Origin of the sequence: Pseudoflavonifractor sp. AF19-9AC (assembly GCF_003478995.1) — a bacterium.
Lineage (GTDB): Bacteria > Bacillota > Clostridia > Oscillospirales > Oscillospiraceae > Lawsonibacter.
The window spans coordinates 1-57,671 of the sequence record NZ_QUGI01000008.1 but is presented as its reverse complement, the minus strand read 5'-3'; the positions used below and the strand labels follow the sequence as shown (position 1 = coordinate 57,671).

Sequence of the window (57,671 nt, the reverse complement as noted above, 5' to 3'; positions counted from 1 at the left end):
TGGAGGTGCTCACCGCCTCTCTGGAGGCCCTGCTGGACCGATGCGGCGCCGTAATCTCCACCGGAGGTGTATCGGTGGGCGAAAAGGACCTGATGCCCGCCGCCCTGGAGGCCCTGGGGGCCCAAATTCTGTTCCACGGCGTGGCGGTGAAGCCCGGCTCCCCGGTACTGGCCGCCTCGGTGCGGGGCAAGCCGGTCCTCTGCCTGTCGGGCAACCCCTTTGCCGCCGCCGCCACCTTTGAAGTCCTTGCCCGGCCCCTGCTGTGCCGCCTGGCCGGTTGGAAGGACCCCATGCCCCGGCGAGTGGGAGGCGTGTTGACCGAGCCCTTCCCCAAGGCCAGCCCCGGCCGGCGGCTGGTGCGGGCCCGGCTGGAGGGCAGCGCCGTGTCTCTCCCCTCCGGGGAGCATGTGTCCGGCGCGCTGTCCGCCCTTATCGGCTGCAACTGCCTCATTGACATTCCGGCGGGTTCCCCGCCCCTGGCCGCCCATACACCTGTGGAGGTGGTGCTGTTGTGACAAATGGTCTTCCTTCCGCCGGTTTCTCCCCTCAGAGGACAGAGACCGTGGGTGCGCTGCTCCTGGCGGGTGGACAAAGCCGGAGAATGGGCCGGGACAAGCGGGCGCTCCCCTTCGGCGGCTCCCGCTTTGTGGACCTGGTGGCCCGGGAGCTGGAGAGCTATCCGGAGCGTCTCTTTTCGGTGGCGGACCCTCAGGAAGTTCCGCCCCCTGGCTTTACTGTGGTTTCCGACCAAAGGCCCGGCTGCGGCCCCCTGGGGGGGATCGTGGCCGGTCTGGAGGTCTGCCGCTGTGACGCTCTGCTGGCGGTGGCCTGCGACATGCCTCTGTTCCGGGCTGGGCTGGCCCACTATCTGGAGGCGTTTCTGTGCGACAGCTACGACGCCTTTCTCATCGCAGATCGGACGGGCCGCGTCCACCCCCTGTGCGGCATTTACCGAAAAACCGCTCTGCCCGTGCTGAAGGAGCAGCTCCTGGCAGGGCAGTACCGCCTGATGAGTGCACTGGAGCGCCTGCGGGTGAAGTATGTTCCTCTGGAGCACTCCGCCTACCCCGACCGGCTGCTCACCAACGTCAACACCTGGGAGGAGTATCAGGACCTCCTTCGTTCGGAGCGCCCTACCCCCATTCTGACGGTGTGCGGGGTAAAAAACTCCGGCAAGACCACCTTTTTGTGCCGCCTGATTCCCAAATTGAACCGCCTGGGCCTGAAGGTGGCCGCCATCAAGCACGACGGTCACGATTTTGAGCCGGACCGTCCGGGCACCGACAGCTATCGCCTGCTCCAGGCGGGCGCCCAGGGCGTGGCCGTCTACTCCCACAGCCGGTATCAGCTGGTCCGCCTTCAGGAGGACGTCCAGGCCGGACAGTTGGCCCAGGTCTTTGACGACGTGGACCTCATTCTTCTGGAGGGGGGCAAGCACTCCCCCTACCCCAAGGTGGAGTTGGTCCGTGCCCCTGTCTCCAGCTGCCCGGTTCTGCCCCCGGAGGAGCTGCTGGCGGTGTGCACCAATCTGGAGAATACGGACTGGGGCATTCCCCGACTACCCCTGGAGGACGGAGCCGCAGCCGCCCGGTGGATTGCCCATTGGCTGACCTCACAGGCGCTTTGAAGCTCTTCGGGTGTCTTTTTACCGCTTGAGCCTGCACGGACCTGGCCGTGCAGGCTTTTCACAGCGGAAGAAATCCGCGCCCGGCTTGTGTTCCGCCCGGATATTTGTTATACTGGTAAGCCGCAGGTAATGACCTGTTCTTTTTGTGTAAATCCCATCTGCCCTTGACGCTCAATAAGGAGAATCTCATGAAGCGAATCTGTTCTCTGCTCCTGGCGGGAATCCTCCTGCTGCTCCCCCTGTCCGCCTGCTCCGCCCCGGCGCAGTCCGGTGAAGCCTCCGGTTCCTCCGGCGATTCCCAGACCCGTACGGTGGTGGACATGCTGGGCCGTGAGGTGGAGGTACCCACGAACATCAAGCGCATCGTCTGCACCGGCAGCAACGCCCTGCGCATGGTGAGTTACCTCCAGGCCACCGACCTTCTGGTGGGGGTGGAGGAGACAGATCTGGCCTATGAGACCTCTACCAAGCGTGATTACGCCCATGTCTACTACGATACGTTTCAGGATTTGCCTGTCATCGGCAAGGGCGGCGGCACCGCCTACACCGCCTATCCCGAGGAAGTGCTGGCGGCTGACCCGGACGTCATTCTCACCTGCTACGTGCAGGAGGCCGCCGAGCAGCTGCAAAATGAGACCGGTATTCCGGTGGTGAGCATCCGCAGCGCCAGCGCCAACTTCATTGACCAGGACTGGCAGGACGCCCTGAACCTGACTGCCGACCTGCTGGGCAAAGAGGAACGATGCCAGGAGCTTTTGGACTACATTGACACCTGCAAAGCGGACCTGCAGGCCCGCTCCGCCTCTGTCCCGGAGGAGGACAAGCCCACCGTCTACACCGGCGCAGTTACCTTCTCCGGCAGCCACGGCTTTGCGGGCACCTACGCCAACTTCGGTCCCTTCCTGGCGGTAAACGCTCGGAATGTGGCGGATGAGACGGAGGAGGACGCCTTCTTTGAGGTGGATCTGGAGCAGGTTCTCATGTGGGACCCGGACATCATCTTTCTGGACCCGGGCAACCTGTCCCTGGTGGAGGAGGAGTACGCCTCCAACCCAGACTTCTTTCAGGCCCTCACCGCGATTCAGGAGGGGCGGGTCTATACCATGCCCTCCTTCAATAACTACTCCACCAGCACCACCTATTGTCTCATCGACGCCTACTTCACCGGCACCGTGCTCTATCCGGAGCAGTTTGCCGATGTGGACCTGGAGGCAAAGGGAAATGAAATTCTGACCGAGTTTTTGGGCAAGGCCTACTTTGACGAGATGGAGGCCGACGGACTTTATTACGGAACGATCCATTTAGGTGAGTAACATGCTGGACAAACGCCCGGGCGCGGCCGCGCCCTCCTATTCTCAATATATCTTCCGGAAGTGGCTGGTACTCCTGGGGCTGCTGCTGATTCTCTGTGCGGCGGCGGTGTTCTCCATCTCCGTGGGATCCTCCGGGCTGTCCATTCCCCAGGTGCTGGCCGCTGTGGTGGGTCGGGGCTCCGGCCAGACGGGCACCATTGTCTGGAACATTCGCATGCCCCGGGTGGTCACCGGAATGGTAGTGGGCGCCGCCCTGGCTCTGGCCGGGTGCGTGATGCAGAATGTGCTGCGCAATCCCCTGGCCTCCTCCTCCACCCTGGGTGTGTCTCAGGGGGCCTCCTTCGGGGCGGCCTTCGCCATTGTGTGTCTGGACGCGGGGGCCCAGGTCAACGCCAGCACCTCCGCCTCCTCCGCCATCTCCATCACCAATCCCTATCTGGTTACCCTGTGTGCCTTTGTGGGCAGTTGCCTCACCACCGCCGTCATTCTGGGCCTGTCCCGCATTGCCCACGTCTCCCCCGGCAGTATGGTGCTGGCCGGGGTGGCCCTGAGCTCTATGTTCAGCGGCGGCACCGCCCTCATCCAGTACTTTGCCGACGACGTAAAGGTGGCCTCGGTGGTATATTGGACCTTCGGCGATCTGGGCCGGGCCAGCTGGAAGGAAATTGCCCTGATGGCTGTGCTGACCCTCCTGGCCTTCCTCTATTTCCTCTATAACCGCTGGAACTACAACGCCATGGAGGGGGGCTCGGACACCGCCAAAAGCCTTGGCGTGTCTGTGGACCAGCTCATCCTGGTGAGCATGGCCCTCTGCTCCCTCATCGCCGCAGTCTCCACCGCCTTTGTGGGTTGCATCAGCTTCATCGGCCTCATTGCGCCCCACATGGTGCGCCCCTTTGTGGGCAACGACCACCGCTTCCTCATCCCCGCCTCCGCCCTCATGGGCGCGGTTATTCTGGTGCTGGCTGAGCTGGCCTCCCGCACCATTCTCTCCCCCAGCATTCTCCCCATCGGCGCCCTGACCTCCTTCCTGGGGGCTCCGGTCTTCCTCTACCTGATTTTCAGACGGGGGGTGCGGAAATGATCGAGATTCAGAACCTCTCCTTCGCTTATGGAAAGCGCCCGGTTCTGAAGGGCGTCAGCTTTTCCGCCGGGCCGGGGGACTGCGTAGCCATTCTGGGCAACAACGGCGCGGGCAAATCCACCCTCATCACCTGCCTCAACAAGATCCGCACCCCGGACGGAGGCAGCGTACACGTGGATGGGCGGAATGTGGCGGAGATGAGCCGGGCGGAATCTGCCCGGACCATCGCCTATGTTCCCCAGAAGAATGAGCTGGGCCAGACCACGGTGTTTGACGCGGTGCTTCTGGGGCGGAAGCCCTACATGAAGTGGGGGCCCACTCCACAGGACTATGAAATTTGCCAGGCCATGCTGGACCGGGTGGGGCTGGGACCGCTGAAGCTGCGGCCCGTCAATGAGCTCAGCGGGGGCGAGGCCCAGAAGGTCATGCTGGCCCGGGCCTTCGTGCAGCAGCCCAGGCTGCTCCTTCTGGACGAGCCCACCAGCAGTCTGGACCCCAGAAACCAGTATGAGATGATGGGACTGGTGGGGGAAATGGCCCGGACCAATGCCATCGCCGTGCTGGTGGTGCTCCACGACCTGAATCTGGCTCTGCGGTGCTGCAGCCACTTTGTATTTCTGAAGGACGGTCTGGTCTACGCCGCCGGGGATGCCTCGGTGGTGACGGAGCAGGCCCTGCGGGACGTGTATGAAATTGACGCCTCCCTCATCACCCACCAGGGGAAAAAATTTGCCGTCATCGGCTAGGAGTGTGTGTTATGGACAAAGAGAAACTTTGGGAAAAGGCCATCGCCTTCCACGGACATGTGTGCCCGGGCATTGCCATTGGCTATCAGGCGGCCCTCTATGCCATCCAGCTTCTGGACCTGACCTTCTCGGAGGACGAGGGCGTGGTCTGTATTTCGGAGAATGACGCCTGCGGCGTGGACGCCATTCAGGCCATTCTGGGCTGCAGCGTAGGCAAGGGCAACCTGCTCTTCCACATGACGGGCAAGCAGGCCTTCTCCTTCTACTGCCGCAAGAGCGGTAAATCGGTACGCCTGGTGCTGCGCCAGCGGCCGGCTGGCATGAGCCGGGAGGAGTCCCTCCACTACATCAAGGACGGAGAGCCCAGCGCTCTCTTTGATGTAAAGGAAACCAAAATCGCCCTTCCCGAGCACGCCCGGCTCTTTGACTCCTACGTCTGTGAGTGCTGCGGCGAGGTGACCGGGGCCAACTGGATCCGCCTCCAGGGCGGAAAGAAGCTGTGTGTAGACTGCGCGGACTCCTACAACCGCTTCTCCGTGTGAGAAAATAATCAGAAAGCCGAGCGCCTGTCCGGTTCCAAAGCCGGACAGGCGCTTATTTCCTTCTATGAAAAAGCCCGGGAGCGGAATATCCGCTCCCGGGCTTTGCTGTTTATGGGGATGACGGTGGGACCTTAGTCCTCCTCGTACATCTTGACCAGACGAGTCAGCTTGTCGTAACGCTTCTTGGCAGTCTCCTCGTTGAGGGCGAACAGCTCCTTGGCGCGCTCGGGGAAGGAACGGGTCAGGGAGGAGTAACGGGCCTCGTTCATCAGGAACTCCTGATAGCCGCCAGCGGGGGCCTTGGAGTCCAGAGTGAAGGGGTTCTTGCCCTCGGCCTTGGCAGCGGGGTTGAACCGGAACAGGTTCCAGTAGCCGCACTCCACAGCCTTCTTCATCTCGGCCTGGCAGTTGGCCATGCCGCCCTTGATGGAGTGCATCTCGCAGGGAGCGTAGCCAATGATGAGGGAGGGACCGTGATAGGCCTCAGCCTCGGCAATGGCCTTCAGGGTCTGGTTGGGATTGGCGCCCATGGCGACCTGAGCCACATAGACGTAGCCGTAGGTCATGGCGATCTCAGCCAGGGACTTCTTGGCCACGGTCTTACCGGCAGCAGCGAACTGAGCAACCTGGCCGATGTTGGAGGCCTTGGAAGCCTGTCCGCCGGTGTTGGAGTACACCTCGGTGTCGAAGACGAAGACGTTCACGTCCTCGCCGGAAGCCAGCACGTGGTCCACGCCGCCGAAGCCGATGTCGTAGGCCCAGCCGTCGCCGCCGAAGATCCACACGGACTTCTTGGACAGGTACTCCTTCTCAGCCAGGATGGCGGGAGCGATGGTGCAGCCCTCGGCGGCAGCCTTCTCCAGCTCAGCGATCAGGGCCTTGGTGGCCTCAGCGTTGGCGGTGCTGTCGTCCTGGGTGTCCATAAAGGCCTTGGCGGCAGCCTTGAAGGCCTCCGAGGACTTGTCGGAGTCGGCCATCTCCTGAACCTTGGCAATCAGGCGGTTGCGGATAGCCTTCTGGCCCAGATACATGCCCAGACCGTGCTCGGCGTTATCCTCGAACAGGGAGTTGGCCCAAGCGGGACCATGACCCTCGGCGTTGGTGGCGTAGGGAGAGGTAGCAGCGGGGCCGCCCCAGATGGAGGAACAGCCGGTGGCGTTGGAGATGTACATCCGGTCGCCGAACAGCTGGGTGATGAGACGGGCATAGGCGGTCTCGGCACAGCCGGCGCAGGAGCCGGAGAACTCCAGCAGAGGCTTCTTGAACTGGCTGCCCTTCACGGTCAGGTCGGCCATATCCTCCTTGGCAGCAACCTTCTCCACCATGTAGTTGAACACGTCCTGCTGAGCCAGCTCCTGCTCCTGGCCGACCATGGTCAGAGCCTTGGTGGGACAGACGTTGGCACACACAGAGCAGCCCATACAATCCAGGGGGCTGACGGCGATGGAGAACTTGTAAACGCCCTTGCCCTTGCCGGCCTTCACGTCCACGATCTTGGCGGCGGCGGGGGCAGCAGCGGCCTCCTCCTCAGTCAGAGCGAAGGGACGGATGGTGGCGTGGGGGCAGACATAGGCGCACTGGTTACACTGGATACACTTGGCGGAATCCCAGGTGGGCACGGAGACGGCCACGCCGCGCTTCTCATAGGCGGCAGCGCCCAGCTCGAAGGTGCCGTCGGCGTGATCCACGAAGGCGGACACGGGCAGGCTGTCGCCGTCCATGCGGTCCACGGGATCCAGGATGCTCTCCACCATCTTGACCAGCTTGGCGGGACCGGAGAGCTTGCTCTCCTTGGGCTCGTCCACAGCGTTGGCCCAGTCGGCGGGCACGTCGTACTTCTTGTAGGCGGTGGCGCCGGCATCAATGGCCTTGTGGTTCATGTCCACGATGTCCTGGCCCTTCTTCAGGTAGGAGTGAGTGGCAGCATCCTTCATGTACTGGATAGCCTCGGTCTCGGGCATCACCTTAGCCAGAGAGAAGAAGGCGGACTGGAGAATGGTGTTGGTGCGCTTGCCCATGCCGATCTCCCGAGCCAGGTCGATGGCGTTGATGGTGTACAGCTGGATGTTGTTCTGGGCAATGTAGCGCTTGGCAGAGGCGGACAGGTGGTGGGCAACCTCCTCGTCAGACCACTGGCAGTTGATCATGAACACGCCGCCGGGCTTGACGTCGCGGACCATGGGGAAGTCCTTGGTCACGTAAGAGGGGTTGTGGCAGGCCACGAAGTCGGCCTTGTTGATGTAGTAGGGGGAACGGATGGGCTTGTCGCCGAAGCGCAGGTGGCTGATGGTCACGCCGCCGGTCTTCTTGGAGTCGTACTGGAAGTAAGCCTGCACGTACTTGTCGGTGTGGTCGCCGATGATCTTGATGGAGTTCTTGTTGGCGCCCACGGTGCCGTCGCCGCCCAGACCCCAGAACTTGCACTCGATGGTGCCCTCAGCAGCGGTGTTGGGGGCGTCGTGCTCCTCCAGAGAGCTGTTGGTGACGTCGTCCACGATACCGATGGTGAAGTGATCCTTGGGAGCGTCCTTGGCCAGGTTCTCATAGACAGCAAACACGCTCTTGGGCGGGGTGTCCTTGGAGCCCAGACCATAGCGGCCGGCCACAACGGTCTTGTCGGTGATGCCGGCGCCAGCCAGAGCAGTGATGACGTCCATGTACAGAGGATCGCCCAGAGCGCCGGGCTCCTTGGTGCGGTCCAGAACGGCAATCTTCTTGGCGGTGGCGGGGATGGCGGCAATCAGCTTGTCGGCGCGGAAAGGACGATACAGACGGACCTTGATGAGACCCACCTTCTCGCCGTGGGCGTTCAGGTAGTCAATGACTTCCTCGGCCACGTCGCAGATGGAGCCCATGGCGATGATGACGCGGTCAGCGTCGGCAGCGCCGTAGTAGTTGAACAGCTGATAGTCGGTGCCCAGCTTGGCGTTGATCTTGCCCATGTACTCTTCCACGATCTCGGGCAGGGCCTCATAGTACTTGTTGGCCGCCTCACGGTGCTGGAAGAAGATATCACCGTTCTCGTGGGAGCCGCGCATGGTGGGATGCTCGGGGTTCAGAGCGCGCTTGCGGAAGGCCTCAACGGCATCCATGTCCACCATCTCAGCCAGATCCTTGTAGTCCCAGATGGCGACCTTCTGGATCTCGTGGGAGGTACGGAAGCCGTCGAAGAAGTTGATGAAGGGAACGCGGCCCTTGATGGCAGCCAGGTGGGCCACAGGAGCCAGGTCCATAACCTCCTGCACGTTGCCCTCAGCCAGCATGGCAAAGCCGGTCTGACGGCAGGCCATGACGTCGGAGTGGTCACCGAAGATGTTCAGAGACTGAGCAGCCACGGTACGGGCGGAGACATGGAACACGCCGGGCAGCAGCTCGCCGGCGATCTTGTACATGTTGGGGATCATCAGCAGCAGGCCCTGAGAGGCGGTGTAGGTGGTGGTCAGGGCGCCGGCATTCAGAGAGCCGTGCACAGTACCGGCAGCGCCGGCCTCAGACTGCATCTCGATGACCTTAACGGTGGTGCCGAAGATATTCTTCTGGCCCTGGGCGGCCCACTGGTCCACATAGTCGGCCATGGGGCTGGACGGGGTAATGGGGTAGATGCCGGCTACTTCGGTAAAGGCGTAGCTGACATATGCGGCCGCATTGTTGCCGTCCATGGTTTTGAACTTTCTTGCCATAGAGTTCCCTACTTTCTTCCTTATTTGGCGGACCGGCGGAGGACCGCCTGTCCATTGTCCACGAAGGTCAGCCTGCATTTTGTCTCGTTCCGCTCCTCACGGACTGTAAAGTTATAAAGATCATAACCATTTCATTATAACTTCACATGACAGCGCCGCTCCCCAACAGGCAGGGAGCGGACAGGCTTTTCAACGCCCATAAGTCTATCACTTTTTTGGGGGTTTGTAAATCCGAAGAAGTGAAATTTTTCCGTCTTTTTTCCCATTGCATATGTAAAAAATTATACCTGTACTCCTTGTTTTTGGAAAATGAATCGGACGGCGGGACAGCCCCTGTCAGCGCCCCTTCTCCACGTTGCAATCCCGGCAAAAAAAGGGTAAAATGAGAGCAATCCAATGCGGCCCCGGGCCGCTTGTTCCGTAAGGAGGCGCTGGTCCTATGGTATCTTCCATCCGTTCTTTGGGGCTGCACGGTGTGACCGGCTATCCGGTGTCGGTGGAGTGCGACCTGTCCGGCGGTCTGCCCGCCTTCAATATTGTGGGTCTGCCTGATACGGCGGTCAGCGAGGCCCGGGAGCGGGTGCGTGCCGCCATCAAAAACTGCGGCTTCTCCTTTCCGGTCAGCCGCATCACGGTGAATCTGGCCCCCGCCCACCTAAAAAAGGTGGGCACCCTCTATGACCTGCCGATCTTGGTGGGCATCCTGTGTGCCGGGGGACAGCTGAAGCTGTCCGGTCCCTCCTGCGCCTTTGTGGGGGAGCTGTCCCTGTCCGGACGGCTGCGCCCCTGCGCGGGCATGTTGCCCATGGCCCTGCGTGCCAAGCGGGAGGACATTGAGGCCCTTTACGTGCCGGAAGAAAACGCCGCCGAGGCCACCCTGGCGGAGGGACCGGCCATCTATCCAGTGCGGGACCTGGGGCAGCTGGTGCGCCACCTCACCGGAGAGGAGCCTATCCCTCCTGCCTCCCCCTGGCAGCCCGGGGAGCACACCCGCCCCTACCCCGACTTCTCCGAGGTCAAGGGCCAGGAGCAGGTGAAGCGGGCCCTGGAGATTGCCGCGGCGGGCAGCCACAACGTCCTCATGTCCGGCCCGCCGGGGTCGGGCAAGTCCATGCTGGCCCGCCGTCTGCCCTCCATTCTCCCCGACATGACCCGGGAGGAGGCCCTGGAAGCCACGGAGATCCACTCGGTGATGGGGCTCACCTCTCCGGAGCACCCCCTCATTGACCTGCGACCCTTCCGCTCCCCCCACCACACCATCTCCCCCATCGGCATGTCCGGGGGCGGCTCCAACCCCCGGCCGGGGGAAATCTCCCTGGCCCACAACGGGGTGCTGTTTCTGGACGAGCTGCCCGAGTTCCCCAAGGAGGTGCTGGAGGTGTTGCGCCAGCCCCTGGAGGACGGACAGGTGCAGATCTCCCGGGCCGCCGGTACCGTCACCTACCCCAGCCGGTTTATGCTGGTGTGCGCCATGAACCCCTGCAAGTGCGGTTGGTACGGTCACCCCTCCGGGCGGTGCCGCTGCACCGAGGGCGAGGTGAAAAAGTACTTATCCCGCCTCTCTGGCCCTCTGCTGGACCGCATGGACCTCTTTGTGGAGGTGGGCGCCCTCAACTTTGACGAGCTGTCCCAGCGTCAGCCCAGCGAACCTTCCGCCGCCATCAAGGCCCGGGTGGACCGGGCCCGGGCCATTCAGGCGGAGCGCCGGGCCGTCACCGCCGTTCCCTGCAACGCCCGGCTGGGCCGGGAGGGGCTGGACCGGTACTGCGCTTTGGACGAGGGGGGACAGAGACTCATGAAGGGGGCCTTTGAGCACATGGGGCTCACCGCCCGGAGCTATGACCGGATTCTCCGGGTGGCCCGGACCATTGCCGACCTGGACGGCAGCGAGACCATCCGCTCCGACCATCTGGCCGAGGCCCTCCAGTACCGCCCGCCGGAATACCTGCAGCGGTGAAGGCTGTCATAACCATATACAAAAAAGACAGGGCCGGAGATACAGATCTCCGGCCCCGTTTTTATGCCTCGTTCAGCGGATCCAGCTGAGAAATACCCTTCCCTTCCCGTTTCGTTTCACCTGGTAAAGGGCCCGATCGGCCCCTTCCATCAATTCCTGATAGCTGGTACCGTACCCACAGGCTCCCACACTGGCAGAGACATGCAGCGCCTCCTCGCCCTGGGCCACCCGGTGGCAAATCTCCTCACCCAAATCTACAAGGGCCTGTCCATCGGACACCTCCCAGAGAACCAGTACAAACTCGTCTCCTCCCAAGCGCCCCGCCACAGCGTCAGGGCCTCCCACTTGGCGCACGACCTCGGACACCATCCGAAGCACCTCATCCCCCTTCAAATGGCCCCAGGTGTCATTGATCTGTTTCAGATCGTCCACATCGATCACCAACAGGGCCATTCCATCGCCTCCGGCGGCCAATATCCGGTCCACTTCCGACATCAGACCCCGGCGATTATAAAGCCCGGTCAGGGGATCCACAGAGGCCATCCGTTCCAGCTGAGCCAGATGGGTAAACGGATCCACCTGCAGATATTCCAAAAGGGCAGGAATTCCCGCAAATGAATACGACTGCCCCTCTGTCTGAAGACAACCTGTCCACACCCCGTCCTCCCAATGCAGATGAACCATATAGTCTCGTTCCACGCCGCCTCCCCCTTGACCCAACGCATTTCTAAATCGCTTTGAACCTCATAGCATATAGCGACATTTTATTCCACCCCACCTCTTTTGTCAATTATAAATATCATTTTGATAATGTATAGTTGCCAATTTGATTGTAGAATAATGAACTGCAAAAGGTGGTGATGCCTATGATGTCAGAAAAAATCAAACTGCTGCGGGAACGCTCTGGCTGGACACAGGCTGAGCTGGCTCGCCGGCTGGTCACGACCCGCTCCAGCGTCAACGCCTGGGAGAGCGGCATCTCCATTCCATCCACCCAGTATATTGTGGAACTCTCCCGCATTTTTGGGGTCTCTACTGATTATCTGTTTGGTTTGAAGCAAAACCAATCTCTGGACATCTCCGGCCTCCCTCCCGAACAAGTTGCCACTCTGGTGCAGCTGGTGGAATTTCTGCGCCGAAGCTAACATCCTTTTGCGCCGCTCTGCGGCGCTTATATTTTGCCCGACCCCCTCTCCGGCTGGACATTCCGGCGGTTTTCCGGTATAATAGCCTGGAATTTTGGGGTTTCCCACAGAAAGGAACCAACGGGAATATGAACGAGATGATTTTGCTCAAGCTGGGCGAGCTGGTGCTGAAGGGCCTCAACCGCCGCAGCTTTGAGGACAAGCTCCAGGCCAATATCCACCGCCGCCTCAACAATCTGGGCCAGTTCCGGGTCTACACCCGTCAGTCCACCACCTATGTGGAGCCCATGCGGGAGGACTGCGACATGGACGGCGCCTGGGAGGCCATGAAGAAGGTTTTCGGCGTGGTGGGCCTCAGCCGGGCCCGGGCCTGTGAGAAGGACAAGGACGCCATCCTCCAGGCCTGCCGGGAGTATCTGGATGAGCGGCTGAAGAGCGCCCGCACCTTCAAAGTGGAGACCAAGCGGGCGGACAAGACCTTCCCCATGACCTCCATCCAGCTGAGCCAGTATGTGGGCGGCGAGCTTCATGAGCTCTACCCCAACCTGCAGGTGGACGTCCACCACCCGGAGCTCACCGTCTACGTGGAGATTCGGGACTACGCCGCCTTCGTCCACGCCAACCCCGACCCCGGCGCCGGCGGCCTGCCCGTGGGCATCAACGGCCGGGCGGTGGCCCTGCTGTCCGGGGGCATCGACTCCCCGGTGGCCTCCTGGATGATTGCCAAACGGGGCGTGGCCCTGGAGATGGTCCACTTCTTCTCCTACCCCTACACCTCCCCTGAGGCCAAGGACAAGGTCATCGAGCTGGCCCGACTGCTCACCCCTTACACCGGCCGGCTCACCGTCCACGTGGTCCCCTTCACTGCCATTCAGGAGGAGCTGCGCCGCTCCTGCCCCGAGGAGCTCTTCACCATCATCATGCGCCGCTTTATGATGCGTATTTCTGAGGCGGTGGCCCGCCGCTGCGGGGCCAAGGCCCTGGTCACCGGCGAGTGCCTGGGCCAGGTGGCCAGCCAGACCATGGAGGCCATGGCCGTCACCGGTGCGGTGGTAGAGATGCCCATTCTCCGTCCCTGCGTGGGTCTTGATAAGGAGGAGATCGTCCAGATCGCCCGAAAGATCGGCACCTTTGAAACCTCCATCCTGCCCTATGAGGACTGCTGCACCGTCTTCACTCCCCGCCATCCCCGGCTGCGTCCCCTCCCCGGCGAGGTGGAGGCCGCTGAGAGCAAGCTGGACATCGAAGGAATGGTCCGTGCCGCCGTGGAGGGCATCGAGCGCATCCACGTGTAAGGAGGAAGGGTTATGGCACTTCGTCTGGCCCGGCCGGAGGACGCCCCGGCCCTTCTGGCCATCTACGGCCAGTATATTGACACCACCATCACCCTGGAATATGAGCTGCCCGGCGAGGCGGAATTTACCCGCCGCGTCTCCACCACCCTGGAGCGCTACCCCTACCTGGTGTGGGAGGAGGACGGCGCTGTGCTGGGCTACGCCTACGCCCATCCGGAGCGGACCCGGGAGGGGTACCAGTGGAATGCAGAGCTGTCCATCTACCTGGACCGGTCCGCTGTGGGCCGCGGGCTGGGAACGCGGCTGTTCGGCGCTCTGCTGGATCTGCTCACCGCCCAGGGGGTCCGAACGGTGTATGGTGTGGTCACCCTCCCCAACCCCGCCAGCGAAGCACTCCACCACGCCTTCGGCTTTCATGAGCTGGGGGTGCACCGGAACACGGGCTACAAAAACGGGAGATGGGTTGACGTGGTTTGGTTTGACCGGGCTCTGTCCTCCTACCCCCAGACCCCTGCCCCTGTCATCCCTCTGCCCCAGCTGGACTCCGGGATTCTGGAGGACATTCTTGCCGCCCGAAGCCGGTAATAGAGCCAAACTTGCAACAAAAAAGACTCCGCAGCGCTTTCAAAGGCTGCGGAGTCTTTTTATATGGGTTCTGCCGGCTCCTCCGGGGCCAGGGGGATGAGAAAGGCAATCCGGGTCCCCACGTCGGGACGGGAAACCACCTCAAACCAGCCCCCGTGGCGTTCCACAATCCATCGGGCAATGGCCAGGCCCAGTCCCGTCCCGCCGGTCTTCCGGTCCCGGGACTGGTCGGTGCGGTAAAACCGCTCAAAGATATGGGAAATGCCCTCCGGGGCGATGCCCATGCCCTCGTCCTGGACGGTGACCCGGGCATAGCCCTGGCTCTCGCTCACCCGAAGGTAAACCCGCCCTGTGTCGGGGCTATACTTCACCGCGTTGTCCATGAGGATGCGCATGACCTGCTTCATCAGGCCCGGGTCGGCCCGCACGGTCACCGCCTCCTCCCCCCAGCGGGGCAGGAAGGTGCGCTCCGGGTGGATCATCTCCTCCTCCCGCAGCACCTCCCCGGCCAGGGCAGTGAGGTCCAGCCGCTCCATGTGCACCGGCTGGGAGTCGTTGTCCCCCCGGGCCAGGAACAGCAGCTGCTCCACCAGCCGCTCCATGGCCGCCGCCTCCGAGCGGATGGCGTCAATGGACTCCTGGAGGGCCTCCGGATCGGACTTGCCCCACCGGTCCAGCAGGGCGGCATAGCCCTGGATGACGGCGATGGGGGTGCGCAGCTCATGGCTGGCGTCGGAGACAAAGCGCATCTGGGCGCTGTACGCCCGGTTCACCCGGTCCAGCATATCGTTGATGGCCTGGGCCAGGGAGCGCAGCTCCTTCTGGGTGGCGGGCAGGTCAATGCGGCTGTCCAGGTGCTTGGCGTTGATTTTATCCAGCTCCCCCGCCAGATTTTCCAGCTCCCGCCGGGACATATGAGTCATGGAGTTGAGCCGGGCGGCGGCAGCGGAGAGCTCCTGAATGGGTCGGAGCACCTTACGGATGGAGCGCTTGTTGCGGAACAGGTTGGTAAGCAGGGACAGGCCCTGGCAGATGAGCAGCACAATGCCCGCCCAATAGAGGGTGCGGAAAATCCCGCTCAGATCTACCTCAATGGCGTAGGCGCTGCTCCCACTGTACAGCTCCACCCGATAGTAGTGGGCCAAATCCCAGCTGCGCAGGGCTCCGGAGAGCTCCTCCCGTATGGGCACCCAGGGGATGGCCGGCAACTCCAGGCCCTGGGGCGCGCGGCTCAGCGGCGCGATGGTATAATCGCTGGCCTCCATCCAGGCCAGCGCCTCCTCTGAGGGGATGCCCCGCTCCTCCACCAGAACCGCCACATCGGCGCAGCGGTTCTCCGCATAGGCCACCAGCCCCACAAAGGCCAGGGCCACCAGAAGGAGGTCCATCACCAGAAAAATGCCCACCTGCCGGAGGAAAAATCCGGTGTTCAGCCGGAAGGCCAGGGAGGACTCCCGCACCGCCGTGATGGGATCGGCCGGCGGAGGCGACTGAAAGCGTTTTTTCTTGTCCAGGTCTCTCCCCCTCCTCTCCTGCCGTGTTTGGGTTTACTGCTGTCTCAGCCAGTTCTGGATCAGCGCCAGATTTTCATAGGCCACGTAGCTTCCCCCGCGGACCAGGAAGCTCAGAGCGCGCTCCTCCTCCGGGGTGCGGCGGCTGCCCTTCTCCTGAAGAGCTTTGCGGGTGGAACGGGTGACCATGCCCACCATTCTCCGCTTCAGCCAGCCCACCTTCTTCGGGGCCCAGCCGCCCTGGAGATAGAAGACCGGCAGGTTATTGGTGTAGTTGGTCTTGGCCATGGTGCCCAGCACCTGCTCCCCCGGAGGAGACATGCCCACACCGCAGATGCCCTTGACCGCATAGCGCTTCATGGCCTGGTCCAGACCGGTGATGTGCCCGGCCATGAGGGGCCCCATATAGAAGACCTCCTCCCCGGCCAGAGGCTGGGGGCCCTCCCCCTGCTCATAGCACTTGAGCTTCTCCGCCTTGGCCAACATTTGGGCATACTCCCTGGTAAACCCGGTGTTGGACTGATATACGATCACCATTCTGCCATTCCTCCTAATTTTCCCGAATCACATAGCCCACACCCCGAACGGTGTGGATGAGCTTGATGCCAAAGGCCTCGTCAATCTTACTGCGGAGGAACCGGATATACACGTCCACCGAGTTGGTCTCCCCCACAAAGTCAAAGCCCCACACGCTGTCCAACAGGGACTCCCGGGTGAGCACCCGCCCCTTGTTTTCCAGCAGCTGGCGCAGAAGGTCAAACTCCTTCTTGGTGAGCTCCACCTCCTGCCCCTTCACAGTCACCCGGTGGCGCTCCACATCCATGCTGAGCTCCCCGGCGGTGAGCAGCGGCTCGCCCCGCTCCCCCCGGCCCCGGAGGGCCGCCCGGATGCGGGCCAGCAGTTCCTCGATGGCAAAGGGCTTTGTGATATAGTCGTCCGCCCCGGAATCCAGGCCGGACACCTTGTCCACCACACTGTCCCGGGCGGTGAGCATGATGACGGGCACCTGACTCTCACGCCGGAGCCGCCGCAGCACCTCCATACCCGACAGCCGGGGCAGCATGATGTCCAGCAGTACCAGGTCAAATTCCCCGGACAGGGCCTGCTCCAGTCCGGTGCGCCCGTCAAAGGCCTTCTCCACCTGGTAGCCCTCGTACTTCAACTCCAGCTCCACCATGCGGGCCAGCTTTTCCTCGTCTTCCACCAGCAAAATCCGCTCTGACACGGCTTGTTCCTCCCCTTCTCCCGGCCGAGTCTCAGTCCCGGTCGTCCTTCTTTCTCGCTCCGCCCAGCAGCTCATCGGCAATCCGGCGGTCCAGCTCCTCGGCCTGACGCTTTACTTCCTCCGCCTGGCGCTCTGCCTCCTCCGCCTGTGCCTGAGCCTCCTGAGCCGCCCGCTCCGCCTCCGGCCGGCCGGCGCGGCTCTGACGGCGCAGTTCCTCCATCACCTGGCGGCCCAGATCAGCGGCGGTATCCGCCACGCTGCCCATCACATTGTTGATCTCCTCCCGCTCCAGGTCGGGCCCGGAAAAGCGGTAGCGAAAGCCAAAAAACAGGCTCAAAATCAGAAGGGGAATCACAATATAATAGGCCACAATCAGCAGCAGAATCAGAATGAGCACCGGCAGCGCGGTAATGGGCCGGTCCTTCCGCCAGATCTCCAGTTCATTGTCCAGCAGAATATAGCGAAGACGCTGCAGCAGACTGCCCCGACCAGTCTTCTTCTCCTTCCCCTCTGACGGCTCCGGCTGGGGCTCTTCCGGCTCCTCCGGCATGGGCGGCGTCTGCCCCCGGGTGGAGTAATAGGCCCCCTCCGGGCGGGGAATGTCCCCCCGCTCCTCCAGATAGATCAGGGCGTCCAGCAGGTTGCCGCCGCTGTACAGCAGGGCCTCCTTGGCCTTGGCATAGCTCACGTCGGCCTTTTCCCGCAGGCGCTCCACCTGTTCCAATGTCACTTCCATCAAGCCGGCTCCTTTCCCCGGACGCGGTTCGTTTTTCGCCTCTCAGGATAACACACGGCGCTTGAAAGGGTGTTTACCCTTCATTAAAAACGGATTAAATTGGCTCCTTCCGTCCGATTCCGGCCGCTTGCCTCCCCGATTATACTATGTTATAATCCCTTTATCAACCGGAAAGGAGGAGGGTTCATGTCTCTCAAACGCAGGCTCCTGGGCGCACTTTTAACCGTCGTACTCTGCCTTGGACTGCTGGCCCCCATCCCGGTAAGCGCCGCGGATCTTTACTTTACTTCCATCAACGACAACCTTCAGCCCCTCACCGCCGACACCATGCCGGTCTGGTCGGGCGGCACGCTCTATGTACCATACAGCGTCTTCGACTCCAACAGCACCGGAGTCAAGCTGGGTCTGGAGTGCAGCTATGAGCGCACCTCCAACACGGTGACGCTCTATAACCTGCGCAAAATGCTGGTCTTTAACCTGAACACCGGCACCACCCGCAATGAGCTGACCGGCGAGACCTACTCCGCCAAGGCCATCATGCGAAACGGCCGCCCCTACCTTCCACTCTATCTGGTGTGCGACTTCTTCGGCCTGACCTACTCCTACAATACCATCAGCCAGGGCTATCTGGTGCGTATCAAGAGCAGCGCCGTGGTCCTCTCCGACGAGATGTTCATTGACGCCGCCGGCGACTTCATCAACCGCCGCCTCCGGGAATACCACCAGAGCCTCAACCCCACCCCCGACCCCGGCTCAGGCGGCAGCAACACCGGCACCACCGTGACTCCCACGCCCGTACCGGACGATGACGAGGATGAGAGCTCTGCCACTGTGCGCACCTACCTGGCCTTCCGCTGCGAGGATGCCGCCGGAACCGCCGCAGTGCTGGACTCTCTGAGTGAGGGCACCTATATGCTGTTCCTCCTCACCCCCCAGGTGATGGAGGAGGATCCCGGCCTGGTCCGCCGGATTCTGGGCTCCGGCCACAGCATCGGCATTCTGGCCCAGGGAGATTCCCTTGCCCAGACCCGGACCCTGCTGGAGCAGGGCAACGACATCCTGGACCAGCAGCTTCACCAGCGAACCACCATCGCCTGCGTCCCGGACGGTCACCGCGCCGCCCTGGAGGCAGAGGGCTGGGTATGCTGGAAGGAGACTCTGGCACTCAACCCCTCTGACACAGTGGGGGCCAATACCTTTGCCTCCAACACCATGCGCCGCCTCAACGGGCGCACTTACCGCACCTATCTCACTCTGCCCGCCAATGAAAATACCGCCCGTGTTCTCTCCTCCCTGCTGCGTCAGCTGGAGAGCAACGACTTTGTGGTCAGCGTACCCACGGAGACACATCTATGAGAACGGTCAATCTGTCTGCTCCCGCCCCCTCAGCGGGCGATCCCGCCCGCCTGGCCCGGCTGGTGCGGCATTTGGAGGCCCGGCTTCAGGACTTCGGCCCGGGAGGGCCGGAGGTGCGCTCTGCCGACCAAGAAAGCGGCCTGGTCCGGGCCGTCTTTGACCGCCGCCCTCCCCAAGCACTGACCGACACGCTGGCCCGGCGCTTTGGCATTTTGGCCCGGCCGGAAGAGGACTGCGTAGCCTTTCAGCTTACTCCAGACCTTCCCTTCGAGGATTTGGACTATGTGTGGGGCTGCCTGTTCCAGATTCTGGGGGAATAACTCCCGGTTCACTCTTGCCGCAAGGTGATATGATTGATGCGTGGAAGACGCCGCAGCTTTGTCTGCGGCATCTTTTTCTTCTGCAAACGGTTCCTTGCCGCGCCACCGCGATGGCATATTTCCGCCCATTTCTGCCAATTTTTCCAAATCTTAAGAATTTTTCTCTTGACCTTTTTTCCAGAAGTCTCTACAATAAATTTAGAATTATTCTAAAATCGGTGTTGATGCTTGTGACCAAGTATGGAAAGAAAATTTTAGAAATTGTGGAGCAGTCCCGCAGCCACATGACCGCCGAGCAGATTTTTGAGGCGCTGCGCCAGACCTACCCCAAGGTAGTTCTGGCCACCGTGTACAACAATCTGAACCGGCTGTGGGAAGAGGACCGCATCCGCAAGGTATCGGTGGAGGGTATGCCCGACCGATACGACCGAATCCAGCGGCACGACCATCTGGTATGCAAGAAATGCGGCCGGCTGCTGGATGTGGATCTGGGAGATCTGACCGTCCAGCTGGAGCGGGCGGCCGGACAAGCTATTTTGTCCTACGACCTGAAGCTGATGTATTTATGTGAAGAATGCAGGAACGATGCCAACAAGAAAGGAATGTGAGGAATCTGAATCATCTGCCCTTATCCGTCCGCGTGCCCATTGAGGCGGACAACCCCAGCATCATGCGCTGGGAAGACAAATGCATCCGGTGTGGGATGTGCAAGGAGGCCTGTACCAACCTGATGGGCGTACATGGCACATACACGTTGGAGGAGACCGGAGGAAAGGCCATCTGCATCTACTGCGGACAGTGCGCCAACGTCTGTCCGGTGGACAGTATCACCGAGCGGGACGAATCCCCCCAGGTGCGGCAGGCCATTTCCGACCCGGACAAAATTGTGGTGGTCAGCACCTCCCCGGCTGTCCGGGCCTCCCTGGGGGAGGAATTCGGCATGGCCCCCGGCGCCTTTGTGGAAGGAAAAATGGTGGCGCTGCTCCGGGCTCTGGGGGTGGACTATGTACTGGACACCAACTTTGCCGCCGACCTCACCATTGTGGAGGAGGCCAGTGAGCTCATCCGCCGCATCACCACAGGCGACCGGCCCCTGCCCCAGTTCACCAGCTGCTGCCCGGGCTGGGTCCATTTTGCGGAGATCTACGCCCCGGAGCTGCTCCCCCACCTCTCTACCGCCAAAAGCCCCATCGGCATGCAGGGCCCCACAGTGAAAACCTACTTTGCCCAGCAGATGGGTCTGGACCCCCGTCAGATCGTCCATGTGACCCTCACCCCCTGCACCGCCAAAAAGTTTGAGGTCCGGCGAGAGGAGATGCACGCCGCCGCGGACTACCACAACATCCCCGGCATGCGGGACACCGACCAGGTCATCACCACCCGGGAGCTGGCACGGTGGGCCAGAGAGGCCGGCATCGACTGGAACGCGCTGGAGGACTCCGCCTATGACTCCCTGATGGGGAAAGCATCGGGCGCCGGCGTCATCTTCGGCAATACCGGCGGCGTCATGGAGGCCGCCCTCCGCACTGCCTACGCCTACCTCACCAGCCAGGAGGCCCCCGCCGCCCTGCTCCACCTGACCCCAGTGCGGGGCTATGAGGGCGTACGGGAGGCTCAGGTGTCAGTGGGCGACCTCACACTGCGGGTGGCCGTCATCTACGGCACTGCCAACGCCCGCCGCTTCCTGGCCGACATCCGGGAGAAGGGAACCACCTACCACTTTGTGGAGGTCATGGCCTGTCCCGGCGGCTGCATCGGCGGCGGAGGCCAGCCCAAGGACCTGCTGAAAAACCCGGACGAGACCCGAAAGAGCCGCATCCAGGCCCTTTATCAGCGGGATGAGGCCCTGACCCTGCGCACCAGCCATGAAAATCCCCAGATCAAGGCCGTCTACGAGGCGTTTTACGGCCATCCCCTCAGCGAGATGGCAGAAAAAATGCTGCACACCACCTATCAGGATTGCAGCGACCTCATTCAGAAGGAAGGAGGATCCCAGGTGAAGACATGGATCTGCGGCATCTGCGGCTACATCTATGACGAAGGCAAGGAGGGTACCGCCTTTGAAGATCTGCCCGCCCAGTGGGTCTGCCCCCTCTGCGGCGCGGACAAGAGCGTCTTTGCCCCCGAGGCTCCCAAGAGTGCCGGGGCACCCAAGCCCACCCCCATTCATTCTCCGGGCGACATGAAGGAGCTCTCCGCCGGGGAACTGTCCGCTGTGTGCTCCAACCTGGCCCGGGGCTGCGAAAAGCAGTATAAGGACCGGGAGGCCGCTTTGTTCCGGGAGCTGGCGGACTTTTTGGCCGCGGCCCAGCCCCCTGTGCCGGACGCCAGCCTGGACAAGCTGATGGAGCTGATCGAATCTGACCTGAATGAAGGCTACCCCAGCCTGAAGGCCGCCGCGGTGGAGGTCTCCGACCGCGGCACCCAGCGGATCTGCGTCTGGGGCGAAAAGGTGACCCGGATGCTGGATTCTCTGCTGAAGCGCTATAAAGCGGAGGGGGACGCCTTCCTGCGGGACACCCAAGTGTGGGTTTGCACGGTGTGCGGATTTGTCTATGTGGGGGACAGCGCCCCCCAGCTCTGCCCGGTGTGCAAGGTCCCCGCTTGGAAATTTGAAAAAATGGAAGGGAGGCGCTGAGCGATGAAGCAAGTTGCCGTGCGTAATCTGCGTCTTTGTACCAAGGACTGTCTCTGTCTGTATGTCTGCCCCACCGGAGCCACCGACACCGAGAACAGCATCATCGATGTGGACAAGTGCCTGGGCTGCGGTGTATGCGCCGACGCCTGCCCCAGCGGTGCCATCTCCATGGTGCCTACGGAGTACCCGCCCCAGCAGCCCAAGCAGGATACGGTGGTGGACCAGGCCAACGCCATGGCCGGGAGCAAGGCGTCTCAGGAGAGCATCGCCCGCCAGCTGGCGGAAGGTGCAGACAGCGATGGACTCTACCGCCTTCTGTCCGCCGTGGAACAATCCGTCCGCCTGGTGAATGAAGACCTGCTGCGGGAGGCAGGCTACATGCTGCCCCAAAGTGCCAACGCTCACCAGCTGCTTCAGAAGTTTGTGGACGCGCCGCCCTCCCCGGACTTTCCGGTCCAGGTGGCCAAGGAGCTGCTGGAGCGGATCCCCTGTAATGAAACAACGTCCGAATTGAAAGGAGACAAACACGTAATGAAAAAGTGGAAGTGTAAGATTTGCGGCTATATTCATGAGGGCGACAGCGCCCCGGAGTTCTGCCCCATCTGTAAGCAGCCCGCCTCTGCCTTTGAGCTGATCCAGGAGGCCCCCGCCAAGAGCGGCAGCAAATACGCCGGAACCCAGACAGAAAAGAACCTGGAGGCCGCCTTTGCCGGCGAGTCCCAGGCCCGGAACAAGTACACCTATTTCTCCTCCGTGGCCCAGAACGAGGGCTATGAGCAGATTGCGGCTCTCTTCCTCCAGACCGCGGAAAACGAAAAGGCCCACGCCAGAATGTGGTTTGAGGAGCTGCACGGCGTAGGGAACACCGCCGAGAATCTGCTCCACGCCGCCGAGGGCGAGAACTACGAGTGGACGGATATGTACGACGGTTTTGCCAAGACCGCCGAGGATGAGGGCTTCCCCGAGCTGGCCGCCAAGTTCCGTCTGGTGGCCGCCATTGAGAAGCGCCACGAGGAGCGCTACCGCGCCCTGCTGCACAACGTGGAGACCGCCCAGGTGTTTGAGAAGAGCGAAGTGAAGGTCTGGGAGTGCCGGAACTGCGGCCACATCGTGGTGGGCACCGCCGCTCCTGAGGTCTGCCCCACCTGTCTGTACAGCAAGAGCTTCTTCGAAATCCACAGCGACAACTATTAATAACTGGTACGGAATCCTGCGGCGCACACCGCCTCGTCATCCGATTCTGAAACAGTTCCTCTTTGAACCAAAGGAGGGGCGTTCCATTCAACCGGGACGCCCCTCCCCTCTTTTTTGCGGACGGCTGCAAAATTATTTGCTCCCTCCGCCGACACCCACGCAACGTGTCTGCACCGGTTCACCCTTTCTCTTGATCGATTGAAAAAATTTTTTCTTTTTTTAAAACCATTGGTCCCCCTTCTGTTTCTTCATTGGTGTAAGGGAAATACCGTTCCATGGGAACATGGAAGCGAAAGGAGAACACAACATGAAAGCGAATCGATTTCTTGCTGTCCTGCTCTGTACCGCCGCGCTCCTCTCCGGGTGCGGAACCACCTCGCCCGGTAGTTCCGGCTCTGCCGATGCCTCCCAGGGGGAAAGTGACGCCAGCAAGCCGCTGAGCGAGCTGGACCAGCTGGCGCAGCAGGTCCGCACCTGGGAAGAGGCCGGCTCCTATGACGACGCGGCCGCCTACCGGGACGCCCTCATGCGGACGGCGGCGCTGGTCCAGGCCGAGAGCAGAGGCGCCTACCTCTGCGACGACCCCCAGGAGCTGGACGAGGACAAGCTGGCCGCCCTCACTGACGCGGCCATGCGCTGCAACTATTCCTATTCTATGTACAAGGACGAGGACCCCTTCTCCCCCAAAAATCTGCCCGCCACCATCGCCATGCTCATTCTCTACACCCCCGGCACCCTGGAAACCGCCTGGGGCGAAGACCCCACCCTTCCCCAGGGCTGGTATCAGCGGGTGAAGCTGGAGGAGCTCCAGCCCTACCTGGACGGCGCCGTGGCTCCTGCAGGGCAGGCCTTCCGGAGCCACCCCCAGGACCTGACCGCCTGGAACTGGTACCCGGCTGAGGACGGCGATATCTATGTGAACGTGTCCGGTTACACGGCCACGCTCCCAACCGGAGAACCCCAGCTCACCAGTGTGGAACCTCTGGGAGGCGACCGCTACCTGGTCCTGTGTGAGATGCTCCCCCTGGGGGCTACTCTCCAACATCAGCTGGCCTACGTGGTGGAAGATACCGCCCTGGCCGGGGAAACGCCCCATGTGACCGTACTGGACTGTGTGAGTGCCGCGCGGCGGGATAGCTGCACCCTGAATTGGGATGAGATCGAGGCCCTTCGGACCACCTACCGTGTGTTCGGTGAGGACGGCCAGGAGGCGGCGGAGCTTCTGGAGCGTTTAGAGGCTCTTTCCCCCATCCCCTTCCACACCAATCTGGCCGATCAGATGTCCCCCGCCATGGAGCTGGCACTGGACGAGGCAAAGCTGACGCGCGAGATGATCCCCACCCCCACCTTTGAAAGCTATGTCATCTCCCTCTCCGTCTCTCCCACCATGCACCGCCCCGAGTATTCTCAGGAGAACGAATGGGTCCCGGCCGAGCCCGGCCGAGGAACCTATGGGGATGAGTGGAACCGGATTCCCGCCGGGGAGCTGGAGGCTGCCTTCCAGAAGCGCTTTGGAATCGACCTCTCCGCCAACAACCGCACCTGGATGAACGATCCCGATTTTATTCTGACTGACTACTACACCGGGGCTCCCATGGTTTCCTACGACGGAGAATTCTATGACGTTTATTTACGAGGGGTGGGCGGTCCTATCCCCTTCCCCTATAAGACCACGTTGGTCTACAACTACGACGACACCTATACCGCCACGTTCATCATGGACACAACGGAGTATTTCCCGGACTCCAACTCCACCTACGAAGTTTTGACACTCCAGCTGCGCAATGTGGGCACAGAGGAGAACCCGTTCTTCCATCTGCTCGGCTATGAGCTGCCCGCATGAGGCGGTCAGAACCTGGTATGACCTGATCCACGCTGCCCTGGAGGAGGATGCGGCCAGGACCGTGCTGGACAGCGGGCAAATCCAGGCCCTGATGGCGCGGCTGAAAAAAGAAAAAATTTTTTCCGATTGATAAAACCGCGGGCACTCCAACTGTTTCTTTATTCTCAGAACGAGGGGGTACCCCCCCAAGAAAAAGGAAATGAGGAGAATTGAGTATGAAATGTTTCAACCATGAAGACCGGGAAGCCGCCGCTACCTGTCAGCGCTGCGGAAAAGGACTATGCCGGGAGTGCGCCAGCAAGTACACCCCCTGTCTGTGTGATGACTGCTTTGAAGCCATTCAGAATGAAAATCACGCCCGAAAGGTGGCCGAGCTGGAACAGCGCAAACAGAGCCGCCTGGACAAATTGAGCTTCACCCGGTGGGACCTGATGCTCAACTGCCTGCTGGGCGCGCCCTTTGCCATTTACACCATATACACTCTGATCGTGGAATCCTATGGGATCAGCCTGGAAAACATCCTGGTCATTCCCTGGATGTTCTGTCTCCCCGCCGGCTGGAGAACCATGAGCAAATTGATCCGCCTGGGAGAGTCCGGAAACACGATCATCTTCATCGACACCGACAGTGCCTTCTATATGTTCGTTGCCAACCTCCTGGTCCGCTGTGCCGGCGCCTTCTTCCTGGGCATCCCCTCCTTCCTCTTCCAGATCTATAAGATGACCCGGGCCAAGAAGGCCGTGGAAGTGGCCACGCAGGAGGCTCTGAGTGCCGCTCAGCGGTAACATTCCAAGAAAAAAGCCCCCCTGCCGGGGTGCAGGGGCTTTTATGTATTACTCCTATAAATAAGGACGGAACAATTCAAGCGCCTCTCTACCTTGCAGGGCGAACAACAACATTGCAGCAAGCACTTCTTGTAGTTCCATCTGGCCATGTAACGGTACAGGAAACAAATGCCGAGCCAACTTCTTTTAGGTAGACACGCACAGCATACTCACCATCCGCTGTCATCTGAGGCTCTATACTCAGAATATTTGAGTCACTTACCGCCCAATCCACCGTATATCCATCCCCGAAAGGCGAAACAGTGTAATCATAAAGACGCAGCCGGAAGTCATTTCCAAGAGTGTGTATTATCAGTTTAGCATCCAAACTAATTGTGTCGCTTCTCTCGACAATTTCAATTCTACATCGTGAAGTATAACCATTCCACGACGCGTTGATAAAAGCGGTTCCTTCCTTATCTTGTGGTATAATTTTGTAGTTTTCTATTTGAACCAAGTCAGGGTTCTCACTTGACCACACAATTTCCTTGTAAGGAATCTCTTCCATCGTTGCTGCATCGTACATTGATGGCACATCCATGCTATATCCAGGCCACATTATCGTCGCTAGTTCAGAGTTCACAATACCTGTTCTTTGAGGCGGCTCGGGTTCCGGTTCCGGCTCAGGCAGAGGGCCCACCACCTCAATAGCCGGGGGCTGAGGCTCTTCCGCCGGCTGCTTTGGCTGGGAGAGCAGCACCGTACCGCCAATGGCTCCCGTCAGCACCACTCCCGCCACGGCGGCGGCAATTCCCTTATGGGCCAGCAGCATGGCGGTCAGCGCATTTCCGGTCCCGGCGGAGGCGGCCGTTCCTCCGGCCGCGGCACCGCTTACGGCTGCCCCCGCTCCACCGGCGGTTCCTGCCGCAGTCGTGGTTCCAACCGCGGCTGTGGTCCCCGCTCCCGCGGCAGCACCTCCTGCAGCTCCGGCCAGCGCAGCGGAGCTGCCCGCCAGGGCCGCCTGGGCACAGGCACTGCTCTGCGCGGCAGTCAGGCCGCCCAGCAGAGCGTCCTGCTTGAGGATATAGACGAGGAAGGGCAGCGGCGCCAGACCATAGAGCTTGACACCCTGGGCGGCGTAGCGCTCCACGCCCTCTTTAATCGCCTTGCGCGCATAGTTCAGACGGCTCTTGACCGTGCCCTCCGACGTTCCCAGAGCTTCGGCAATGGCTTTGACTCCCATCTCGTCATAATAGTACATCAGCACGCACAGGCGCTGGGCCTCCGGCAGGGCGTCAATGAGCTCCACGATCATCCTGCGGCTCTCGGCGCTGTCCAGCGCCTTATCGGGCACTTCCTGCTCATCCGGCGCCTCAATGGTGTCCAGCATGCTGTTGCCTTCCTCATCCTCAGGAATCGGAATCTCCCGTCCGCTCCGGCGGAGAACATTGCGGCAGTAATTGGCCGTCATGGCACTCAGCCAGCCGCCGAACGCCGCTGGTTCCTTCAGGGTATCCAGCTTGGTCAGCATGGTGATCAGAATCTCCTGGGTCGCGTCCAGGGCGTCGTCCTCGTTTTTCAGCATCTTCTTGCAGTGGTAGAACACACGGTTCTGCACCGCCAGCACCAGCGCTTCCCGCGCTTCCTCATCCCCTGCAAGGCATCGGGGAACGAGGGCCATTACCTCACTTTTTTCCATTTTATCCCTCTGTTGCTGTAAAAATGTTCCATTTAAGCTAAAATGCTTTATTTTCTTTTAACCCATACTGTAATACCAAACAATAGCCTTGTCAATTTGTATTCCCCGTTTAGAAACCGTAAATTTGTCATCTTCCACGCACTTCTCTCATAGCGTCATGTTCTTACAAAACACAACAAACAAAACATCAGGAGGAATCAACCATGTATTGTGAACAGTGCGGAGCAAAAAACGAACCCGGATCCTCTTTCTGCAGTGCCTGCGGCGCGCCGCTGGCGGCCGAACAGCCGGCACACGACGCGGCGGCGTCTTCCAAGCCTTCCGTCGGAGCAAGTGTTTTCGCCGGAATTGGCATCCTCACCAGTAAAAAAATCAAAATTGCCGGAGCTGTGATTGCCGCGGTTTTGGCAATCTTCGTCGTTTCCTCTCTGTTTGGCGGGCGCAGCGATACGGAGACCGCTGAGCAGTTCTTTGACGCCATTTTCGAGCAGGACGCCTCTGCCCTTCTGGACCTGGTTCCCAAGGGAGTTGTCCAGACGGTGATGGATGAGGGCGGCTATACCAAAGCAGAGGTAGCGGAGGAACTGGAGGAACTGGGAAACCAGTTTGAGTACGCCGTCGGGTCTCTGGATTTTCTCAGACGTGGAGTCAAAATTTCCTATAAGGCTGTAGGCTCGGAACATGTGGATGACAACGAGCTGGACGATATCCAGGAGCAATATGATCAGTTCAATGTGAATGTGTCCGACGCCCGGGAGGTGAGCGTTTCCTTCCGGGTGCAGGCCTCCAGCCTAGGCATCGATGAGGAAGCCCCTTTCGAGGTCCCCGTGATCAAAGTGGGCAACTCCTGGTACATCGACGTCGTCAGCCTCTCGTAATCCGGCGCACAAACCGGAATCACAGGTTTTGGGCACCGAATCATTTCCTTCCAGGGCAGAGAAGACAGCGTTTGTTTTCTCTGCCCTGGCTGATTTCTGCCCGGTCAGGAGCAGCGTGCAAAGGAATCCGCCTTGCAAATTTCTTCGCCCCATAGTATAATAAGCCGCCGGCATACTGCCGGAAAAATGCGCTGCATCCGCAGAAGGCGGAGCGGCAGCAGGAGGAATTGAATATGGTAAAAGCAAAATCGTCCGATCTCACGTACCTTATGGAACTGGCGCTTCTGGTTGGCATCCTGCTGATGATGAACATCGCCGGACTGGCTGTGATCCCGCTGCCCGGGCAAAACGCGTCCATTATGACGGTACCGGTTGCTGTGGGTGCCATGATACTGGGCCCCCTGGCCGGAGGCATCTTAGGCGGCGTCATGGGGTGTATCAGCTTCTACACCGCCGTCAAAACCGGCTTCAGCACCCTGTTCCTGGCAGGCTACACCGGCGGCACTGTGGTGCTCCTGAGCGTAATCAACTGCTTTATTCCCCGGATTCTCATGGGGGTCTGTGTGGGGTGGATTTTCCGAGGTGTCCACAAGCTGGACAAGGGAAAGACCGTCTCCTACTACATCGGCGGGGTGGCGGCGCCGCTGCTGAACACCCTCTTTTATATGTCGGTGCTGGTGGTGATCTTTTTAAATGCCCCCACCCTTCAAGCTCTTTTGAGCGAGGATCTGATGGCCGCCTTTCAGGACAACGTTTTGCTGTTTGTGGCCCTCTATGTGGGACCTCAGGCGCTGATGGAAGCGATCGTGGGCTGCGTGGTCAGCGGCTCTGTCTGCAAAGCTCTGCGCGTTGTGCTGAAGCAGTGAGAGGTGTTCCATCATGCAGGAAATCGGAATTATGGAAGTGGGCGGTTTCCGTGTGGGACACGCCCAGGATGCGGAAGCCGCCACCGGCTGCACCGTACTGCTTTGTGACCGGATGAGTCCTGCCGGACTGGACGTCCGGGGCGGGGGCCCCGCCTCCCGGGAATCTCAGATCCTCTCCCCTGTGGCCCAGGCCGACTCCATCAACGCTGTTCTGCTCTCCGGCGGCAGTGCCTTCGGCCTGGATGCGGCCGGAGGAGTCCAGGCCTATCTGGAGGAGCGGGGCATCGGCTTTGACGTGGGCGTCACGAAAGTTCCCCTGGTCAGCCAGTCCTGCCTGTTCGATCTGGGTGTGGGCCGGATGGACGTCCGCCCGGACCGGGACATGGCCTACCAGGCCTGTGAACAGGCCAGCTATCACGCCCCTGCCGAAGGCAATGTGGGCGCGGGGACCGGCTGTTCCGTGGGCAAGTACCGGGGTATGGCCCGGGCCATGAAGTCAGGCTTCGGCACCTACGCCCTCCAGGCAGGCCGTCTGAAGGTGGGGGCCCTGGTAGCTGTCAACGCCTTGGGCGACATCTACGACGGCGGCAAGCAGATTGCCGGCCTGCTGAACGGGGACCGGACCGCCCTCTCCAATACGGTGGAGGAGCTTTTGCAGGATGTGACCATTGCGGAAAATCTGTTTTCCGGCAACACCACCCTGGGGATTGTGGTGACCAATGCAAAGCTGAACAAGACCCAGCTTACCAAAGTGGCGGGCATGACCCACAACGGCTTTGCCCGGGCCATCCGCCCCGTCCACACCATGGCCGATGGAGACAGCATCTATGCACTGAGCACCGGTGATCTCCCCGGAGATGTCAACGTGGTGGGAACCATGGCCGCTCTGGCCATGGAGCGGGCCATTGTCCGGGCTGTCCGGGCTGCACAGCCCGCCTACGGCCTGCCTAGCTGCGGCTCCCTCTGAGCAGGTTTTCCTTTTGCCGGTCTCTTCTTGTGAAGAGAAGTTCTCTTAAAATACGTCAGAAAAGGCTGCGTCTCTGTTCTTTGAGACGCAGCCCTTTTTTGTGTGTTTTTTCAAAAAAGCACTCATTTTACATAGGAATCTGTGGCTGCACCCCTGGTATCAAACCTTGAGCTGTGCTGCAAAATCCGCTATAATTTACATGCAAGAATGCTTTCACAGGGAGATGTGTGGAATGAAAATCAGGCTGGAGAATCTCACCAAGCGGTTTCCCAACCGGGGTAAAAAGGCCCGGGGGGAAATGACCGCGGTGGAGAATCTCACCTTTGAGATCCCCGACGGAACACTGGTTGGACTGCTGGGCCCCTCGGGCTGCGGAAAGACCACCACCCTTAACATGATCTGCGGGTTGGAAAAGCCCACCTCCGGACAGATTTTCTTCGGAGAGGAGGATGTGACCGCCCTGCCCCCGGAGCTGCGGGGTGTGGGCATGGTGTTTCAGAACTACGCCCTCTACCCCCACCTGACGGTGCTGCAGAACATTCTGTTCCCCCTGGAAAATCTGAAGGGGGAGGCCCGCCCCTCCCGGGAGGAGATGCGCCGCCGGGCCCTGGAGACCGCCGCCCTGGTGCAGATTGAGGAGCTGCTGGACCGCCGTCCCAAGGAGCTCTCCGGCGGACAGCAGCAGCGGGTGGCCATCGCCCGGGCACTGGTGAAGATGCCCCGCGTGCTGCTGCTGGACGAGCCGCTGAGCAACCTGGACGCCCGGCTGCGCCTTCAGACCCGGGAGGAGATCTGCAAGATTCAGAAAAAGACGGGCATTACCACCCTCTTTGTCACCCACGACCAGGAGGAGGCCATGAGTATCTCCGACCGCATTGTGGTGATGAAGGGCGGCGTACTCATGCAGGAGGGCGCGCCCCAGCAGGTCTACGACGATCCGGCCAGCCTGTTTGTGTCCAAATTCCTGGGCACGCCCCCCATCAACGTCTTTACCGGTGAGGTGCGGCAGGGGAAGCTGCTGCTGGATGACCAGCCGGTGCTGGACACCCCCGGAGTGTCGGACCGGGCCGTCTGGGTGGGTGTGCGCCCCGAGGGCTTCCTGCCCCAGGCAGACGGGCCGGTCCAGTGCGCCCTCACCCGGGTGGAGGTGCTGGGCCGGGACGTGAGCATTGTGTGCACCCATCCCGCCAGCCAGAACGGAGCGGTGCGGGCTATCATCCGCTCGGAGCAGGAGGTAGACGCCTCCGCCGCCCAGGTGCGCTTTGCCCTGCGGCCGGACAAGGTGTTTCTCTTTGACCGGGACAGCGAGGTGCGCATCCCCGTGGCCGGAACCGGACGGGAGGCGGGACAATGAATCAGAAAAAGGCCTGGCTCTACCTGCTGCCCTCTCTGGTGCTGCTGGGGGCCTTTCTGGTCTACCCCCTCATCGACGTGTTTATCTACTCCCTGGAGGAGGGCTTCAACTTTGCCTCCCAGACCTACTTCGGCGTGGGCACCTACAACTACCAGTATGTCCTCCACGACCCCTACTTTCTCCAGGCGCTGAAAAACACCTTCATTCTGGTCATCATCACCGTGCCGGTGTCCACCGGCCTGGCCCTGGTGATCTCCACAGGATTGAGTTCCATCCGCCCCCTGCGGCAGCTCTACCAGACCGTCTACTTCCTGCCCTACGTGACCAACACCCTGGCGGTGGGCCTGGTGTTCATGGTGCTCTTTCAGAAGACGGAGTACACCGACGGCTTAGTGAACCTGGTGCTGGCCTGGTTCGGACAGGGGCCTGTGGACTTTATCAACGGTCCCTACTGGGCCAAGATGTTCGTGCTGTGCTTCTACACCGTGTGGGTGGTGATGCCCTTTAAGATTCTGGTGCTCACCAGCGCCCTGGCCTCGGTGAATCCCGACTACTACAAGGCCGCCCGGGTGGACGGTACCTCCCGCCTGCGCACCTTTACCCGCATCACCCTGCCCATGATTGCCCCCATGCTGGTCTATCTGGTGATTACCGGCTTCATCGGAGCCTTCAAGGCGTACAGCGACGCGGTGGCCCTCTTCGGCACCGACCTGAACGCCGCGGGAATGAACACCATCGTGGGCTATGTGTACGACATGCTCTACGGCAGCAGCGGCGGCTACCCCTCCTACGCCTCGGCGGCGGCCATCCTGCTGTTTGTCATTGTGCTGACCATCACCTGCATCAATCTGCTGGTGAGCCGGCGTCAGCACTGGACCTGAGAGGTGCGCCATGAGACAACATGCTGATTTTGAGCGTCTGGAGCGCTCCGCCCTCCGCCGCAGCCGCAGACTGCGGGCGGTGACCTACGTGGGGCTGACCATCTGGGCCCTGGTGGTGCTGTTCCCCTTTTACTGGATGGTGCTCACCTCCCTGAAGAGCTACGGCTCCTACAACTCGGAGCATACCCCTGTGTTCTTTACCCTGTCTCCCACCCTGGAAAACTACTGGGAGGCCTTTACCGCCGTGCCTCTCGGAGGCTATCTGCTGAACACCCTGATTTTCTCCGTCATTACCACCGCCATTATGGTGGTGGTAAGCACCCTGGCGGCCTACGCCTTTGCCCGCCTGGAGTTTAAGGGCAAAAACCTGCTGTTCGCCCTCTTTTTGTCCATGATGATGATTCCCAGCGAACTGGTGGTCATCACCAACTTTGTGACCATCACCAACCTGGACCTGCGCAACAGCTTCCCCGGTCTCATTCTGCCCTCCATCACCTCGGTCTTTTATATTTACCTGCTGAAGGAAAACTTTGAGCAGGTACCCGACGAGCTCTACCGGGCGGCCAAGGTGGATGGAACCTCCGACCTCAAGTACCTGTGGAAGGTGATGATCCCCATCTGCCGCCCCACCCTGGTGACCATCACTATTTTGAAGATCATCGAGTGCTGGAACTCCTACGTCTGGCCCCGGCTCATCACTGACAACCAGGCCTACTTCCTGGTGTCCAACGGCATTCAGGAGATTCGGGAAAACGGCTTCGGCCGGGAGAACATCCCCGCCATGATGGCCGCTGTGGTGGTCATTTCGGTGCCGCTCATCGTGCTCTTTCTGATTTTTAGAAAGAAGATCATGGAGGGCGTGTCCAGGGGAGGGATGAAGGGATGAGAAGCGTGAGACGCATTCTGGCTGTAGCCTGTCTGCTGGCGGCGGTTCTGGGCCTGCTGGCGGGCTGCCACGGCCGGCAGGAGCAGGCGGCCTTCTCGGTGCCGGAGGAATTTGACGAGAGCCGGAGCTATGAGATTACCTTCTGGGCCAAGAACGACACCAACAAGAGCCAGACCGACATCTATAAAAAAGCCATCGAGGACTTTCAGGCCCTCTACCCCAACATCACCGTCACCCTGCGGCTCTATACCAACTACGGGGACATCTACAACGATGTCATCACCAACATCTCCACCCAGACCACGCCCAACGTGTGCATCACCTACCCCGACCACATCGCCACCTACCTCACCGGTGACAACGTGGTGGTCCCCCTGGACGAGCTGATGGCCGACGAGCGCTACGGCCTGGGGGGGAGCGAGGTACGCTTTGACGCCCCATCCCAGGAGGAGATTGTACCCCAGTTCCTGGAGGAGTGCCGGTTAGGAGGACACTACTACGCCCTGCCCTATATGCGCTCCACTGAGGCCTGCTACGTGAATAAGACCTATGTGGAGGCCCTGGGCTACGAGCTGCCCGAGGTGCTCACCTGGGACTTTGTGTGGGAGGTCTCCCGGGCGGCGGCAGAGCAGAACGCCGACGGCACCTACGTCCTCAACGGACAGCAGGTGATGATCCCCTTCCTCTACAAGTCCACCGACAACATGATGATCCAGATGCTGAAGCAGAAGGATGCGGGATATTCCACTCAGACAGGGGTGATCCAGCTCTTTAACGACACCACCACCCAGCTTCTGAAGACCATTGGGGAGAACACCGCCTCCGGTGCCTTCTCCACCTTCAAGATTTCCGGCTACCCCGCCAATTTCCTCAACGCCGGGCAGTGCGTCTTTGCCGTGGACTCCACCGCCGGCTCCACCTGGATGGGCAGCGACGCACCCCTGATGGACATTGCCGAGGAGGAGATTGCGCAGTTTGAGACGGCGGTGCTGCCCGTGCCCCAGTTTGACCCGGACACCCCCCAGATGATCTCCCAGGGCCCCTCGGTGTGTATCTTCAATAAGGAGGACCCCCAGGAGGTGCTGGCCTCCTGGCTCTTCACTCAGTACCTCCTCACCAACGAGGTGCAAATTGCCTACTCCCAGACCGAGGGGTATGTGCCGGTGACCACCAAGGCCCAGGAGAGCCCGGAGTACCAGGATTACCTGTCCCGGGCGGGGGAGGACAACGACACCTACTATGAGGTGAAGCTCCAGGCGGTGCAGCTGCTGCTCGACCATATGGACGATACTTTCATCACCCCGGTCTTTAACGGCTCGGCCTCCCTGCGGGACGCGGCAGGGCAGCTCATCGAGGGGGTGACCAAGGCGGTGCGCCGGGGCCAGACGGTGGATGATGCCTTCCTGGAGACCCTGTATAGCGATACCCAGGCTCTCTACCATCTGGATTCCATTTCGCCCTCCGGGGGAGAGGCAGATCTTGGCCCCCTGCCGGGGACGGCGGTGGCTCTTCTGGTGGGACTGGCGGTGGCCTGGATCCTCATTTTGGGGTATCTGGCATTGCAGTGGAGACAGGGACGCAAAAAACGGGCTCATTTGCACAAAAATGGATGATTACCCCGGTGAATGGTTGATTTCCAGTGGATTTGCGCTATAATTAGGTCTGCTGTGAGAAGACGGAGCGGAGGTGCGCCGCGGCTTGCGGCCCCCCTCCGCTTTCCATTCTTTTCCGCACTCTTGCACGTGTTTTCAAGAAAAAAGGAGGAAAATTCCATGAAAAAGCTTCTGTCTTTGCTTTTGGCGCTGGGCGTTGTCTGCTCCCTGGCCGGCTGTGCCGGCTCCAATGACGGCAGCCAGTCCGACGCCTCCCAGTCCTCTTCCGCCTCTGCAAGCGGCTCCCAGACCGACGGTTCTCAGGCCGACGGCTCCCAGACTGATGTCCAGGTGATGAGCTATGAGGAGTACATGGCCGCCGAGCTGGACGCCCAGGTGACCATCGAGGCCTATGTCCAGGCCAAGCAGTCCTGGTGGGAGGACAAGGCCACCGTCTATGCCCAGGACGAGGACGGCGCCTACTTCCTGTACAACATGGTCTGCTCCCAGGAGGACTACGATAAGCTGGTCCCCGGCACCTGCATCCGCGTTACGGGCTATAAGACCGAGTGGTCCGGTGAGGTTGAGATCATTGACGGCACCTTCGAGATTGTGGAGGGCGACACCTTTGTTGCCGAGCCTCTGGATGTGACCTCCCTGCTGGGCACCGAGGAGCTCATCAACCACCAGAACCAGCTGGTGGACTTCAAGGGCCTCACCGTAGTGGCCGCCGGTCAGGACGACGCCGGCAACGACGTGCCCTTCCTCTACAACTGGGACGGCTCCGGCACCCAGGGGGATGACCTCTATTTCAACGTCTCCGTGGGCGACCAGACCTATACCTTCACCGTGGAGTCCTACCTCTGCGACAGTTCCACTGAGGTCTACAAGGCCGTGGAGGCCCTGGAGATTGGCCAGGTTATTGACGCTCAGGGCTTCCTCTACTGGTATGAGGGCGTCAACCCCCACATCACCTCCATCACCGTGGTAGAGTAATTTCCCATTTACCCAAAGCTGCTTCGTCTCCCCGGAGGCGAAGCAGCTTCTTTTTTTCGCCTCTTGCCAGAACGGAGCCGGACGAGTATGATGGAACCAGATTCTCCGCAGAGCTGCCCAAAAGACGGCAGCGCGGACAGGAATGACTGCGAGGAGGAACGGATATGGAGACACAGAAACACCCGCGGGGGGCAAATCCCGTGGTTTTGGACGACTGCCTCATTGACCTGGACCAGTTTATGGCGGTGGTCCGGTTTGGTGCGGAGCTCACCTATTCTCCCGCCTTTTGTGAGCGGGTGCAGAAAAACCGCCGGCTGGTGGAGCGCTTTCTGGAGGAGAACCGGCCGGTCTACGGAGTGACCACCGGCTTTGGGGAGAATGTGCGCTACGTCATCCCCAAGGAGGACGCCCGGGCACTGCAACGGAATATTGTCCGCTCCCACGCCTGTGCGGTGGGGAAGCCCCTGAGCCGGGAGCAGGCCCGGGCGGTGATGTTCATGACTATTCTGAACGCCGGAAAGGGCCACTCGGGCATCCGTCTGGAGACCCTGGAGCTCATTCGGCAGTTTCTGAACCGGGACATCGTGCCCTATGCTCCCTCGGAGGGCTCGGTGGGCTATCTGGGGGTGGAGGCCCATCTGGCTCTGGCCTACATTGGAGAGGGCAGCGTACTGCAGGATGGCAAAAAGGTGCCTGCGGCCCAGGTGCTGGAGGAGGAGGGGCTGACCCCTCTGGTGCTGGAGTGCAAGGAGGGCCTCACCATGCTCAACGGCACCATCACTGTTACCGCCCTGGCACTGCTGGCCATCTATGATGCCCGCGTCGCCGCCCAGAACATGGAGCTGGCGGGGGCGTTGTGCTACGAGGCCCTTCACGGCACCACCAAGGCCCTGGATGAGCGGATTCACCTCACCAAGGACCATGAGGAACAGCATGTCTGTGCCCGGAACCTGCTGCAGATGCTGGAGGACAGCGAAATCTGCGCCGCCCACCGGGACGACAAGGTGCAGGACGCCCTGGTGCTGCGCTCCATGCCCCACGTCCACGGCTCGGTCTGGCGCCTTTTGAAAGAGTCGGAGCGGGCTATTGTGGAGGAGATGCACTCCATCAGCGACAACCCCCAGCTCTTTGACACGGAGGACGGAGACGGCGTGGCCCTGATGTGCGGCAACTTTGACGGCACCTATGTGGGCTCCCACGCGGACATCATTTCCATGGCCTGCGCCATTGCGGGCAACCAGGTGGAGCGGGGCATCAACCGCATGGTGGACCGGAACCTGAACGACGGGCTGCCCGCCTTCCTGGTGACCAACCCCGGGCTGAACAACGGCTTTATGATCCCCCAGTACACCGCCGCCGGGCTGCAGAACGAGTTGAAGCTGCTATCTGTCCCTGCCAGCGTGGACTCCATCTCCGCCTGCGCGGGCCAGGAGGACCCGGTGTCTATGGCCTACAACGCCGCCAAGCGGGCGGGAGAGGCAGTGGGGAAGCTTCAGTACATGGTTGCCATTGAGATCCTGGTGGCCCTCCAGGCCATCGACCTGCGCAAGCCGCTGCAGCAGGGCCGGGCCACCCGGCGGCTGCACGACTTTGTGCGCCGGAGCGTGGCCTTTGCGGAGGAGGACCGCTTCTTCGGACAGGACATCGAGACTCTCTTCCAATTCGTCCGGGACGGGGCTCTGGTGCGGGAAATGGAAGCAGAACTGGGTCTGTTTCAGGAATAACCTATGAGCAACAGAAAACGGAAGGCACAGATTGTGCCTTCCGTTTTTATCGGTCCATGATCTCCAATCCCCATGCGTCACACTTACTTGGCTGGCAAAAAACAAGATAGCTCTTACGATCTATCCTAGTCTGGTACGCCCGAAGCCGAAGCGCAGCCCGGTGTGCCGGGGGCACGCCGGGCCGCTGCGGCTCCCTTCCCAAGAAGGCGAGTGCACCGCACGAAGCCTGATTGGCGATAGACGCAACAGTTACGAAAACAAAAAAAGTCAGGGTAGACTTTATAATCTACCCTGACTTGTCTTGCGGGTAATGTCTGGATGTCGCCTTATTTCTCACCACATTCATGGAAGCGATCCCAAAACGGCCCTTCTGGGCCGCGCCGCTTTTGCGGCGTAAATTCGGAGCGAAGCGGAGAATTGCGCAGGGGCGGCTTTGCCGACCCCGAGCATTTTAATGCCGAAGGATGGAGCCGCCTGGCAGGTGGCGGAACCCAAAAAAGAAGCACCTGCTTAGCAGGTGCTTCTTTTTTGGTACGCCCGAAGGGACTCGAACCCCCAACATTCAGAACCGGAATCTGACGCTCTATCCATTGAACTACGGGCGCATCTCTATTGACGCTCCGTTATTATAGCAGGATTTCGCCCACTTGTAAAGAGGGAATTTTCCAGTCTCCTACCCGTTCCCCAGCCATTCCACGTTTTCCGGAGGCTGAGCAAACCCACAGGCCGCCCCCCGCCAGTTTTCCCCTTTATAGAGCCGAAACCACATACCGTCCAGCTCATAAAGCGTTGTCCCCACCCGGGGGATGGGCACCCGGATCCCGGACAGCCGCTCCCGAATCCCATGGCCGGTACACTTGACCCGGCTCTCCTTTAGGGCCCACAGGGTGGTAAAGGCACTCCACAGCTCCCGCTCCCCCTCCAGCCACGCCAGCTCCTCCGGGGAGCACACCCGCCCGGGCAGGCCGGGGCGCCACTGCTTCACCACCTGGATGTCCACTCCCACCGGCTTTTGGTCCAGGGCGCACAGGGCCAGGCTGCCACTGTGGCTGAGGTTAAACTCCCGTCCTGGATTCTGGGGAAAGTATGGCTTCCCCTCCTCTGCCTGCCGGATTTCCGGCAGGGGGTCCAGCCCCCAGGTAAGGCGGACGCTTTGGGCCAGCAGCTCATAGGCCTGCTCCCGCCGCTCCAGGCCCTTCGCACCATATACCACCACCGGCTCCTCACGCCCCTCTCTGTTGTATCTGCCCCGATTATAGCAGGCGGCGGGGCCCTGTGTCCATCGCTTTCAGCAGGGAATCTGGAACCAGGCGCTGGCGCTGGACAGGTCCACAAAGAGAATGTGCTTTGGCGGCCACAGGGTAAATACGGCAAGCAGAATGCCCAGTACCAGCACCGCCGCCACAGGCAGCATCCACTTGATCCCCTGGAAGGGACCGGAAAACTGGGTGGGCAGCCAAAAGCCCAGCACCATCACCAGCACATAAATGGCAATGTCCACCCACATGGCCTCGCCGCCCAGAGTGATATGGTATAGGTAACCCAGCAGCAGCATCACCAGGCACATCAGCGGCAACGCCAGCAGCCAGGGATGAATCCCACCCGGTCTCCCCCGGTTGAGCCACACCGCCGCCAGCAGGTAGGGCCAGAAGACGATTTTCACATGCTCCCACAAGCTCTCGTTCACCGGAGAAACCAGGGCGTTCACGGCCCCCGGCACAGAGGAATAGAGAAAATGCAGGGCGCTCCCCACCAGCATGGTGGCCAAACAGGTCAGCAGCAGCGTTTTCGTTCCATAATACACCCCAATCACCTCGCCTTCAATGTATGCCTTTCCCATTCTCTTCATGCAAACCTCAGCATAAATTTCCTGTTCTGCGGCAGACTATCCAGCAAGAGATCTTCTCGATCCAAGGAGGGATTTACCCCATGACAAATTCGGAATACAGCAAGCTGGTCAGTCAATATGCCCAGCCCTCCCCCATTTTAAAAGACTGCATCTGGGCCTTTTTGGTGGGTGGGTCTATCTGCACGGTGGGCCAGCTGCTCTCCAACCTCTACCGACAGCGGGGGCTGGACCAGGACCAGGCCGGGGCGGCGGTGTCCATCACCCTTATTCTGGCCGCCGCCCTGCTCACCGGCCTGGGCTACTTCGACAAGCTGGCCAAACACGCCGGGGCCGGCACCCTGGTACCCATCACAGGCTTTGCCAACGCCATGGTCTCCCCCGCCCTAGAATTCAAAAGTGAGGGGCTCATCACCGGCACGGCGGCCAAGCTCTTTGTGGTGGCCGGTCCGGTACTGGTTTACGGCATCTCCGCCAGCGTCATATACGGCGTTCTTCTGGTGCTTCTGCAGGCCCTTTAGCCGCAACTTTTTGGCATCGTTTGCCTTTCCTTTCTCTGTGTGTTATGATGACATTATTCAGGGCCCGGGCGGAGCCGCCCGGGCCCAAACTTACATTGTGCGAGGTCACCATTTATGGAAAAGCTATATGAAGCGGATCCCTACCTGCGTCAATTTTCCGCCCGGGTCGAGGCCTGTACTCCCTGCAAAAAAGGATTTGAGGTCTTGCTGACGGAGACTGCCTTCTACCCCGAGGGCGGCGGCCAGCCCTGGGACACCGGCACTCTGGGCGGCGTACGGGTCCTGGAAGTCCACGAGCGGGAGGGCCGGGTGGTCCACACCTGTGACGGCCCGCTGACTCCTGGCGAGACCGTGGAGGGTATCATCGACTGGGACCGGCGCTTCGACCTTATGCAGAACCACTCCGGCGAGCACATCGTCTCCGGCATCGCCCACGCCAAGTGGGGCTGTGACAATGTGGGCTTTCACATGGGTGCCGAGGTCATCACCATTGACCTCAATGTCCCGCTGGATGGGACGGATCTGGCCTGGCTGGAGGAGGAAGCCAACCGTTACCTCTGGCAGGACCGCCCGGTGCTGGTCACCTATCCCTCCCGGGAGGAGCTGCCCACGCTGGAATACCGCAGCAAGAAGGAGCTCACCGGACAGGTGCGCATTGTCACCTTCTCCGGTGCGGACATCTGCGCCTGCTGCGGCACCCACGTCTCTTCCACCGGACAGATCGGGCTTATTAAGCTTTTGTCGGTACAGAAGTTCCGGGAGGGCGTGCGCATTGAGTTGGTCTGCGGCGGCCGGGCCCTCCGCTACCTCAACCGGATTGGGGAGCAAAACCACCGGATTTCCAACCTGCTCTCTGCCAAGCCCTTTGAGACCGGGGCGGCGGCAGAGCGGTTGCTGGAGGAGAATGCCGCGCTGAAGTCCCGCATTCTCACCATGGAGGCCGTCCGCTTCCAGACCCTGGCCCAGGCCCACGCCGGTCAGGACAGCCCCGTGGTATTTGAGCCCGGCCTGTCCCCCGACGGTCTGCGGCGGCTGTGCGACGCCCTGCTCCAGGTGTGTCCCGGCCGGTGCGCCTGCTTCTCCGGGGAGGATGGCAAGGGCTACAAGTACGCCATCGGCTGCCGGGGCGGCGATCTGCGCGCCTTCACCAAGGAGCTGAACCAAACCCTCAGCGGCCGGGGCGGCGGCAAGCCCGACTTTGTGCAGGGCTCGGTGCAGGCGGACCGGAGCGCGGTGGAGGCCTTCCTGGCCCACCGGAGCTGATTTTTCCAAGACATACGGATTAAGGAGCATTTATGGATTATACATGGTACCAGCTGGGATGGTTTTTCCTGGCCTATTCCTTCCTGGGGTGGCTGCTGGAGACCTCTCTGGCCGCGGCAAAAAAGCGCCACCTTCTGAACCGAGGCTTTCTGAACGCCCCCTTCTCCCCCATCTACGGCTTGGGCGGCGTTCTGTTCGCCCTGTTTTTACCGGAACTGCGGGATGACCCCTTCTTTCTCTTCCTATTCGGCGCCATCCTGGCCACCGGTCTGGAGCTGCTGACCGGCGTACTGCTGGAGAAAATTTTTGGTCAGAAATGGTGGGACTATTCCGGAGAACGGTTCCAGTTTGAGGGCCACATCTGTCTGAAATACTCTCTGCTCTGGGGTCTTCTGGCACTGGTGTGCGTCTTTGCGGGCAATCCCCTGCTTATCTCCCTGGTGGGGCTTCTCCCCCGCACAGTGGGACGTGTTACCCTGATCGTAATTCTGTGCCTGTTGGCCGCCGACCTGTTCAGCTCGCTGGCTGCTCTGTTCCAACTCAACGGAAGCCTGAAGGAGCCCAACCAGATCTCCCTGCGGTGGGCCCGGCTGACCCGGGCACTGGACAATGCCGTCACCCGGGCCATCCAGCGCCGTATGGTCCGGGCCTACCCCAACCTGGAGCTGGAACGTCTGAAGGAGTCCACCGCCCGGCGCCGGGCGGCGGCGAGCCAGTCCACCGGCGTCTTTGCCCAGGGCTGCTGCTTCTATAAGCTACTGTGGCTCTTTTTCATCGGTGCCTTCCTGGGCGATATCATTGAGACCATCTTCTGCCGGGTCACCGCCGGAGTGTGGATGAGCCGGAGCAGCGTGGTCTACGGTCCCTTCTCCATTGTGTGGGGACTGGGGGCGGTGCTTCTCACCGCCGTGCTCTACAAATACCGAAACCGCAGCGACAGCTACATCTTCCTGGTGGGCACCGTGGTGGGCGGCGCCTACGAGTACATCTGCTCGGTGTTCACCGAGCTGGTCTTCGGCACGGTGTTCTGGGATTACAGCCACCTGCCCTTCAACCTGGGCGGGCGCATCAACCTACTCTACTGCTTCTTCTGGGGCATCGCCTCGGTGGTATGGCTGAAGCTCATCTACCCCAGGCTCTCCGGCTGGATTGAGAAAATTCCCGTCCGGTGGGGCAAGCCGGCCAGTTGGGTCCTCATCGTCTTTATGATCGTCAACATTCTGGTCTCCTGCCTGGCCATGGCCCGCTACGTCCAGCGCCAGAACCAGCCCGACGCGCCCACCTCCGCTCTGTCCCAGATTCTGGACGAGCGCTTCCCGGACAGCCGCATGAAGCGCATCTACCCCAACGCCATTCTGGTGGACTAAACCCCAAAACGCTTCTCCCCCAAGGGTTTTCGTCCCATGTAAACCGCCGGTTAGCAAAACGCCAAGCGCCGGGCGGTGGCCTGAAATCCCAATATCTGCTAGGCTCAAGCCACAAGGAGGGATGACCCATGACAACCGGACAACGCATCGCCGCCAAGCGGAAGGAGCTGGAGCTGTCCCAGGAGGGATTGGGAGAGCGGCTGGGTGTTTCCCGGCAGTCCATCTATAAGTGGGAGTCGGACGCCTCCCTGCCCGAAATTGACAAGCTGGTGGCATTAAGCCGCCTGTTCAACGTGCCGGTGGGCTGGCTGCTGGGGGTGGAAGAGGAGAGCGCCCAGGGAAGCGACCCGCTGAGTGAGGAGCAGCTGCGCATGGTGGAGGAGATCTTCCGCCGCTACCAACAGGAGCAGTCGTCCAAAGAGCTCAGCGAGGAGCAGCGCCGACAAGTGGAGGAGCTGGTATCCAAGGGGACAACCGGAAAGGGAAAGTCCCCCTGGGACAAGTGGTCGGTACGCATCCTGTTCGGCATGTGCGGCGCCATCGTGGCTTCGGTGTTTACCATCAACTCCAAGGTGGACAACTTCCAGAATCAGTATTCCGACCTGTCCTATTCCATTGAGAATATTACCAGTTCCGTGCACGGTCAGATCGGCTCCCTCACGGGAAGGGTGGAGGAGATCCTCAAAGCCCAGAACAGCCTCACCGCCGACTACTCCGCCCAACCAGTCTCGGCGGACCTGGAGGACAATACCGTCACCTTTGACCTCCGGGTGGTACCCAAGACCTACGTGGAGGGAATGACCGTCACCTTCCTGGCTGAGTATGGGGAGGGCAGTCAGGAGGCCGAAGGCCAGCTGGGCTCCGGTCAGGCCTTCACCGCCCGGCTCACCTGTCCTCTCACCGACTCCATCACCCTGTCCGCCGTCTTCGTCACCGGGGACACCCGGCAGACTCAGCTGCTGGACAATTTCTCCAGTCTGCGTACCGCCTCTTTTCCCGACGTCACCCTGATGGCAGGGAGTGAGCTATGGGGCTTAGAACAAAACAAGGACGGCAGTTTCTCTCTCCCCCCCATTACCGCCACCTTCTCCTCCAGCAGCAACTCCACACCGGCAGTCTACGCGTTCCTGGAACAGTCGGAGGTAACCCGCGTCCAGGTGGGCCTGTTCCGGAACAGGAAGCTGGTGCGCTGGCTGGAAAAGGCCGAGGATCCCACTGGAGGCCACAGCAACTCCTCCGCTCAGGTGGAGGCAGTTACCGCTGATGAGGTGGGCTACTGGTCCGACTACACGCTGCCGGAAATGACGCTGGAGGCCGGAGAAGGAGACACCATTGAGTTTGCTGCCCTCATTACCGACCAGTATGGCCGTCAGTTTATGTGCCCGGATTTCGGCTTTGTGGTTCAGAATGGGACGTTGGAGTATCCAGAGTACAAGGAATTTTCCACTGACCCGACGGATTGGACTTTTTAATGTTTAACGCCCACGGCGGGCCGGACCTATTGGGTCTGGCCCGCCGTTTCCTGTTCCAGCAGGGCCACGTTGCCGCGGAGGCGCTCATTTCCCGGCTCCAGACTGAGGGCAAGCCTGGCCTCCTCCAGAGCCTCCGCCTTCCGCCCGGTGCGGTAAAGGGCGATGGCGCGCAGATCGTGGGGCAGGCTCCCCCACGGCGCCGCCTCACAGATATAGGTGCGGGGGCGCTCCTGAATCTCCAAAGCACAGCCGGTAAAGTAGAGCACACCCTCCCACTGTTCCTGCTCATAGAGGAGCATGGCCAGATCCATATAGGGCTCCCTCAGGTGGGGGGCCTCCGCTATCGCCCGTAGGTACCAGTCCCGGGCCAGCCGCCCCTCTCCCTTCTGAGCATAGGATTTGGCAATATACCGCATGGAGGCTGCCCGCTCATCCCGCCAGACCGCCTTTGGCATGGCCAGGTGGCGCTTCAAAGTGGCGATACAGTCGTCCCACCGGCCGTGGAACATATATTCCCGGCCAAGATAGTGGGCGTTTCGGTCGTCCTCCGGGTCCTCCGCCACCGACAGCTCCAGCAGAGGCAGATATTGCCCTCTGGACTTGGTTGGGTCCGGATGGTGGTCCAGCTGCACCCCGTCCGCCACCACCATGGGCCCGGGCTTCCCCTCCCCCACCCAGCTGAGCACCTCGTGGACCGGGTGGGTCCAGCGATAGCCCCGGCGGGCGTGGATTTTCTCATACCAGAAGACCACTCCCTCCGATCCGTCGGGGTTAAAGGACCAGGTGTAGCGATAGGTGGCCTGACCCGCTCCGGGCTCCCAGGCCTCCTCCAGATGGGCCCGCCAGCCGGGGTGGAACACCTCGTCCAGATCGGTACACACGCAGATGTCCGCATCCTCCGGCACCAGTTCCAGGGAGCGATTGCGAGCGGTGTCAAAGCGCCAGGGGTGAATCTGCTCCACGGTTACTTCCGCCCCCCGGGCCCGCAGCTTCTCCACGGTGTCGTCGGTGGAGCCGGTGTCCAGCACCACCACCTGGTCAGCCTCCTCCATGGAGTCCATCCAGCGATCCACAAATTGGCTCTCATTTTTACAGATGGCGTAAACAACGACCTTCAAGTTCTGCTCCTCCCTCGCTTTTTACTTGAAAGGGGGGCCGCCGTGTCTTGCGGCGGCCCCCGTTTTCGGTTGACACTCCAGTCCGAAACTCATTCTTATTTTCAGGACGGAATGTCGCCCAGACGATTGATGGACAGTCCAATGGTGCTGTAAAGATAATTGCCTCCATCTCCCACCACTTGCAGCTGCGCCGGGGCAGACGCCACCGACACTGGCGTACTGAAGGACAGAGCCGCTGTCTGTGACGAGGTGTGGAAAATATACAGAGACGTGGCTCCGGGAACCACCGAACCATTCTCCTCGAGAGACACCCCCACACTCTGGGGGAAGTTTGCCCCACTGACGGGAGAAAAACTGCCGTGGAAAGAAACCTCGTACACGCCGGGCTGATTCACTGTAAACGTGCTGCTGCCCGGTGTGTGACTAATGTCCGTACCATAGGAAAGCGCGTTTTGGTCAAAGAGCAACGCCCCGCCGCTGGTGCCGGACTGAGCCGGTGTAGAATAGGCAGACAACAGAGACACAGGCGCAGGTGAACCGGTATCCCCCTTGGGAATGGTGAAGTCAAACACGGCACTTTCGGGGGTACCCGAATTGGTCACTTGGGCATCGGTGCCCGGTGCGCCTGTGGTCACGGTGCCCACAGACAGAGTGGCAGGTGTTCCGGCAGCTCCCGTTTCTCCGCTGGGACCGGCAGGGCCGGTGGGTCCGGTCGGGCCGGTAGCGCCCACGGCACCAGTGGGTCCGGTGGGACCGGTGGGGCCGGTAGCGCCCGCGGCACCAGTGGGCCCGGTTGGACCGGTAGCACCCGCAGCGCCGGTCGCTCCGTTGGGGCCGGTAGGACCAGTGGCACCCGCAGCACCGGTCGCTCCGGTGGGGCCAGTGGGGCCGGTAGCACCCGCAGCACCGGTCGCTCCAGTGGGGCCGGTTGGACCAGTAGCACCCGCGGCGCCGGTCGCTCCGGTGGGGCCAGTGGGACCAGTAGCACCCGCAGCACCGGTGGCTCCGCTTTGGCCAATTGGGCCAGTAGCACCTGCAGCTCCGGCAGGTCCAGTAGGACCAGTTGGGCCAGTTGGGCCGATAGCACCCGCAGCGCCGGTGGCTCCAGTGGGCCCGGTCGGGCCGGTAGCGCCCGCAGCGCCGGTGGCTCCGGTGGGACCGGTGGGGCCAGTAGCACCCGCAGCACCGGTCGCTCCGGTGGGGCCGGTGGGGCCGGTAGCGCCAGTGGCGCCGGTGGGACCTGTGGGGCCGGTAGCGCCAGCAGCGCCGGTTGCTCCGGTGGGCCCGGTGGGACCAGTGGCACCCGCAGCACCAGTTGCTCCAGTGGGGCCGGTTGGACCGATAGCACCCGCAGCGCCAGTGGCGCCGGTGGGACCTGTGGGGCCGGTAGCGCCAGCAGCGCCGGTTGCTCCGGTGGGCCCGGTGGGACCAGTGGCACCCGCAGCACCAGTTGCTCCAGTGGGGCCGGTTGGACCGATAGCACCCGCAGCGCCAGTGGCGCCGGTGGGACCTGTGGGGCCGGTAGCGCCAGCAGCGCCGGTTGCTCCGGTGGGCCCGGTGGGACCAGTGGCACCCGCAGCACCAGTTGCTCCAGTGGGGCCGGTTGGACCGATAGCACCCGCAGCGCCAGTGGCGCCGGTGGGACCTGTGGGGCCGGTAGCGCCAGCAGCGCCGGTTGCTCCGGTGGGCCCGGTGGGACCAGTGGCACCCGCAGCACCAGTTGCTCCAGTGGGGCCGGTTGGACCGATAGCACCCGCAGCGCCAGTGGCGCCGGTGGGACCTGTGGGGCCGGTAGCGCCAGCAGCGCCGGTTGCTCCGGTGGGCCCGGTGGGACCAGTGGCACCCGCAGCACCGGTTGCTCCAGTGGGGCCGGTTGGACCGATAGCACCCGCAGCGCCGGTGGCTCCAGTGGGCCCGGTCTGGCCGGTAGCGCCCGCAGCGCCGGTGGCTCCGGTGGGACCGGTGGGGCCGGTAGCACCCGCAGCACCAGTTGCTCCGGTAGGACCGGTGGGACCAGTAGCGCCCACAGCACCGGTTGCTCCAGTGGGCCCGGTGGGACCAGTAGCGCCCACAGCACCGGTTGCTCCAGTGGGCCCGGTGGGACCAGTAGCGCCCGCAACGCCAGTGGCTCCGGTGGGACCGGTGGGGCCAGTAGCGCCCGCAGCGCCGGTGGCTCCAGTCGGGCCAGTAGGTCCAGTGGTTCCGGTAAAACCAGCCGGGATCACAAAGTTCAGAATCGCATTTTGTGCGGTTCCTACGTTACTTACCTCAGCCGCTGTACCCGGTGCCCCTGTCTGGACCATCCCCACTTCCACAGTGGCAGCAGTTCCGTCCTTTCCGGCAGCACCGGCAGGGCCCGTAGCCCCAGTCGGGCCAGTAGCACCCGCAGCGCCGGTCGCTCCAGTGGGGCCGGTCGGACCAACAGCGCCTGTGGCTCCAGCAGGACCAGTTGCACCCACTGGACCCGGGATTCCCTGAGGGCCCGTAGGCCCGGTGGCGCCGTCCGGACCGGGAATCCCCTGGGGACCGGTCGGACCTGTGGGCCCCGGAGGGGGCGGGCAAGGGGGACAGGGCGGCGGGCAAGGGGGCGGACAATGAGAAGGTGGGCAGGACGGCGGGGGGCAGGGCGGCGGACAGCAATCGCAGTGAGAGGGGGTGCACCCCTCATTGAGATATGCCACGATGCCCTCTCTGCACCGGTCGTCTCCGCCGGGAACATGATATCGTTTCATAATCGCTCCTTCGAAATGACGCGTTCTTGTATTTACCGTGGATGTTCCACATCCCATTCTATGCCGCAGGATTGTCCGGTGTCTCTCCGGGCCTTTACACCGCTCCCGCTTTCTGTCATAATAGAAAAAAAGGGAGGGAGTCCCATGAAACGATATGTTATTGCCCTGGATCAGGGTACTACCAGCAGCCGGTGTATCATCTTTGACCGGGACCAGAACATCATCGGCCTGGCTCAGCGGGAGTTTACTCAGCACTATCCCCAGCCGGGCTGGGTGGAACACGACCCCATGGAGATTTGGTCCAGCCAATTCTCGGTTCTTACTGAGGCTTTGGCTCAGTCCGGCATTGCTCCGGAGGAAGTGGCCGCCATCGGAATCACCAACCAGCGGGAGACCACTATTGTGTGGGACAAGACCACCGGCCGCCCAGTCTACAATGCCATCGTATGGCAGTGCCGGCGCACCGCCTCCCTGTGTGAACAGCTCAAGAAGGACCGGGAGCTCACCGACTACATTCAGGAGCACACCGGTCTGCTTGTGGACGCCTACTTTTCCGCCACCAAGCTCAAGTGGATTCTGGACCACGTAGAGGGAGCCCGGGAGCGGGCCCGCCGGGGCGAGCTGCTCTTCGGCACGGTGGACTCTTGGCTGGTGTGGAAGCTCACCGGCGGCGCGGTGCATGTCACCGACTATACCAACGCCAGCCGCACCATGCTCTATGACATCCAGAACCTATGCTGGGACAAGCACATCTGTGATGCCCTGGACATCCCCATGGAAATGCTGCCCCAGGTGGTTGGGTGCAGCCAGGTCTATGGCACCGCCAACATTCAGGGCGTAAATGTGTCCATTGCGGGCATCGCCGGCGACCAGCAGGCCGCCCTCTTCGGCCAGACCTGCTTTGCCCCCGGTCAGGCCAAAAATACCTATGGCACCGGCTGTTTCCTGCTGATGAACACCGGGGAACGGCTATATCGCAGCCAGAACGGTCTTCTCTCCACCATTGCCGTGGGGTTTGGAGACAAGGTGCAGTATGCTTTGGAGGGCTCCGTCTTCGTGGGCGGGGCCGTCATCCAGTGGCTGCGGGACGAACTGCGCTTTATTACCGAGTCCCGGGACGCGGAGTATTACGCCTCCAAGGTGAAGGACACCGGCGGAGTGTATCTGGTCCCGGCCTTCACCGGCCTGGGCGCTCCCCACTGGGATATGTATGCCCGGGGCGCTCTGGTTGGTCTGACCCGGGGCACCACCCGGGACCACATCATCCGGGCCGCCCAGGAGTCCATTGCCTACCAGAGCTATGATCTGGTGCAGGCCATGGAAAAAGACACGGGCATCCCCCTCACCATCCTCAACGCCGACGGCGGCGCCAGCCGGGATCGCTTCCTGATGCAGTTCCAGGCCGATATCCTCAACCGCCCCGTGCTCCGTCCCGCCATCCGGGAGACTACCGCCCTGGGCGCGGCCTATCTGGCCGGGCTGGCGGTGGGCCTGTGGAACAACCTGGAGGAAATTCAGGCCATGCGCACCGTGGAGCAGCGCTATGCCCCCCAGATGGAGGAGCCGCGGCGTCAGAAGCTGCTGCGTGGCTGGGACAAAGCCGTGGGCCGCAGCCTCAATTGGGCCGAGCCCGAGGACTGATCCTCCCCTATATTTTGCATCGGAACAGGAGCGACTACATTGAACGACATTCTCATTCCCACCCTTCTCTTTTGGGAAAACGGCAACACCTTTTACGGCAGCAAGGGGCTGGCCCGATTCTTTATCCGGCCCGTCCGGCCAGAGGAGGGTGATCCCCGCCTGGATGTAGAGCTGTGGCGGGGCCCCCTGACCAAGGAGCTGAGTGAAATTCTCACCACAGCCTCCTTCCCCTTAAGTGAAGACGGGCTGACCCAGCTGACTGCTTGGCTGGAGGAACGGGCCAAGGAACTGAATCCATAAAAAAGAGCCTGCCGACGGCAGGCTCTTTTTTATGGATTATACCAGCTCCGGACCTCTGGAAATCACTGTTTTCAACAGGACAGGCGTCACCAGGGCGGAGGCAATGACACTCAGTACAATGGCCGGCAGAATCACCGGGTCGATCATCCCCGCGGCAATTCCCTTCTGGGCCACCATCAGGGCGACCTCGCTGCGGGCCACCATACCGATTCCCACCACCAGAGACTGGTGGTTGCTCATTCGGCACAGCTTCCCGCCCAGGCCGCAGCCCACGATTTTAGAGAGTACCGCAAACACAACCAGGAACAGGGCAAACACCAGGATTTCCGTGTTCATGGTCTTTAAGTCGGTCTTCATGCCCACGCTGGCAAAAAACACGGGGGTAAACACCATGTAGGAGGTAACCGTAAATTTCTTGGCCACAAACTGCCGGGACTTGGTCACGTTACAGAGAATCAGGCCGGCAAAATAGGCGCCTGTGATGTCCGCCACGCCGAACAATTCCTCCGCGCAGTAGGCCATGATGAGGCAGAAGGCCAGGGCCCACACCGCCACTCGGCGGCTGTGCCAGTGGTCCTCCGAGACATAGAGAAACACCTTGCGGATGACGGCTCCCACCACAAAGGTGAACACGAAGAACAGCGCGATGCGCCCCATCACCATGAGGGGATTGTCTCCGCCGGAGCTGAGGCCGCTGAGGATGGAGAGGACAATGATGCCCAAAATGTCATCAATGAGGGCCGCACTGAGCAGCGTGGTGCCCGTTCTGGTCTTCAGCTTTCCCATCTCATTGAGGGTCTCCACCGTGATGGACACGGAGGTGGCAGAGAACACCGAGCCCACAAAGGCCGCCTTCAGCACATTGTAAAAGGTGAACTCGTCCATGAAGAAAAAGAAGTAGAGTCCGCCGCACAGCAGAAGCGGCACCGTCACGCCTGCGACGGCAATGACCAGAGCCTGGATACCGGTGCTCTTTACCTCCTCCAGGTCGGTATCAATGCCGGCGGTAAACATGAGCATGATGACGCCGATCTCCGCCGTCTTCACCAGAAAGTCTGTGCTTTCCAGTACGCCAAAGCCGCTGGGGCCCAGAATAATACCCGCCAGCAGCGCGCCCACCACCTGGGGCATATGAATCTTTTCCGTTGCCAGTCCAAAGACCTTGGTGGACAACAAAATCAGTGCCAATAACAGCAAGTATGTATAGGATTCCATCCCCACACCTCATTATTTCATCCATATTGTTGCTTGGAGCTTCTTGATTATATCACGCCCCGCGCCTGTGTCAAAGGAAAAATACCAAAACTTAAAACAACCATTGCATTCCGGCAAACTGCATTTTATTATTAACAGGAGAGACCTCTCTCTGCGCCTTGCGGCGCTGATTTTGGAAAAGGACCGGTGACCTACATGCAGTCATTTGAGTTTTATTCTCCCACTCGTATCTTGTTCGGCGCAGACACGGAGCTTCAGGCTGGAGCACAGATCCGCGGGCTTGGCTGCGGCCGGGTCCTTCTGGTCTGCGGCGGCAAAAGCGCCGCGGCCAGCGGGCTTCTGGGCCGGGTGGAAGGGAGCCTAAAGGAATCCGGGCTGGCTGTCCGGACCCTGTCCGGTGTGCAGCCCAACCCCCGCCTCTCTCTGGCCAGAGAGGGCGTACGGCAGGCGCTGGAGTTCGGTGCCGACTTTGTGCTGGCCGTGGGCGGCGGCAGCGTCATTGATACCGCCAAGGCGGTGGCCGACGGAGCCGCCAACCCGGAGACCGATGTGTGGCAGTTCTGGCTGAGGAAGGCCCCCCTCACTCGCTCCCTGCCCCTGGGCGCAGTGCTCACCATCCCGGCCGCCGGCAGCGAGTGCAGTGACTCTGCCGTTCTCACCAATGAGGAAACTCATGAAAAACGGGGCCTCAGCTCGGATCTGCATCGTCCCCGGTTCGCCATTCTGAATCCCGCCCTCACCCTCACACTCCCACCCTACCAGGTTGCCTGCGGTGTGGTGGACATTATGATGCACACCATGGACCGCTACTTTAACCCCGCCACCGACAACAATCTGACCGATGAGCTGGCGGAGGGCCTGCTGCGCTGCACCATTCAAAACGGCCGCCGCGCTCTGGAGCACCCGGGAGATCTCCACGCCATGAGTGAGCTGATGTGGGCGGGCAGCCTGTCCCACAATGGCCTCACCGGTTTGGGCGGAGCCAAGGATTTTGCTCCCCACCAGCTGGGTCATGAGCTCAGCGCCATGTTCGACGCCACCCACGGTGCCACCCTGGCCGCCGTCTGGGGCAGCTGGGCCCGCTATTGTCTGGACACTAACCCCGATCGCTTTGTCCGCTTCGGCTCCAGAGTCTGGGGGCTGGATGCCTCCGGCAAGACGCCCCAGGAGGCCGCTCTGGCGGCTATCCAGGCCACGGAACAGTTCTTCCGCTCCCTGGGGATGCCCACCTGTCTCTCCGAGCTGGGCTGCGGAGTGCTGGAAGAGGCCACGCTGAAGGAACTGGCCTACCGCTGTACCTACTACCAAACCCGCACCATCGGCACCTTCCGCGTGCTGAACGAGGCGGATATTCTGGCCATCTATCAGCTGGCTAACCACTGAATTCATCTTCTGTTTTTCTTTCAGGAAATGTAAGCCCAAAAAATAGCATGAGCGCACGGACCATACCGGTCCGCGCGCTCATGTTTTGTCTTCTGCGACGTTCTGGCAGCCTATGCTGCTCATGTCGGAACGTTCCGCTTTGCTGCACTCTTTTTTTGCTCTGCCCGTCTCCACGGAAGCCGGCGATACCACCCCGCGCCGAACAAGAAGCCCGTGCACCGGCCCACTACCGGGTTGCCAAGCAGAAGCAGCAGCCCTGCCCACACCGCAAACACCTGCCACGGCCGCTCCAACAGCCAGGGGTACTTCAGGCGGATCAGGTGAAAGAAAAAGCCATGAAACAGATAGATGGAAAGGGTGTTTTCTCCCAGGGTGGTCACCACTGGAATCCGGCGCTTGAGGCAGGGCGCCAGCCCCAGAACCAGGAGAAAGATGGTACAGGCTGCGCAGCACATAATAAGTCCCCGTGCCTGCCAGCTGTACCCCAGATTCTCATACCCGTAGGCGCCCAGCATCATCTTTGCGGTAATCCCCCGCTGAAACAGCAGCCGCTCCAAAACCACCACGCAGACCGCCGCCAGACTCAGGACAATTCCCTTGAAGGTCCGTCCCGCTCCTTCCCAGCGGACCCGAAGGCCGTCCGCCCGTCTGAAATAATAGCCCAACAGGAACCAAGGCTGGAACGCCACAATCCGGGATGCGCTCCACTGGTAGTCGATGCTCTGATCAAAGCCCACCAGCAGCGCCAGCACCACCGAGACAGCTACCATCAGCCCCCGGCCTGCAGGAGACGGAACATCGTATATTGGCAGCAGCAGTGTATAGATCGCCAGGACAAAGAGATACCACAAAATCCAATAGGGCCTTGAAAACTGCACATGGACGTAGGGATCCCCCAGCTTTTCCACAAAAGAGGTATAAATCCACTGAAACAGCAGATAAGGCACTGCCATGCCAAAGATCCACTTGATTCGGTCAAACCGGGCAAACATCCCGCTGAGGAACAAAAAAGCGGGCATATGAAAGGAGTAGATGAGCTCGTAAAGAAGCTCCCGGTGGGGAAATTCCCCCGCAATCTCCAGCAGGTGCCCCAGCACCACCAGAGCAATCAGCAAAAAGCGCAGATTGTCATATTGATATTCCCGTGTTTTGATGTTCAAGACACCTCCTTTCCGTTGGCTTATGCGGAAATCCAGGCTAGAATACCACGTTTTCTCCCATTCTGCAAGAAGAAAAGCCGCCCAACCAGTCGTGTCAGGCAGCTTTTCTTCCGTTTTATTGTCCCTTCCAGAGCAGCACTTCCAGCACAGGCAAACATATTCATGTTCCCGCGCGGTCATTTCTGGTGTTGGAGTCTTATTTTCAATGTGTATAGTCCAAAAATTTCACACGATCGCCCAGGTCCTTGGCAATCAGCTCTTTCATTTTCTTTGCAAAGGGACACGGATAGCCTATGGGCGTTCCCTTTTGAATGCAGCTTGCGAAGGCTATGGTATCGGCACCTCGTCTGACCAGCTCCCGCGCTCTGAGCACGGCTTTCTTAGCCGGGCAGCCGCCGCAATTGATGAACCCCACCAGTTCAATGTCCTCCTCAACGCCTTCAAACGCGCCTTTCTTCTCCCGAATCATGTAAAAATCCGTTGTCCCGGGGCAGTAATCTTCCGTCTGCTGACAACGTATAATCCCTACTTTCATACTCTGCTCCTTTCCGCAAAATCTGGTTTTGCTCTAGTGCTGCGCGCGAGCGCTGCTCAGACCACGCAATCTCAGGCGCAGGTTGGAGCCTGCATCCCGCACCATACCGCGATACACCGCTGTCCCCAGGCGACGGCGGACAAAGGCTGCCTTGGGGAACAGCTCTTCTCCTGTGTACGGCGCAAACAGTGCCTGGTCAACGGCCGGAATCAGGCTTTCCAGTGCCTGAATCAGTTCCGGATCTCCGGCAGCTCTGTCCCGAAGTCGGCCGAGAAACTCCCGCGGTGTCTCGCCCTGCAGCTTATGCCACGGAGTAGGCCCGCTGCGCTGGACCAGCAGGAAGTAGAGCCCCATAGCGGTATCCCGGTTCTTCCATAGCCACATCCGTCTGGATACCCACTGCCCCCAACCAGCCAGCAGCCGGCGCAGAGCTGTCAGCAGGGAAATCCGATGTCGAACGGCCTCTGGCCGTTTTTCTGCCCGCACCCTTGCCAGACGAATGCGTCCCAGGGCCCTCAGTAGCAGGAAAACCACTATCAGGACTCCCACTGCCAGGATTATCAAGAGAATGAGGGGCAGGCTGGAGTCAATTTGAATTTGTTCATCCATCTGTCCCATGCCTTGGGTCACGTCTGGGGGCGGCAGCTTCCCGCTTTCAGCAGCCGGAAAGAGAGATGCCAAAAATACAAGAAATTTCCACAGGAGATCCAGCAGAAACTGTCCCGCCTTTACCGCCCAATTCCAAAGCGTCACCAGGCCTTCCCCCGCAGGAGCCGCCACAAAACTAACCAACAGCCACACCGCAGCAAGTACTCCGGCAAAAATCGTTCCCAGGAACATCCAGCTGCGGGGGCCAAGGTTTGCGCCGGACCGAAAAACAATGGTGCCCAAAATAGAGGAGGCACAGCCTACCGCAATAGGGATGCACCAGGACACAGACAGACCTGTAGCAGACAGATAGGCGGTAAAAAGCGCCAGCGTCACCAACGACAGATCCGTCACCAGCATTAGTTCAAAAAGGGTAGGCGAGGACTGCGCCAGGCGTCCCGCGTAGGCTGCCAGCCACGCACAAAAAATAACGGCCCAAAGCCCCCCCATCCAATCGGTTACTCCACCCAGAAAAACGGCGGCAAGGCAGGCGGCAAGGCAAAGGCCTCCGTTGACCAGCACCAACCCCTGCATGGTGCGCTCCCGCCGAAGGAAACCGCGGTCTGCCACGAACAGCAAAAGCGCATAGGGTAGCAGCATCACCGGGTAGTAGCTGCCCGCCCCCCCGTTTCTGAGCGTGAAGCAATGGACCAGCGTACACTGAACGCAGGCACTGGAACAAAGAAGTGCAGCAGACGGGAGGGGATTATATTTACGCATGTTCCCTTCCCTCCTTCAGGCTGGACAGGGGAATTACCTCAAACTCGCCCGCCTGCAGCTTGCCCTCCGCCGCGGTGATCAGTGTGGTTCCAGCACTTCCCAGACAGTACGGAAGAGACTTCTTTCCCAATAAGGCAGCATCCCAGAGGATATAATAAAATCTGCCCACGCTTCGGGCCACTTCAAAAATGGGGGTCTCATCAAAAACAGTGGCCTGCATAGTGATTTTCCCCTCATCATCCCGCCGAAGGGGAAGCGGCTGATAGGCCGCCAAAGCTCGCAGCATCTCCTCTGTCTCAGCAAAGAACAAATTGCTGACCCCGGCCGTCCCCCGGCACAGACTGAGGCCGCACCGAACCTGAAGCGCACTCAGACACACCAGAAGGGAGGCCAGCACACTCAGGGCATCCTCCAGTTCCTTCAGGTGTGGCTCCGGGCCGCTGAAACTCTCGCCGTCAAGGAGGAAGTGAACGCTTCTGGGCAGAATGTCCTCATAAACATTGACAGTAAGAGGCTGACACCGAGCCGCAAGCCGCCAGTTGATGTGCTTGAGGGAATCCGCCGTCTGATAATCCCGAGTGGATCGAATGACCGTAACGTCCTCCATAATGCCCTTGGCCCCAGTATCGGCATTCCACAGATTGCGCAGAAAGATATCAGGGCGCACCTTAATGAGCTTGGGATAAATGTAAAACCGGCGCACGTTTCTCTCGCTCACGGGCTGTTCCACCTGTGTCAATCCAAAGCCGTCTCCGGTACGCACCCGCCAGCCAGTGGTGGAATAGACACCCCTTCGTCTGGCCGTCCAGGGCATGGAACACTGTGCCGTCTCATACCACAACAAAAAGGAAAATCGTTTTTCTCCCACCAATTCGGTACTGTATCCTTCGTCTTCCAAAGCAGATTTCTCATTCTCGTCCGGCTCTCTCCGGTGCTCCTCGGGAAGCATGCACAGATCCGGCGAGAGCGGAAAAAACAGCTCCAGCCAAACCAACGGGAGGAATTTCCCGTTTTCTACTTCAATGTCCACTTGAATCTTGTCCCCGGGAAAAACTCCGCTGCTCTGGCTAGACGCCGACACAGAAATGCGGCGCAGCGCCAATGCTGCCCAACATCGCGAAGCAAGGGCCAGCAGAAAGAGAAACATCAGAACCGCTGCCACTCTGCCCTGTCCGAAAAAGGCAGCCAATACGCACAGTACCAGGACGAGTACCAACGCAGGCAGCGTCACCAGGTTGCTGGAGCGGCTCAGAACCGGTTTACTTCTCATGGCTCACAGCTTTCCCTAATGTGGGTGAGGCCGGCACCCGGGCAAGGACATCATCCAGAATAGCACCGGCACTTACGCCGGAGAAGCGGGCACCGCTGTCCGGCACCAGACGGTGCTCCAGCACCAGGTGGGCCAGAGTCTTCACATCGTCGGGCGTCACAAAATCCCGACCCTCCATAGCTGCCCACACCTTGGCAGCCCGATAGAGTCCCCGGCTGGCCCGGGGGCTGGCGCCCATGGCCAATTGAGTATGGCTTCGGGTGGCACCCGTCAGGGCCACAATATAGTCCGCCACCTGGTCGGATACATGGACGGCACCCACTTCCTGCTGAGCCTGTACCAATTCCTCGGCACAGGTCACCGCCTGAATTTTCTCAAGGGGAATGTGGTCGCCCAGCCGACGAAGCATTTCCCGCTCCTCCTCTGGTTTTGGATAGCCCATGCTAATGCGGATCAGGAAGCGATCCATCTGGGCAGCGGGCAAACGGAAGGTACTTTCCGATTCCACCGGGTTCTGGGTCGCCAGTACCAGAAATGGTGCAGGGAGAGGAAAGCGCTCCCCATCAATGGAGATCTGGCGCTCCTCCATGGCCTCCAGCAGAGCGGATTGGGTGCGGGGAATGGCACGGTTAATTTCGTCCGCCAGCAGAATGTTTGTCATAACCGGTCCCTGACGCAATTCAAAATCTCCGGTCTTCTGATTATAGATGCGCATTCCGATGATATCGCTGGGCAGCATATCAGGTACAAACTGAATACGCCCGGAGCAGCAGCCCAGCGCAAGAGAGATTGCCTTGACCAGAGTAGTCTTGCCCACACCCGGCAGATCGTCCAGCAGCACATGACCATCGGCCAGCACAGCCATGATAATAAGGCGAATCCGATCTCCTTTGCCCACAATAATTTTTTCTGTCTCCGCCTGAATCCTCTGCGCCAGCTTCTGAATATCCATGATTTGCTTCCCACTCCTTCTCTGCACCGGCCTGATTGTCCGCCGGCGGATATATTGTATTAGTTTATCATTTTGATAAGGTAGAATAAGTTTCGCAAATTGAAAAGTGGATAAAAAGAGACAT

51 protein-coding genes and 1 tRNA gene (1 of these 52 running past the window's edge) are annotated in these 57,671 nt (G+C 60.8%); 34 read left to right on the top strand and 18 right to left on the bottom strand.

The features are described from left to right. The 6 genes from glp to DWX58_RS13095 all read left to right on the top strand — a co-directional run. Positions 1-515, top strand: partial view of a gephyrin-like molybdotransferase Glp gene (glp, locus tag DWX58_RS13120; protein ID WP_118644527.1) — the 3' portion only. 697 nt of this gene lie to the left of the window's left edge; only the last 515 of its 1,212 coding nucleotides appear in the window; its start codon lies beyond the left edge, outside the window; it ends in the stop codon at positions 513-515. Next, positions 512-1,627 carry a molybdopterin-guanine dinucleotide biosynthesis protein B gene (mobB, locus tag DWX58_RS13115; RefSeq protein WP_118644525.1) on the top strand — a complete coding sequence of 372 codons (1,116 nt, stop codon included), beginning with the start codon at positions 512-514 and terminating at the stop codon, positions 1,625-1,627. The genes glp and mobB overlap by 4 nt, the downstream gene beginning before the upstream one ends. A 188-nt stretch (positions 1,628-1,815) precedes the next feature. Beyond that, complete coding sequence (locus DWX58_RS13110) at positions 1,816-2,940, top strand: iron ABC transporter substrate-binding protein (protein WP_118644523.1); 1,125 nt, start codon at positions 1,816-1,818, stop codon at positions 2,938-2,940. Between the two features lies 1 nt (position 2,941). Further along, positions 2,942-4,024, top strand: coding sequence for an iron ABC transporter permease (locus DWX58_RS13105; RefSeq protein ID WP_118644521.1), 1,083 nt, complete (start codon positions 2,942-2,944; stop codon positions 4,022-4,024). Then, positions 4,021-4,770: an ABC transporter ATP-binding protein gene (locus DWX58_RS13100; protein WP_118644519.1), complete on the top strand. Its 750-nt coding sequence runs from the start codon at positions 4,021-4,023 to the stop codon at positions 4,768-4,770. The genes DWX58_RS13105 and DWX58_RS13100 overlap by 4 nt, the downstream gene beginning before the upstream one ends. A gap of 11 nt (positions 4,771-4,781) precedes the next feature. Then, a complete protein-coding gene (locus tag DWX58_RS13095) occupies positions 4,782-5,312 on the top strand; it encodes an FmdE family protein (protein WP_118644517.1) in 531 nt (176 codons plus the stop codon). Positions 5,313-5,443: 131 nt separating this feature from the next. Here the strand turns inward: DWX58_RS13095 and nifJ are convergent, their stop codons facing one another. Beyond that, on the bottom strand, positions 5,444-8,992 hold the full coding sequence (nifJ, locus tag DWX58_RS13090; protein ID WP_118644515.1) for a pyruvate:ferredoxin (flavodoxin) oxidoreductase: 3,549 nt from the start codon (positions 8,990-8,992) through the stop codon (positions 5,444-5,446). A 439-nt stretch (positions 8,993-9,431) separates the two neighbouring features. Here nifJ and DWX58_RS13085 point away from each other — a divergent pair, with 439 nt between their 5' ends. Continuing rightward, positions 9,432-10,949 carry a YifB family Mg chelatase-like AAA ATPase gene (locus DWX58_RS13085; protein WP_118644513.1) on the top strand — a complete coding sequence of 506 codons (1,518 nt, stop codon included), beginning with the start codon at positions 9,432-9,434 and terminating at the stop codon, positions 10,947-10,949. 72 nt (positions 10,950-11,021) lie between these two features. Here DWX58_RS13085 and DWX58_RS13080 read toward each other — a convergent pair whose 3' ends face one another. Further along, positions 11,022-11,543 (bottom strand): GGDEF domain-containing protein, encoded by a 522-nt coding sequence (locus DWX58_RS13080; RefSeq protein ID WP_158579289.1) that lies wholly within the window; start codon positions 11,541-11,543, stop codon positions 11,022-11,024. Between the two features lie 272 nt (positions 11,544-11,815). Here DWX58_RS13080 and DWX58_RS13075 point away from each other — a divergent pair, with 272 nt between their 5' ends. From DWX58_RS13075 to DWX58_RS13065, 3 genes are all read left to right on the top strand, one after another. Further along, entirely contained in the window at positions 11,816-12,094 is a 279-nt protein-coding gene (locus DWX58_RS13075; RefSeq protein ID WP_118644509.1) for a helix-turn-helix transcriptional regulator, read from the top strand. 128 nt (positions 12,095-12,222) lie between these two features. Further along, entirely contained in the window at positions 12,223-13,389 is a 1,167-nt protein-coding gene (thiI, locus tag DWX58_RS13070; protein WP_118644507.1) for a tRNA uracil 4-sulfurtransferase ThiI, read from the top strand. Between the two features lie 12 nt (positions 13,390-13,401). Continuing rightward, positions 13,402-13,974 carry a GNAT family N-acetyltransferase gene (locus tag DWX58_RS13065; protein WP_118644505.1) on the top strand — a complete coding sequence of 191 codons (573 nt, stop codon included), beginning with the start codon at positions 13,402-13,404 and terminating at the stop codon, positions 13,972-13,974. 59 nt (positions 13,975-14,033) lie between these two features. On the opposite strand, the gene DWX58_RS13060 is transcribed toward DWX58_RS13065, so the two are convergent. The 4 genes from DWX58_RS13060 to DWX58_RS13045 form a co-directional block, all read right to left on the bottom strand. Beyond that, positions 14,034-15,434 carry a HAMP domain-containing sensor histidine kinase gene (locus DWX58_RS13060; protein ID WP_243093504.1) on the bottom strand — a complete coding sequence of 467 codons (1,401 nt, stop codon included), beginning with the start codon at positions 15,432-15,434 and terminating at the stop codon, positions 14,034-14,036. Between the two features lie 87 nt (positions 15,435-15,521). Beyond that, a complete protein-coding gene (locus DWX58_RS13055) occupies positions 15,522-16,022 on the bottom strand; it encodes a hypothetical protein (RefSeq protein ID WP_118644503.1) in 501 nt (166 codons plus the stop codon). Between the two features lie 13 nt (positions 16,023-16,035). After that, positions 16,036-16,710 carry a response regulator transcription factor gene (locus DWX58_RS13050; RefSeq protein ID WP_118644501.1) on the bottom strand — a complete coding sequence of 225 codons (675 nt, stop codon included), beginning with the start codon at positions 16,708-16,710 and terminating at the stop codon, positions 16,036-16,038. Positions 16,711-16,741: 31 nt separating this feature from the next. After that, a complete protein-coding gene (locus DWX58_RS13045) occupies positions 16,742-17,446 on the bottom strand; it encodes a ubiquitin (protein WP_118644499.1) in 705 nt (234 codons plus the stop codon). A gap of 186 nt (positions 17,447-17,632) precedes the next feature. On the opposite strand from DWX58_RS13045, the gene DWX58_RS13040 reads away from it, so the two are divergent. The 8 genes from DWX58_RS13040 (at position 17,633) to DWX58_RS13010 (ending at position 25,582) form a co-directional block, all read left to right on the top strand. Continuing rightward, positions 17,633-18,802 carry a hypothetical protein gene (locus DWX58_RS13040; RefSeq protein ID WP_118644497.1) on the top strand — a complete coding sequence of 390 codons (1,170 nt, stop codon included), beginning with the start codon at positions 17,633-17,635 and terminating at the stop codon, positions 18,800-18,802. Continuing rightward, positions 18,799-19,122 (top strand): hypothetical protein, encoded by a 324-nt coding sequence (locus DWX58_RS13035; protein ID WP_118644495.1) that lies wholly within the window; start codon positions 18,799-18,801, stop codon positions 19,120-19,122. The genes DWX58_RS13040 and DWX58_RS13035 overlap by 4 nt, the downstream gene beginning before the upstream one ends. Positions 19,123-19,352: 230 nt before the next feature. Continuing rightward, complete coding sequence (locus DWX58_RS13030) at positions 19,353-19,730, top strand: transcriptional repressor (RefSeq protein WP_118644697.1); 378 nt, start codon at positions 19,353-19,355, stop codon at positions 19,728-19,730. Then, on the top strand, positions 19,727-21,760 hold the full coding sequence (locus DWX58_RS13025) for a [FeFe] hydrogenase, group A (protein ID WP_347559179.1): 2,034 nt from the start codon (positions 19,727-19,729) through the stop codon (positions 21,758-21,760). Before DWX58_RS13030 ends, DWX58_RS13025 begins: the two co-directional genes overlap by 4 nt. 3 nt (positions 21,761-21,763) lie before the next feature. Then, positions 21,764-22,954, top strand: coding sequence for a rubrerythrin (gene rbr / locus DWX58_RS15920; protein WP_118644491.1), 1,191 nt, complete (start codon positions 21,764-21,766; stop codon positions 22,952-22,954). A gap of 307 nt (positions 22,955-23,261) precedes the next feature. Further along, positions 23,262-24,797, top strand: coding sequence for a hypothetical protein (locus tag DWX58_RS13015; protein ID WP_118644489.1), 1,536 nt, complete (start codon positions 23,262-23,264; stop codon positions 24,795-24,797). Continuing rightward, a complete protein-coding gene (locus tag DWX58_RS15445) occupies positions 24,781-24,927 on the top strand; it encodes a hypothetical protein (RefSeq protein WP_199648838.1) in 147 nt (48 codons plus the stop codon). Before DWX58_RS13015 ends, DWX58_RS15445 begins: the two co-directional genes overlap by 17 nt. 85 nt (positions 24,928-25,012) lie before the next feature. Continuing rightward, positions 25,013-25,582 carry a hypothetical protein gene (locus DWX58_RS13010; protein ID WP_118644487.1) on the top strand — a complete coding sequence of 190 codons (570 nt, stop codon included), beginning with the start codon at positions 25,013-25,015 and terminating at the stop codon, positions 25,580-25,582. An 88-nt stretch (positions 25,583-25,670) separates the two neighbouring features. Here DWX58_RS13010 and DWX58_RS13005 read toward each other — a convergent pair whose 3' ends face one another. After that, the gene (locus DWX58_RS13005) at positions 25,671-27,242 is read right to left on the bottom strand and encodes a sigma-70 family RNA polymerase sigma factor (RefSeq protein WP_199648836.1); all 1,572 of its coding nucleotides are present in this window, start codon (positions 27,240-27,242) and stop codon (positions 25,671-25,673) included. Positions 27,243-27,463: 221 nt separating this feature from the next. Here DWX58_RS13005 and DWX58_RS13000 point away from each other — a divergent pair, with 221 nt between their 5' ends. The 9 genes from DWX58_RS13000 (at position 27,464) to DWX58_RS12960 (ending at position 37,404) form a co-directional block, all read left to right on the top strand. Beyond that, positions 27,464-28,138, top strand: coding sequence for a zinc ribbon domain-containing protein (locus DWX58_RS13000; protein WP_118644483.1), 675 nt, complete (start codon positions 27,464-27,466; stop codon positions 28,136-28,138). A gap of 233 nt (positions 28,139-28,371) precedes the next feature. Next, positions 28,372-29,004 (top strand): ECF transporter S component, encoded by a 633-nt coding sequence (locus DWX58_RS12995; protein ID WP_118644481.1) that lies wholly within the window; start codon positions 28,372-28,374, stop codon positions 29,002-29,004. Positions 29,005-29,017: 13 nt separating this feature from the next. After that, positions 29,018-29,971 (top strand): P1 family peptidase, encoded by a 954-nt coding sequence (locus DWX58_RS12990; RefSeq protein WP_118644479.1) that lies wholly within the window; start codon positions 29,018-29,020, stop codon positions 29,969-29,971. A 232-nt stretch (positions 29,972-30,203) separates the two neighbouring features. Then, entirely contained in the window at positions 30,204-31,325 is a 1,122-nt protein-coding gene (locus DWX58_RS12985; protein ID WP_118644477.1) for an ABC transporter ATP-binding protein, read from the top strand. Then, the gene (locus tag DWX58_RS12980; protein ID WP_118644475.1) at positions 31,322-32,206 is read left to right on the top strand and encodes a sugar ABC transporter permease; all 885 of its coding nucleotides are present in this window, start codon (positions 31,322-31,324) and stop codon (positions 32,204-32,206) included. The genes DWX58_RS12985 and DWX58_RS12980 overlap by 4 nt, the downstream gene beginning before the upstream one ends. A gap of 10 nt (positions 32,207-32,216) precedes the next feature. Further along, positions 32,217-33,092 (top strand): carbohydrate ABC transporter permease, encoded by an 876-nt coding sequence (locus DWX58_RS12975; protein WP_118644473.1) that lies wholly within the window; start codon positions 32,217-32,219, stop codon positions 33,090-33,092. Continuing rightward, positions 33,089-34,705, top strand: coding sequence for an extracellular solute-binding protein (locus tag DWX58_RS12970; protein ID WP_118644471.1), 1,617 nt, complete (start codon positions 33,089-33,091; stop codon positions 34,703-34,705). The genes DWX58_RS12975 and DWX58_RS12970 overlap by 4 nt, the downstream gene beginning before the upstream one ends. A gap of 159 nt (positions 34,706-34,864) precedes the next feature. Then, positions 34,865-35,680: a hypothetical protein gene (locus tag DWX58_RS12965; protein WP_118644469.1), complete on the top strand. Its 816-nt coding sequence runs from the start codon at positions 34,865-34,867 to the stop codon at positions 35,678-35,680. Between the two features lie 164 nt (positions 35,681-35,844). Continuing rightward, the gene (locus DWX58_RS12960; RefSeq protein ID WP_118644467.1) at positions 35,845-37,404 is read left to right on the top strand and encodes an aromatic amino acid ammonia-lyase; all 1,560 of its coding nucleotides are present in this window, start codon (positions 35,845-35,847) and stop codon (positions 37,402-37,404) included. Positions 37,405-37,933: 529 nt separating this feature from the next. On the opposite strand, the gene DWX58_RS12955 is transcribed toward DWX58_RS12960, so the two are convergent. From DWX58_RS12955 to DWX58_RS12945, 3 genes are all read right to left on the bottom strand, one after another. Then, positions 37,934-38,009 (bottom strand) — tRNA-Arg (locus DWX58_RS12955). A gap of 68 nt (positions 38,010-38,077) precedes the next feature. Beyond that, positions 38,078-38,617 carry a 4'-phosphopantetheinyl transferase superfamily protein gene (locus DWX58_RS12950; RefSeq protein WP_243093501.1) on the bottom strand — a complete coding sequence of 180 codons (540 nt, stop codon included), beginning with the start codon at positions 38,615-38,617 and terminating at the stop codon, positions 38,078-38,080. A 75-nt stretch (positions 38,618-38,692) separates the two neighbouring features. Beyond that, the gene (locus tag DWX58_RS12945; RefSeq protein ID WP_118644465.1) at positions 38,693-39,244 is read right to left on the bottom strand and encodes a DUF6512 family protein; all 552 of its coding nucleotides are present in this window, start codon (positions 39,242-39,244) and stop codon (positions 38,693-38,695) included. Between the two features lie 89 nt (positions 39,245-39,333). Between DWX58_RS12945 and spoVAC the strand changes: the two genes are divergently transcribed. The 4 genes from spoVAC to DWX58_RS12925 all read left to right on the top strand — a co-directional run bounded on the left by spoVAC (position 39,334) and on the right by DWX58_RS12925 (position 43,873). Beyond that, positions 39,334-39,771, top strand: coding sequence for a stage V sporulation protein AC (gene spoVAC, locus DWX58_RS12940; RefSeq protein WP_118644463.1), 438 nt, complete (start codon positions 39,334-39,336; stop codon positions 39,769-39,771). 114 nt (positions 39,772-39,885) lie between these two features. After that, positions 39,886-41,034 carry an alanine--tRNA ligase-related protein gene (locus DWX58_RS12935; RefSeq protein WP_118644461.1) on the top strand — a complete coding sequence of 383 codons (1,149 nt, stop codon included), beginning with the start codon at positions 39,886-39,888 and terminating at the stop codon, positions 41,032-41,034. 32 nt (positions 41,035-41,066) lie between these two features. Next, positions 41,067-42,401, top strand: a complete 1,335-nt coding sequence (locus DWX58_RS12930) for a putative ABC transporter permease (protein WP_118644459.1) — start codon at positions 41,067-41,069, stop codon at positions 42,399-42,401. A gap of 128 nt (positions 42,402-42,529) precedes the next feature. Next, positions 42,530-43,873 carry a helix-turn-helix transcriptional regulator gene (locus DWX58_RS12925; RefSeq protein ID WP_118644457.1) on the top strand — a complete coding sequence of 448 codons (1,344 nt, stop codon included), beginning with the start codon at positions 42,530-42,532 and terminating at the stop codon, positions 43,871-43,873. Between the two features lie 26 nt (positions 43,874-43,899). Here DWX58_RS12925 and DWX58_RS12920 read toward each other — a convergent pair whose 3' ends face one another. Further along, the gene (locus tag DWX58_RS12920; RefSeq protein ID WP_118644455.1) at positions 43,900-44,991 is read right to left on the bottom strand and encodes a glycosyltransferase; all 1,092 of its coding nucleotides are present in this window, start codon (positions 44,989-44,991) and stop codon (positions 43,900-43,902) included. 101 nt (positions 44,992-45,092) lie between these two features. Beyond that, on the bottom strand, positions 45,093-47,216 hold the full coding sequence (locus DWX58_RS12915) for a collagen-like protein (RefSeq protein WP_279229870.1): 2,124 nt from the start codon (positions 47,214-47,216) through the stop codon (positions 45,093-45,095). Positions 47,217-47,867: 651 nt separating this feature from the next. Here DWX58_RS12915 and glpK point away from each other — a divergent pair. Together glpK and DWX58_RS12905 are read left to right on the top strand one after the other, a co-directional pair. Next, positions 47,868-49,364, top strand: a complete 1,497-nt coding sequence (glpK, locus tag DWX58_RS12910; RefSeq protein WP_118644453.1) for a glycerol kinase GlpK — start codon at positions 47,868-47,870, stop codon at positions 49,362-49,364. A gap of 39 nt (positions 49,365-49,403) precedes the next feature. Continuing rightward, positions 49,404-49,664, top strand: a complete 261-nt coding sequence (locus tag DWX58_RS12905; protein ID WP_118644451.1) for a hypothetical protein — start codon at positions 49,404-49,406, stop codon at positions 49,662-49,664. A 36-nt stretch (positions 49,665-49,700) separates the two neighbouring features. Here DWX58_RS12905 and DWX58_RS12900 read toward each other — a convergent pair whose 3' ends face one another. Beyond that, entirely contained in the window at positions 49,701-50,879 is a 1,179-nt protein-coding gene (locus tag DWX58_RS12900) for a cation:proton antiporter (RefSeq protein WP_118644449.1), read from the bottom strand. 195 nt (positions 50,880-51,074) lie between these two features. Between DWX58_RS12900 and DWX58_RS12895 the strand changes: the two genes are divergently transcribed. Then, the gene (locus DWX58_RS12895; protein ID WP_118644693.1) at positions 51,075-52,262 is read left to right on the top strand and encodes an iron-containing alcohol dehydrogenase; all 1,188 of its coding nucleotides are present in this window, start codon (positions 51,075-51,077) and stop codon (positions 52,260-52,262) included. A gap of 119 nt (positions 52,263-52,381) precedes the next feature. On the opposite strand, the gene DWX58_RS12890 is transcribed toward DWX58_RS12895, so the two are convergent. From DWX58_RS12890 to DWX58_RS12870, 5 genes are all read right to left on the bottom strand, one after another. Beyond that, positions 52,382-53,422 (bottom strand): acyltransferase family protein, encoded by a 1,041-nt coding sequence (locus DWX58_RS12890; RefSeq protein WP_158579287.1) that lies wholly within the window; start codon positions 53,420-53,422, stop codon positions 52,382-52,384. A gap of 202 nt (positions 53,423-53,624) precedes the next feature. Continuing rightward, complete coding sequence (locus tag DWX58_RS12885) at positions 53,625-53,957, bottom strand: CGGC domain-containing protein (RefSeq protein ID WP_118644445.1); 333 nt, start codon at positions 53,955-53,957, stop codon at positions 53,625-53,627. Positions 53,958-53,990: 33 nt separating this feature from the next. Next, complete coding sequence (locus DWX58_RS12880) at positions 53,991-55,325, bottom strand: hypothetical protein (RefSeq protein WP_118644443.1); 1,335 nt, start codon at positions 55,323-55,325, stop codon at positions 53,991-53,993. Beyond that, on the bottom strand, positions 55,318-56,595 hold the full coding sequence (locus DWX58_RS12875) for a DUF58 domain-containing protein (RefSeq protein WP_118644441.1): 1,278 nt from the start codon (positions 56,593-56,595) through the stop codon (positions 55,318-55,320). The genes DWX58_RS12880 and DWX58_RS12875 overlap by 8 nt, the downstream gene beginning before the upstream one ends. Then, positions 56,585-57,547 (bottom strand): MoxR family ATPase, encoded by a 963-nt coding sequence (locus DWX58_RS12870; RefSeq protein WP_243093499.1) that lies wholly within the window; start codon positions 57,545-57,547, stop codon positions 56,585-56,587. Before DWX58_RS12870 ends, DWX58_RS12875 begins: the two co-directional genes overlap by 11 nt. Positions 57,548-57,671 lie beyond the last annotated feature (124 nt).

Coding starts and splice junctions, on each gene's coding strand:
- DWX58_RS13040 (WP_118644497.1), top strand. CDS start 17,633: ATGTCTCTCAAACGCAGGCTCCTGGGCGCACTTTTAACCGTCGTACTC.
- DWX58_RS12945 (WP_118644465.1), bottom strand. CDS start 39,244: ATGGGAAAGGCATACATTGAAGGCGAGGTGATTGGGGTGTATTATGGA.
- DWX58_RS12965 (WP_118644469.1), top strand. CDS start 34,865: ATGAAAAAGCTTCTGTCTTTGCTTTTGGCGCTGGGCGTTGTCTGCTCC.
- DWX58_RS12980 (WP_118644475.1), top strand. CDS start 31,322: ATGAATCAGAAAAAGGCCTGGCTCTACCTGCTGCCCTCTCTGGTGCTG.
- glpK (WP_118644453.1), top strand. CDS start 47,868: ATGAAACGATATGTTATTGCCCTGGATCAGGGTACTACCAGCAGCCGG.
- DWX58_RS13055 (WP_118644503.1), bottom strand. CDS start 16,022: ATGGTGATCGTATATCAGTCCAACACCGGGTTTACCAGGGAGTATGCC.
- DWX58_RS12870 (WP_243093499.1), bottom strand. CDS start 57,547: ATGGATATTCAGAAGCTGGCGCAGAGGATTCAGGCGGAGACAGAAAAA.
- DWX58_RS12970 (WP_118644471.1), top strand. CDS start 33,089: ATGAGAAGCGTGAGACGCATTCTGGCTGTAGCCTGTCTGCTGGCGGCG.
- DWX58_RS12930 (WP_118644459.1), top strand. CDS start 41,067: ATGGATTATACATGGTACCAGCTGGGATGGTTTTTCCTGGCCTATTCC.
- nifJ (WP_118644515.1), bottom strand. CDS start 8,992: ATGGCAAGAAAGTTCAAAACCATGGACGGCAACAATGCGGCCGCATAT.
- DWX58_RS15445 (WP_199648838.1), top strand. CDS start 24,781: ATGAGCTGCCCGCATGAGGCGGTCAGAACCTGGTATGACCTGATCCAC.
- rbr (WP_118644491.1), top strand. CDS start 21,764: ATGAAGCAAGTTGCCGTGCGTAATCTGCGTCTTTGTACCAAGGACTGT.
- DWX58_RS13105 (WP_118644521.1), top strand. CDS start 2,942: ATGCTGGACAAACGCCCGGGCGCGGCCGCGCCCTCCTATTCTCAATAT.
- spoVAC (WP_118644463.1), top strand. CDS start 39,334: ATGACAAATTCGGAATACAGCAAGCTGGTCAGTCAATATGCCCAGCCC.
- DWX58_RS12985 (WP_118644477.1), top strand. CDS start 30,204: ATGAAAATCAGGCTGGAGAATCTCACCAAGCGGTTTCCCAACCGGGGT.
- DWX58_RS12935 (WP_118644461.1), top strand. CDS start 39,886: ATGGAAAAGCTATATGAAGCGGATCCCTACCTGCGTCAATTTTCCGCC.
- DWX58_RS13085 (WP_118644513.1), top strand. CDS start 9,432: ATGGTATCTTCCATCCGTTCTTTGGGGCTGCACGGTGTGACCGGCTAT.
- DWX58_RS12885 (WP_118644445.1), bottom strand. CDS start 53,957: ATGAAAGTAGGGATTATACGTTGTCAGCAGACGGAAGATTACTGCCCC.
- DWX58_RS12875 (WP_118644441.1), bottom strand. CDS start 56,595: ATGAGAAGTAAACCGGTTCTGAGCCGCTCCAGCAACCTGGTGACGCTG.
- DWX58_RS13095 (WP_118644517.1), top strand. CDS start 4,782: ATGGACAAAGAGAAACTTTGGGAAAAGGCCATCGCCTTCCACGGACAT.
- DWX58_RS12925 (WP_118644457.1), top strand. CDS start 42,530: ATGACAACCGGACAACGCATCGCCGCCAAGCGGAAGGAGCTGGAGCTG.
- DWX58_RS12960 (WP_118644467.1), top strand. CDS start 35,845: ATGGAGACACAGAAACACCCGCGGGGGGCAAATCCCGTGGTTTTGGAC.
- DWX58_RS13065 (WP_118644505.1), top strand. CDS start 13,402: ATGGCACTTCGTCTGGCCCGGCCGGAGGACGCCCCGGCCCTTCTGGCC.
- DWX58_RS13000 (WP_118644483.1), top strand. CDS start 27,464: ATGTATTGTGAACAGTGCGGAGCAAAAAACGAACCCGGATCCTCTTTC.
- DWX58_RS12995 (WP_118644481.1), top strand. CDS start 28,372: ATGGTAAAAGCAAAATCGTCCGATCTCACGTACCTTATGGAACTGGCG.
- DWX58_RS13005 (WP_199648836.1), bottom strand. CDS start 27,242: ATGGCCCTCGTTCCCCGATGCCTTGCAGGGGATGAGGAAGCGCGGGAA.
- DWX58_RS12880 (WP_118644443.1), bottom strand. CDS start 55,325: ATGCGTAAATATAATCCCCTCCCGTCTGCTGCACTTCTTTGTTCCAGT.
- DWX58_RS13045 (WP_118644499.1), bottom strand. CDS start 17,446: ATGGAAGTGACATTGGAACAGGTGGAGCGCCTGCGGGAAAAGGCCGAC.
- DWX58_RS12975 (WP_118644473.1), top strand. CDS start 32,217: ATGAGACAACATGCTGATTTTGAGCGTCTGGAGCGCTCCGCCCTCCGC.
- thiI (WP_118644507.1), top strand. CDS start 12,223: ATGAACGAGATGATTTTGCTCAAGCTGGGCGAGCTGGTGCTGAAGGGC.
- DWX58_RS13100 (WP_118644519.1), top strand. CDS start 4,021: ATGATCGAGATTCAGAACCTCTCCTTCGCTTATGGAAAGCGCCCGGTT.
- DWX58_RS12990 (WP_118644479.1), top strand. CDS start 29,018: ATGCAGGAAATCGGAATTATGGAAGTGGGCGGTTTCCGTGTGGGACAC.
- DWX58_RS13010 (WP_118644487.1), top strand. CDS start 25,013: ATGAAATGTTTCAACCATGAAGACCGGGAAGCCGCCGCTACCTGTCAG.
- DWX58_RS12895 (WP_118644693.1), top strand. CDS start 51,075: ATGCAGTCATTTGAGTTTTATTCTCCCACTCGTATCTTGTTCGGCGCA.
- DWX58_RS12900 (WP_118644449.1), bottom strand. CDS start 50,879: ATGGAATCCTATACATACTTGCTGTTATTGGCACTGATTTTGTTGTCC.
- DWX58_RS13035 (WP_118644495.1), top strand. CDS start 18,799: ATGAGAACGGTCAATCTGTCTGCTCCCGCCCCCTCAGCGGGCGATCCC.
- DWX58_RS13075 (WP_118644509.1), top strand. CDS start 11,816: ATGATGTCAGAAAAAATCAAACTGCTGCGGGAACGCTCTGGCTGGACA.
- DWX58_RS13015 (WP_118644489.1), top strand. CDS start 23,262: ATGAAAGCGAATCGATTTCTTGCTGTCCTGCTCTGTACCGCCGCGCTC.
- DWX58_RS13110 (WP_118644523.1), top strand. CDS start 1,816: ATGAAGCGAATCTGTTCTCTGCTCCTGGCGGGAATCCTCCTGCTGCTC.